The 54,670-nt window shown below is 63.8% G+C and carries 60 protein-coding genes (2 of these 60 cut by a window edge); 30 read left to right on the plus strand and 30 right to left on the minus strand.

All coding sequences use genetic code 11. From position 1 onward, the window contains the following. From ACR64R_RS09800 to ACR64R_RS09810, 3 genes are all read left to right on the plus strand, one after another. Positions 1-636, plus strand: partial view of a DUF1402 family protein gene (locus ACR64R_RS09800; protein WP_487361440.1) — the 3' portion only. 327 nt of this gene lie to the left of the window's left edge; only the last 636 of its 963 coding nucleotides appear in the window; the start codon falls outside the window, past its left edge; the stop codon is at positions 634-636. 12 nt (positions 637-648) lie between these two features. Then, a complete protein-coding gene (locus ACR64R_RS09805; protein WP_487361441.1) occupies positions 649-1,290 on the plus strand; it encodes a DedA family protein in 642 nt (213 codons plus the stop codon). A gap of 119 nt (positions 1,291-1,409) precedes the next feature. Then, positions 1,410-2,381, plus strand: a complete 972-nt coding sequence (locus ACR64R_RS09810; RefSeq protein ID WP_487361442.1) for a Tim44 domain-containing protein — start codon at positions 1,410-1,412, stop codon at positions 2,379-2,381. A 28-nt stretch (positions 2,382-2,409) separates the two neighbouring features. Here ACR64R_RS09810 and ACR64R_RS09815 read toward each other — a convergent pair whose 3' ends face one another. The 3 genes from ACR64R_RS09815 to ACR64R_RS09825 form a co-directional block, all read right to left on the minus strand. Beyond that, on the minus strand, positions 2,410-3,195 hold the full coding sequence (locus ACR64R_RS09815; protein ID WP_487361443.1) for a phosphodiester glycosidase family protein: 786 nt from the start codon (positions 3,193-3,195) through the stop codon (positions 2,410-2,412). 81 nt (positions 3,196-3,276) lie between these two features. Next, positions 3,277-3,897, minus strand: coding sequence for a hypothetical protein (locus ACR64R_RS09820; protein ID WP_487361444.1), 621 nt, complete (start codon positions 3,895-3,897; stop codon positions 3,277-3,279). Beyond that, positions 3,885-4,757, minus strand: a complete 873-nt coding sequence (locus ACR64R_RS09825) for an undecaprenyl-diphosphate phosphatase (RefSeq protein ID WP_487361445.1) — start codon at positions 4,755-4,757, stop codon at positions 3,885-3,887. The genes ACR64R_RS09820 and ACR64R_RS09825 overlap by 13 nt, the downstream gene beginning before the upstream one ends. A 205-nt stretch (positions 4,758-4,962) precedes the next feature. On the opposite strand from ACR64R_RS09825, the gene ACR64R_RS09830 reads away from it, so the two are divergent. After that, a complete protein-coding gene (locus ACR64R_RS09830) occupies positions 4,963-5,895 on the plus strand; it encodes a hypothetical protein (RefSeq protein WP_487361446.1) in 933 nt (310 codons plus the stop codon). A gap of 62 nt (positions 5,896-5,957) precedes the next feature. Here ACR64R_RS09830 and ACR64R_RS09835 read toward each other — a convergent pair whose 3' ends face one another. The 3 genes from ACR64R_RS09835 to ACR64R_RS09845 all read right to left on the minus strand — a co-directional run bounded on the left by ACR64R_RS09835 (position 5,958) and on the right by ACR64R_RS09845 (position 7,219). Further along, on the minus strand, positions 5,958-6,170 hold the full coding sequence (locus tag ACR64R_RS09835; RefSeq protein WP_487361447.1) for a hypothetical protein: 213 nt from the start codon (positions 6,168-6,170) through the stop codon (positions 5,958-5,960). A gap of 287 nt (positions 6,171-6,457) precedes the next feature. Further along, the gene (locus ACR64R_RS09840; protein ID WP_487361448.1) at positions 6,458-6,853 is read right to left on the minus strand and encodes a GFA family protein; all 396 of its coding nucleotides are present in this window, start codon (positions 6,851-6,853) and stop codon (positions 6,458-6,460) included. A 117-nt stretch (positions 6,854-6,970) separates the two neighbouring features. Further along, positions 6,971-7,219, minus strand: coding sequence for a ParB N-terminal domain-containing protein (locus ACR64R_RS09845; RefSeq protein WP_140647477.1), 249 nt, complete (start codon positions 7,217-7,219; stop codon positions 6,971-6,973). Between the two features lie 148 nt (positions 7,220-7,367). Here ACR64R_RS09845 and ACR64R_RS09850 point away from each other — a divergent pair, with 148 nt between their 5' ends. Genes ACR64R_RS09850 through ACR64R_RS09865 form a run of 4 tightly spaced genes read left to right on the plus strand, consistent with a single transcriptional unit; the run spans position 7,368 to position 11,930 of the window. Beyond that, complete coding sequence (locus tag ACR64R_RS09850; RefSeq protein ID WP_487361449.1) at positions 7,368-9,008, plus strand: N,N-dimethylformamidase beta subunit family domain-containing protein; 1,641 nt, start codon at positions 7,368-7,370, stop codon at positions 9,006-9,008. A 1-nt stretch (position 9,009) separates the two neighbouring features. Beyond that, positions 9,010-10,392: an aminotransferase family protein gene (locus tag ACR64R_RS09855; RefSeq protein WP_487361450.1), complete on the plus strand. Its 1,383-nt coding sequence runs from the start codon at positions 9,010-9,012 to the stop codon at positions 10,390-10,392. Between the two features lie 12 nt (positions 10,393-10,404). Beyond that, positions 10,405-10,899 (plus strand): N-acetyltransferase family protein, encoded by a 495-nt coding sequence (locus ACR64R_RS09860; protein ID WP_487361451.1) that lies wholly within the window; start codon positions 10,405-10,407, stop codon positions 10,897-10,899. A gap of 2 nt (positions 10,900-10,901) precedes the next feature. Further along, the gene (locus tag ACR64R_RS09865) at positions 10,902-11,930 is read left to right on the plus strand and encodes a histone deacetylase family protein (RefSeq protein ID WP_487361452.1); all 1,029 of its coding nucleotides are present in this window, start codon (positions 10,902-10,904) and stop codon (positions 11,928-11,930) included. A gap of 6 nt (positions 11,931-11,936) precedes the next feature. On the opposite strand, the gene ACR64R_RS09870 is transcribed toward ACR64R_RS09865, so the two are convergent. The 3 genes from ACR64R_RS09870 to ACR64R_RS09880 all read right to left on the minus strand — a co-directional run bounded on the left by ACR64R_RS09870 (position 11,937) and on the right by ACR64R_RS09880 (position 14,954). Continuing rightward, positions 11,937-13,205 carry a cysteine desulfurase-like protein gene (locus ACR64R_RS09870; protein WP_487361453.1) on the minus strand — a complete coding sequence of 423 codons (1,269 nt, stop codon included), beginning with the start codon at positions 13,203-13,205 and terminating at the stop codon, positions 11,937-11,939. Positions 13,206-13,238: 33 nt separating this feature from the next. Beyond that, positions 13,239-14,306, minus strand: a complete 1,068-nt coding sequence (locus ACR64R_RS09875; protein ID WP_487361454.1) for an aldo/keto reductase — start codon at positions 14,304-14,306, stop codon at positions 13,239-13,241. Positions 14,307-14,417: 111 nt separating this feature from the next. After that, positions 14,418-14,954, minus strand: a complete 537-nt coding sequence (locus ACR64R_RS09880) for a hypothetical protein (RefSeq protein ID WP_487361455.1) — start codon at positions 14,952-14,954, stop codon at positions 14,418-14,420. Positions 14,955-15,274: 320 nt separating this feature from the next. Here ACR64R_RS09880 and ACR64R_RS09885 point away from each other — a divergent pair, with 320 nt between their 5' ends. After that, complete coding sequence (locus tag ACR64R_RS09885) at positions 15,275-15,439, plus strand: YjiS-like domain-containing protein (RefSeq protein WP_487361456.1); 165 nt, start codon at positions 15,275-15,277, stop codon at positions 15,437-15,439. 59 nt (positions 15,440-15,498) lie between these two features. On the opposite strand, the gene ACR64R_RS09890 is transcribed toward ACR64R_RS09885, so the two are convergent. Next, positions 15,499-16,005 (minus strand): DUF1993 domain-containing protein, encoded by a 507-nt coding sequence (locus ACR64R_RS09890; protein WP_487361457.1) that lies wholly within the window; start codon positions 16,003-16,005, stop codon positions 15,499-15,501. A gap of 141 nt (positions 16,006-16,146) precedes the next feature. Here ACR64R_RS09890 and ACR64R_RS09895 point away from each other — a divergent pair, with 141 nt between their 5' ends. Then, positions 16,147-17,196, plus strand: coding sequence for a DUF1176 domain-containing protein (locus ACR64R_RS09895; protein ID WP_487361458.1), 1,050 nt, complete (start codon positions 16,147-16,149; stop codon positions 17,194-17,196). A 15-nt stretch (positions 17,197-17,211) separates the two neighbouring features. On the opposite strand, the gene ACR64R_RS09900 is transcribed toward ACR64R_RS09895, so the two are convergent. Genes ACR64R_RS09900 through ACR64R_RS09930 form a run of 7 tightly spaced genes read right to left on the minus strand, consistent with a single transcriptional unit; the run spans position 17,212 to position 23,555 of the window. Then, entirely contained in the window at positions 17,212-18,099 is an 888-nt protein-coding gene (locus ACR64R_RS09900; protein WP_487361459.1) for an alpha/beta hydrolase, read from the minus strand. Positions 18,100-18,132: 33 nt separating this feature from the next. Then, positions 18,133-19,749, minus strand: coding sequence for an NTP transferase domain-containing protein (locus ACR64R_RS09905; RefSeq protein WP_487361460.1), 1,617 nt, complete (start codon positions 19,747-19,749; stop codon positions 18,133-18,135). Next, the gene (locus ACR64R_RS09910) at positions 19,746-20,450 is read right to left on the minus strand and encodes an XdhC family protein (RefSeq protein ID WP_487361461.1); all 705 of its coding nucleotides are present in this window, start codon (positions 20,448-20,450) and stop codon (positions 19,746-19,748) included. The genes ACR64R_RS09905 and ACR64R_RS09910 overlap by 4 nt, the downstream gene beginning before the upstream one ends. Before the next feature lie 6 nt (positions 20,451-20,456). After that, on the minus strand, positions 20,457-20,795 hold the full coding sequence (locus ACR64R_RS09915) for an XdhC family protein (RefSeq protein ID WP_042644561.1): 339 nt from the start codon (positions 20,793-20,795) through the stop codon (positions 20,457-20,459). 56 nt (positions 20,796-20,851) lie between these two features. Further along, positions 20,852-22,102: a vWA domain-containing protein gene (locus ACR64R_RS09920; RefSeq protein WP_487361462.1), complete on the minus strand. Its 1,251-nt coding sequence runs from the start codon at positions 22,100-22,102 to the stop codon at positions 20,852-20,854. 5 nt (positions 22,103-22,107) lie between these two features. After that, positions 22,108-23,031: an AAA family ATPase gene (locus tag ACR64R_RS09925; RefSeq protein ID WP_487361463.1), complete on the minus strand. Its 924-nt coding sequence runs from the start codon at positions 23,029-23,031 to the stop codon at positions 22,108-22,110. A gap of 29 nt (positions 23,032-23,060) precedes the next feature. Beyond that, a complete protein-coding gene (locus ACR64R_RS09930; protein WP_487361464.1) occupies positions 23,061-23,555 on the minus strand; it encodes a flavin reductase in 495 nt (164 codons plus the stop codon). Positions 23,556-23,747: 192 nt separating this feature from the next. Between ACR64R_RS09930 and ACR64R_RS09935 the strand changes: the two genes are divergently transcribed. Further along, positions 23,748-24,833 (plus strand): branched-chain amino acid ABC transporter substrate-binding protein, encoded by a 1,086-nt coding sequence (locus ACR64R_RS09935; protein WP_487361465.1) that lies wholly within the window; start codon positions 23,748-23,750, stop codon positions 24,831-24,833. Beyond that, positions 24,833-25,849 carry a P1 family peptidase gene (locus tag ACR64R_RS09940; protein WP_487361466.1) on the plus strand — a complete coding sequence of 339 codons (1,017 nt, stop codon included), beginning with the start codon at positions 24,833-24,835 and terminating at the stop codon, positions 25,847-25,849. The genes ACR64R_RS09935 and ACR64R_RS09940 overlap by 1 nt, the downstream gene beginning before the upstream one ends. Positions 25,850-25,863: 14 nt before the next feature. Here the strand turns inward: ACR64R_RS09940 and ACR64R_RS09945 are convergent, their stop codons facing one another. Further along, positions 25,864-26,121: a DUF2171 domain-containing protein gene (locus tag ACR64R_RS09945; RefSeq protein ID WP_487361467.1), complete on the minus strand. Its 258-nt coding sequence runs from the start codon at positions 26,119-26,121 to the stop codon at positions 25,864-25,866. 343 nt (positions 26,122-26,464) lie between these two features. Between ACR64R_RS09945 and purB the strand changes: the two genes are divergently transcribed. Then, positions 26,465-27,772: an adenylosuccinate lyase gene (gene purB, locus ACR64R_RS09950; protein WP_487361468.1), complete on the plus strand. Its 1,308-nt coding sequence runs from the start codon at positions 26,465-26,467 to the stop codon at positions 27,770-27,772. 50 nt (positions 27,773-27,822) lie between these two features. Here the strand turns inward: purB and ACR64R_RS09955 are convergent, their stop codons facing one another. Next, complete coding sequence (locus ACR64R_RS09955; RefSeq protein ID WP_487361469.1) at positions 27,823-28,635, minus strand: VOC family protein; 813 nt, start codon at positions 28,633-28,635, stop codon at positions 27,823-27,825. Positions 28,636-28,830: 195 nt separating this feature from the next. Between ACR64R_RS09955 and ACR64R_RS09960 the strand changes: the two genes are divergently transcribed. After that, positions 28,831-29,388: an RBBP9/YdeN family alpha/beta hydrolase gene (locus ACR64R_RS09960; protein WP_487362407.1), complete on the plus strand. Its 558-nt coding sequence runs from the start codon at positions 28,831-28,833 to the stop codon at positions 29,386-29,388. 8 nt (positions 29,389-29,396) lie between these two features. On the opposite strand, the gene ACR64R_RS09965 is transcribed toward ACR64R_RS09960, so the two are convergent. Together ACR64R_RS09965 and ACR64R_RS09970 are read right to left on the minus strand one after the other, a co-directional pair. After that, positions 29,397-30,170, minus strand: a complete 774-nt coding sequence (locus ACR64R_RS09965) for an HpcH/HpaI aldolase family protein (protein ID WP_487361470.1) — start codon at positions 30,168-30,170, stop codon at positions 29,397-29,399. A 110-nt stretch (positions 30,171-30,280) separates the two neighbouring features. Then, positions 30,281-30,601, minus strand: a complete 321-nt coding sequence (locus ACR64R_RS09970; RefSeq protein ID WP_487361471.1) for a DUF1476 domain-containing protein — start codon at positions 30,599-30,601, stop codon at positions 30,281-30,283. A 275-nt stretch (positions 30,602-30,876) separates the two neighbouring features. On the opposite strand from ACR64R_RS09970, the gene purC reads away from it, so the two are divergent. From purC to ACR64R_RS10000, 6 genes are all read left to right on the plus strand, one after another. After that, positions 30,877-31,671, plus strand: coding sequence for a phosphoribosylaminoimidazolesuccinocarboxamide synthase (gene purC, locus ACR64R_RS09975; RefSeq protein WP_487361472.1), 795 nt, complete (start codon positions 30,877-30,879; stop codon positions 31,669-31,671). A 71-nt stretch (positions 31,672-31,742) separates the two neighbouring features. After that, a complete protein-coding gene (purS, locus tag ACR64R_RS09980) occupies positions 31,743-31,982 on the plus strand; it encodes a phosphoribosylformylglycinamidine synthase subunit PurS (protein ID WP_487361473.1) in 240 nt (79 codons plus the stop codon). Between the two features lie 42 nt (positions 31,983-32,024). Next, complete coding sequence (locus tag ACR64R_RS09985; protein ID WP_487361474.1) at positions 32,025-32,576, plus strand: RNA 2'-phosphotransferase; 552 nt, start codon at positions 32,025-32,027, stop codon at positions 32,574-32,576. After that, positions 32,573-33,241, plus strand: coding sequence for a phosphoribosylformylglycinamidine synthase subunit PurQ (gene purQ / locus ACR64R_RS09990; protein WP_487361475.1), 669 nt, complete (start codon positions 32,573-32,575; stop codon positions 33,239-33,241). Before ACR64R_RS09985 ends, purQ begins: the two co-directional genes overlap by 4 nt. A gap of 39 nt (positions 33,242-33,280) precedes the next feature. After that, the gene (locus tag ACR64R_RS09995) at positions 33,281-33,691 is read left to right on the plus strand and encodes a hypothetical protein (protein ID WP_487361476.1); all 411 of its coding nucleotides are present in this window, start codon (positions 33,281-33,283) and stop codon (positions 33,689-33,691) included. Between the two features lie 7 nt (positions 33,692-33,698). After that, complete coding sequence (locus tag ACR64R_RS10000) at positions 33,699-34,361, plus strand: Pr6Pr family membrane protein (RefSeq protein WP_487361477.1); 663 nt, start codon at positions 33,699-33,701, stop codon at positions 34,359-34,361. A 4-nt stretch (positions 34,362-34,365) separates the two neighbouring features. Here ACR64R_RS10000 and ACR64R_RS10005 read toward each other — a convergent pair whose 3' ends face one another. Next, the gene (locus ACR64R_RS10005) at positions 34,366-34,707 is read right to left on the minus strand and encodes a DUF1127 domain-containing protein (RefSeq protein ID WP_487361478.1); all 342 of its coding nucleotides are present in this window, start codon (positions 34,705-34,707) and stop codon (positions 34,366-34,368) included. On the opposite strand from ACR64R_RS10005, the gene ACR64R_RS10010 reads away from it, so the two are divergent. From ACR64R_RS10010 to ACR64R_RS10035, 6 genes are all read left to right on the plus strand, one after another. Next, positions 34,706-36,115, plus strand: coding sequence for an aminotransferase-like domain-containing protein (locus tag ACR64R_RS10010; protein ID WP_487361479.1), 1,410 nt, complete (start codon positions 34,706-34,708; stop codon positions 36,113-36,115). The two genes, ACR64R_RS10005 and ACR64R_RS10010, sit on opposite strands and share 2 nt — an antisense overlap. A gap of 140 nt (positions 36,116-36,255) precedes the next feature. Further along, positions 36,256-38,487, plus strand: coding sequence for a phosphoribosylformylglycinamidine synthase subunit PurL (purL, locus tag ACR64R_RS10015; RefSeq protein ID WP_487361480.1), 2,232 nt, complete (start codon positions 36,256-36,258; stop codon positions 38,485-38,487). A gap of 93 nt (positions 38,488-38,580) precedes the next feature. Then, complete coding sequence (locus tag ACR64R_RS10020; protein ID WP_487361481.1) at positions 38,581-39,108, plus strand: hypothetical protein; 528 nt, start codon at positions 38,581-38,583, stop codon at positions 39,106-39,108. Between the two features lie 100 nt (positions 39,109-39,208). Next, the gene (locus ACR64R_RS10025) at positions 39,209-39,442 is read left to right on the plus strand and encodes a BolA/IbaG family iron-sulfur metabolism protein (protein WP_006206026.1); all 234 of its coding nucleotides are present in this window, start codon (positions 39,209-39,211) and stop codon (positions 39,440-39,442) included. A 176-nt stretch (positions 39,443-39,618) separates the two neighbouring features. Then, positions 39,619-39,954, plus strand: coding sequence for a Grx4 family monothiol glutaredoxin (grxD, locus tag ACR64R_RS10030; protein WP_487361482.1), 336 nt, complete (start codon positions 39,619-39,621; stop codon positions 39,952-39,954). 209 nt (positions 39,955-40,163) lie between these two features. Then, positions 40,164-41,387: a multidrug effflux MFS transporter gene (locus ACR64R_RS10035; protein WP_487362408.1), complete on the plus strand. Its 1,224-nt coding sequence runs from the start codon at positions 40,164-40,166 to the stop codon at positions 41,385-41,387. Between the two features lie 47 nt (positions 41,388-41,434). Here the strand turns inward: ACR64R_RS10035 and ACR64R_RS10040 are convergent, their stop codons facing one another. The 4 genes from ACR64R_RS10040 to ACR64R_RS10055 form a co-directional block, all read right to left on the minus strand. Continuing rightward, positions 41,435-42,262: an inositol monophosphatase family protein gene (locus ACR64R_RS10040; protein ID WP_487361483.1), complete on the minus strand. Its 828-nt coding sequence runs from the start codon at positions 42,260-42,262 to the stop codon at positions 41,435-41,437. Continuing rightward, a complete protein-coding gene (ttcA, locus tag ACR64R_RS10045) occupies positions 42,252-43,157 on the minus strand; it encodes a tRNA 2-thiocytidine(32) synthetase TtcA (RefSeq protein WP_487361484.1) in 906 nt (301 codons plus the stop codon). Before ttcA ends, ACR64R_RS10040 begins: the two co-directional genes overlap by 11 nt. A 108-nt stretch (positions 43,158-43,265) precedes the next feature. Further along, positions 43,266-43,883, minus strand: a complete 618-nt coding sequence (gene rpsD / locus ACR64R_RS10050; RefSeq protein ID WP_040981269.1) for a 30S ribosomal protein S4 — start codon at positions 43,881-43,883, stop codon at positions 43,266-43,268. 383 nt (positions 43,884-44,266) lie between these two features. After that, positions 44,267-44,449 carry a DUF3008 family protein gene (locus tag ACR64R_RS10055; protein WP_487361485.1) on the minus strand — a complete coding sequence of 61 codons (183 nt, stop codon included), beginning with the start codon at positions 44,447-44,449 and terminating at the stop codon, positions 44,267-44,269. Positions 44,450-44,583: 134 nt separating this feature from the next. Between ACR64R_RS10055 and ACR64R_RS10060 the strand changes: the two genes are divergently transcribed. After that, the gene (locus ACR64R_RS10060) at positions 44,584-45,975 is read left to right on the plus strand and encodes an RNB domain-containing ribonuclease (RefSeq protein WP_487361486.1); all 1,392 of its coding nucleotides are present in this window, start codon (positions 44,584-44,586) and stop codon (positions 45,973-45,975) included. A gap of 156 nt (positions 45,976-46,131) precedes the next feature. On the opposite strand, the gene murI is transcribed toward ACR64R_RS10060, so the two are convergent. After that, on the minus strand, positions 46,132-46,932 hold the full coding sequence (gene murI / locus ACR64R_RS10065) for a glutamate racemase (RefSeq protein ID WP_487361487.1): 801 nt from the start codon (positions 46,930-46,932) through the stop codon (positions 46,132-46,134). A 135-nt stretch (positions 46,933-47,067) separates the two neighbouring features. Beyond that, positions 47,068-47,910 (minus strand): RNA methyltransferase, encoded by an 843-nt coding sequence (locus ACR64R_RS10070; RefSeq protein ID WP_487362409.1) that lies wholly within the window; start codon positions 47,908-47,910, stop codon positions 47,068-47,070. A gap of 208 nt (positions 47,911-48,118) precedes the next feature. Here ACR64R_RS10070 and ACR64R_RS10075 point away from each other — a divergent pair, with 208 nt between their 5' ends. Together ACR64R_RS10075 and ACR64R_RS10080 are read left to right on the plus strand one after the other, a co-directional pair. Next, the gene (locus tag ACR64R_RS10075) at positions 48,119-49,330 is read left to right on the plus strand and encodes an NADP-dependent isocitrate dehydrogenase (RefSeq protein WP_487361488.1); all 1,212 of its coding nucleotides are present in this window, start codon (positions 48,119-48,121) and stop codon (positions 49,328-49,330) included. 86 nt (positions 49,331-49,416) lie between these two features. Further along, positions 49,417-50,043 (plus strand): glutathione S-transferase family protein, encoded by a 627-nt coding sequence (locus ACR64R_RS10080; protein ID WP_487361489.1) that lies wholly within the window; start codon positions 49,417-49,419, stop codon positions 50,041-50,043. A gap of 219 nt (positions 50,044-50,262) precedes the next feature. Here the strand turns inward: ACR64R_RS10080 and alaS are convergent, their stop codons facing one another. Next, the gene (gene alaS, locus ACR64R_RS10085; RefSeq protein ID WP_487361490.1) at positions 50,263-52,929 is read right to left on the minus strand and encodes an alanine--tRNA ligase; all 2,667 of its coding nucleotides are present in this window, start codon (positions 52,927-52,929) and stop codon (positions 50,263-50,265) included. 296 nt (positions 52,930-53,225) lie between these two features. Next, positions 53,226-54,323 carry a recombinase RecA gene (gene recA, locus ACR64R_RS10090; protein WP_095818535.1) on the minus strand — a complete coding sequence of 366 codons (1,098 nt, stop codon included), beginning with the start codon at positions 54,321-54,323 and terminating at the stop codon, positions 53,226-53,228. Positions 54,324-54,605: 282 nt separating this feature from the next. On the opposite strand from recA, the gene ACR64R_RS10095 reads away from it, so the two are divergent. Then, positions 54,606-54,670 carry the 5' portion of a carbohydrate kinase family protein gene (locus ACR64R_RS10095; protein ID WP_487361491.1) on the plus strand. The gene runs 874 nt beyond the window's last position, so the window shows 65 of its 939 coding nt (coding positions 1-65); its start codon is at positions 54,606-54,608; its stop codon lies off the right edge, out of view.

Below are 54,670 nucleotides of genomic sequence, written 5' to 3' on the forward strand. Positions count from 1 at the left end.
ACCTATTACGTCAAGGCGCTGTCCTACTCCGGCCTCGATTTCGCGTTCCGCTACAAGGGCGTGCGCGTGCAGGATTTCGTCAAGCGCCCGGAATTCGCCGATTGCGAGAACGCCAAAGGCAGCGCGGCGCTGTGGAGCTGCCGCGACATGGTCTGGATGCAGCATTTCAGGGGCAAGACCGTGGACGGCGTTTCCTATGAACCCTTGACCTTCCAGCAGGCGTTCTTCCAGCCCTTTTTCGCTGGCCAGACCTTCGGGCTCGGCCAGATCAGCCCGCTGACCGCACTCGAGGTCACCGACCTCGTCAACAGGGTAAGCGGTTACGACAAGCTGACCCCGGACAACCCGCAGGCCATCTACCGGGACGTGATGGATCCGGACCGCAGCGTCGTCTACATCGCGGCCATCGTGCATGACGCGATCGAAGCCTACAGGGAGCAGGGCTTCGACATATCGGGCAACCCAGGCATCACGGCCACGCTCTATAATGTCGGCCAGCCAAGACGGCGGGCAGCGGAGCTGCGCGCCGCAGTCGCGAGCGGCGCGAGCGAAAAGCTGCCTGTCGAGAACTATTATGGCTGGCTCGTCAACCACAAGCTCGACGAGTTGAGAAGCGTGCTGGACAGCGGCAGCTAAGGCGCCGTTTCGATGGAGAGCTTCGTCGACCAGTGCGTCCGTCTCATCGAGGCGCACCAGGCCTGGGCCGGGGTCGTCGTCGGACTGCTGGCGTTCGGCGAGTCGCTGATCCTGATCGGCATTCTCCTGCCGGGCACCACCGTGCTGGTGATCGTCGGAGGCCTCGTCGGCGCCGGGCTCATCCAGCCGCTGCCGGTCGTCCTCGCGGCGATCATCGGAGCCACGCTGGGTGACATCGTCTCCTACTATCTCGGCATTTGGCTAGGACGCGGCGTCGTCCACAAATGGCCGCTCAACCGCCACCGTCGCGAAATTGCCCGCGCGCGGCTGTTTTTCCGGCGCTACGGCTTCGCGGCGATATTCGTTGGGCGTTTCTTCGGACCGATACGGGCCACCGTGCCCCTGGTCGCGGGCATGATGGGCATGAACCGAGCCCGTTTCCAGCTCGCCAACATATTATCGGCACTGATCTGGGCGCCGGCCATTCTCATGCCGGGATGGCTGGCGGCCAAGGGCGCCGGCGAACTCATCCATTTCAATTCGGCGAACATCCTGCTGTTTGCGGCGATAGTGATCGTCGCGACGATCATCGCGGCCTTGGTCGGCATGAGGCTGCTGGCCCGCGGCGGCAGGCGCGGCCGCAACCAACCCTAGGGCGATTCTGGCCCGGTCGCCGATGGAATGTGCAAGCAGGGACTAAACCTCGCTCGCCCTGCACCCCATATACGGGCCTGCAGCAATTGAAGCGCGGCGTATCCAAGGGATTGTCCTTAATGTCGAACTCTCGAACGATCAAAATCGCCTCGATCCTCATGATCGTGCTGATGGCGCTTGGGACGGTCTCCATCGCTCCCGCCGAAGCGCGCATGGGAGGGAGTTTCGGCAGCCGTGGCAGCCGTACCTACCAGGCTCCCGCACCGACAAGGACCGCCCCCTACACGGCGCCCGTGACGCGCTCGATGACGCCCCAAACCACCCAGTCCATCCCGTCGACGCAGGCGTTTCCCGGCGCCTCGCGGCCCGGATTCTGGAGCGGCTTCGGTGGTGGTTTTGTCGGCGGCCTCGTAGGTGGACTGTTCTTCCAGGGCCTTTTCGGCATGATGCTTGGCCACGGTTTTGGCGGCATAGGCGGCGGTCTGAGCTTCGTGCTCCAGCTGTTGCTGATCGGCGGCCTCGTGATGCTGGCGATGCGGTTCCTCAATCGCGGCAGTGCCGCGCCGGCCAACATGCGAAGCGGCGCCATCCCGTTCGGACGGCAGGACTGGGGGCGCGCGCCGTCCAGCTTCGCGACCCCGACCGCGGGCTTCGGCTCCGCCGGAGGATCCGGCGCGGATGAAATCGGCATTACGGACGCCGATCGCGACGCTTTCGAGCGAATTCTCGGCGAGGTGCAGTCTGCCTTCACCCGTGAGGACCACCAGGGTTTGCGCCGGCTCACGACCCCTGAAATGGTCTCATATCTCTCGGAGGAACTGGCGGACAACGCGACCCACGGGCTCAAGAACGAGGTGACGAACCTGCAGTTGCTGAACGGCGAAGTGGCGGAGGCATGGCGGGAAGGCCCGCGCGATTACGCCACGGTCGCGATGCGTTGGTCGGCGGTAGACATCATGCGCAACCGCCAGACCGGCGCCGTCGAGAAGGGCGATCCCAACAATCCAGTCGAAGCAACCGAGTTGTGGACCTTCACTCGCCAGGCTGGACAGCCATGGCTGCTGTCCGCGATCCAGGATGCGTCCGGCTAAGGCAAGGCTCAACGCAAAGGCGCGTTGATCAGCGCCTGAACACGCCGATCATCGGTCCGAGATTCCAGAAATCGTCGTTGCGGCCGATCCCTGGCGCATAGAGGCTCGAAATGGAGCCGTCGAGGAAAAGCGCGTTCGGGCAGCCAAGTCGGTCGCGGAACAGCCGCGCGAACTCGTGAAAGGTCACCACATCGTCCGAGATCGCGAAGACCACGACGCCGTCGGCGCGCACGCCGACACCGTCGCGGATCTTTCGCGAGGTGCCGTCGGAACGGAATTTCGGATGCAGCTTGCCGTCGATGACCAGCATTGGTCCCGACTGAGTGGCGTAATCGACGCGCGGCGGACGCGTCTGGTAGTCCTTGGTGGCGCGAACGCCGGCCTTGCCGGCACCGAGGTAGAAGATGCCGTTGGGCTGCATGGAGAAATTGCCGGTCCCCGACCCGGTCCTGGCCGGCGTGACCTGTTCGCCGCGTTCCACATAGAGCCCGACCGGCGAAAGGTTGGGATGATACATGCCGGCATTGATGCCGAAGAGCATGGTGCGCCCCGCCGCCTGCTGCGCGTTGCGCAGATTGTGCAGCGATCGGTAGAAGTCGCCTTGATCGTTCTTCCAGAACAGCTCGATGGAAAAATGCCTGGGATCGGTCTCGCAGACCAGATACGTCGCGTTCTCGAAAACCTGGTTGCGGCACGGTGGCAGCGCCGCCAGCCATTGGCCAAGGCCCATCCCGGCGCCGACGGTGGCGGGTACAGCCGATTTCACCAGCGCGGCCAGCAACGGCAACGAGTTCAGCAATGTCGAAAGATCCATGGGCACACCAATAGCCGAACAGGCCTGTGACGCGAACCTTCAATCGCTTGCGTCGATTTCCGCCCACCCTGCGCAAGATTGTCAGGAGGCCGGAATACCCGGGTCCTGAAGCAGGTAGAAGACGCTTTTGGGATTGAAGTCGGTGACGAGGAAATCGAAGGCCGCCTGATGGCCTGTGTCCACGTGGCCATCGAGAAACAGAAGGCGATCGAAAGGTTCGAGCTGGCGGTTATATCGTTCGAACCTGTCGGATGAGATGAAGTCCGACGGAGTATGGGACTGGTCGAAAGACAGGCCGTCACCGAACACGCTTGGCTGATCGAGTATCGACTGAAGCTCGAACATGAAATCCACCCAGGGGTGTCCGCTGTCGTTGAGCGCCACGATCCGCAGATAGAGGATTCCTTCCGTGAAATTGGCTGTCGGTTGTCGCGCGCGGATCGTCAGAATAACGGGGTCGGCCGACTCCAATTCCTCGCCGAGAACAACCGGATCGGATCTTGTTCCCGTGCCCGAAACGGATCGGATTAGAAAGCCGCCAAGTTCGTCGGAGAAAGAATACTGGCCGGCTTGCCATTGACCGCCCGGGCCATTTGCGTTTGCCATCGGCATCACAAGAACCAGACAGGAGAGAAATCCTGCGAGGCGGCGCACGCCGCCTGCGCGAGCCGCCGGCAATACCAGGTCCGCTAGGACAGCCATCCTGTCGCAACGCCGATCAGCAGCACCACCCCGAGCAGGCCGCGATAGATGACGAAGGGCCAGGCGGAGAAGCGTTCGAGCACCCGCATCAGCCCCCAGATGGCGAAGAAGGCCGAGATCGATGCTACGACGAGGCCGACAGCCAGGACCGACCAGCCATGCGCGTCGAGATGTACCTTGTGCAATTCCCAAAGCTCCTTGAGCCCGGCCAGCGCGATGGCCGGCAAGCCGAGCAGGAATGACAGGCGCGCCGCCTCCGGCCGGGCGAAGCCCAACCCCATAGCCGCCGTCAGCGTCGAGCCCGACCGCGAGACGCCCGGAATGAGTGCGCCGACCTGGGCTACGCCGACCAGAAGTGCGTCGAGGATCGACGCTTGGCGCAGCATGAGCTTGTGGCTGGCGAAGATCTCGGCCAGCGCCAAAAGGATCGCCATGGCGATACAGGCCCAGCCTATCACCGCAAGACTGCGCAGTGGCGAGTTGCAGGCGTTGAGCACGCCGGAAAGCGCGAGGCCCGCAATGACGATCGGGACGGTGGCAAGCACGATGCTGACGGCGAGACGGAAATAGCGGTCGCCGAAATCGCGGCGGGTGATCGCCGAGATTGATCCGAACAGCACGTCCCTGACGTCGCTCCAGAAATAGCTGAGCACCGCCGCCAGCGCCGCCAGTTGCATGGCGGCCGAGAAGGCCGATCCGGGATCCTGCCAGCCGAGCACCGCCGGCACGATGCGCATATGCGCCGTTGACGAGATCGGCAGCAATTCGGTGATGCCTTGCACGATGCCCAGAAATGCCACCTTGGCATACCCCAGGCTGACAAAGCCGGTATCCAACCCTTGAGTGCAGACGTCGGTCATCTCAACCCTTTTCCCTGCGCCTCGGGCTTTCTCCGAGGCAAAAGTGAATCGTCATCCGAAAAGCCCCTCGAGGACAGGCTTAGCCTCACGATGGCGTGATTCCAACTCACGGATTTGTAAGAGGCCGCTAATCCCGGTTGACAACAGGCGGCGCCATATTATCATCCGCTAATCTTACGCCGTAAGGCAAATGGGGAAACGCAACATGTCGACCACCGCGCTCTCGGAACTGCAGCCCCTGGCGCCGCCGCGAAAGCATGTTCCGGAGATCGCGATCGAGGAGGTGTCACGCGATTTCAGCCGCGCCATCGAGCGCGCCGAAGTCGCTGCCTGGCTCGACCTCTACGAAGCCGCGCCCGGGGATTTCGCGGCACGGCATGGGCTGTCGATCGCGAGCGACGGCGATCTGGTTTGGACCATATGCACGACGATCCCGTTCATCCACTTCAACTGCGTGAAGAATATCGGCGTCGACGGCCCAGCCTCGGAGGCTCAGCTCGATGCGCTCCTCGCGCGCTACCGCGAAGCCGGAATCATGCGGCCGTGGTTCTATGCCAATCCACACACCGAGCCGTCGCGGCTGCGGTGCTGGCTGGAAGCGCGCGGCCTGCAGCACCAGGGCGGCTGGGAGCGCATCTATCGCGACGCGACGCAACTGCCGGACGAACCGCTTTTCCCGGCCGATCCGCTTATCCCTGTTGGTGATCCGGTGGTCGAGGAGGTCACACATAGGACAGCTTCCGAGTGGGCATCCTTCATCGATACGAAGTACAGGCTGCCCACCTCTCCCTGGCTCAAGGCGCTCGTCGGCCGCAAGGGCTGGCATCACTACATGCTGAGGCGCAGAGGCGCGGTGGAAGCGGTGCGCTCGCTCTTCATCGGTCCTGACGGCGCAGCCTGGAGCGGCATCGACGCTCCGGTGCCCGGGATCATGGCGCCGAGCTTCGATCTCGATGCCATGCTTGGGGAAAGGCTGGTTCGCGACGGGATCGCCGCCGGCGCGAAACTCTTTGTCGCCGACATCGAGGCGCCGCGCCCCGATCGCGATGGGCCGGCCTATCGCAACTACGCCCGGCTCGGCTTCAAGCTCGCCTATTCACGCAGTCACTACACTTACCTGCCCGCGCATTCGAGCTGACCCGCGGCTGTTGTCCCGCGCTGTTCCTGTAGGAAAACCGCCACGCATGTTCCCAGTCAGCGTCAGCGGTGCAGCCACTGCTTCAGACAGCTTCTAGCCACCACATGCGGCGGGGGCACAGAGGCCCGATCGATGCGGGAATCATCGCCAGCCTTGCCGCGAGCCTTTTCCAGAAGCAAGCGAAGCTCGTCCGGGCGCACATGATCGCGCGCCATCACGAGTTGGATCATCGGATCGTTCAAAAGCTCGTCCAGGGTGTTGATGCTCTCGCACATCCGTCGCCTCCTCGATGCCTGCCCGCATGGCGCTCAGATAGGCAGCCAAAGATGGCCCGCCAATGACGCTTTGCCGGCTATCTCGCGCATCGACGATGAAATTTTTGTGCAGGCCTGCGTCGCGATGACTCAGCCCACGGGAAGCCGGGTTATGTTTAGATTAAGGTCAGGCCGCGCCAAAATGGGGGGTTCCGAGAACCGGAGCGGAGCGTACTTAGCGTAAGTGAGCACCGGAAGCGCAGGAAGCCGCCATTTGGAGGCCGGCATCACGTGAATATCAATAGGCCTTAAGCCGGCGGCGCGCCTTCATACTGCGGCAGGCCGTCGTCAAGCATCACCCAGGGCTGCTTCGAGGCGGTCCAGAAATGCATGTCGGGCTTGAACAGCGACGGGTCGTCGAGCGAACCGGAGGTGACTCCGAGGATGCCTCTGGAGTCGCGCCGTGAAAACATCGTCGTGCCGCACACCGGGCAGAAGCCGCGCTGAAGGTCGGGCGTGGAATTGATCGTCGCCACCGGCCCTTCGATCGTCACGTCGTCGATGCGGAACAGGAGGCGGGCGTTGAAGGCCGCGCCGATTGCCCGCTGGCAGATCCGGCAATGGCAGACCCGTTCATTAACCGGCTCGACCTCGGCCCTATAGCGCACCGCGCCGCACAGGCATCCGCCCTCATATTTCGCCATGGCAAGCTTCCTGCTCCTAAAGTAGGCGCACGGTATTAGCCGCCACGGCAGCGTCAATCAAAAAGCTTTGATGGGAAGCGATCGGTAACGCTGATGCCGGAGGCCCGGAGGTCAGGATCAGTGGCGCTTGGCCTGGACGAGATAGGCGTCGATCGTGGTTTCGCCCAGCCACTTCGCGGCTTCGAGCCTGTGCAGGCCCTCGACCAGGACATGGCGCTTGCCGTCGTGCCGCACCTGGATCGGCGTCTTCATGCCGTTTTCGAGGATGTCCTCCGCGAGATGGCGCACGGTCTCGGGGTGCAGTGTCTTGCGCCGCGCCGTCGGCACGTAGATGTCGTCGACCTTGACTTTTTGTACCCGCAGCATGTCGGCTCCCGGCGTTGGAACATCGCCTCAGGATGAAGTAGCCCGTTTGCCGGGTATCGCCAAGCGGAAGCGCGCTGGCCCGATGCTTTCCATTTGACGCTTGGCCGGCCGATGGTCTCAATGGCGGCCTCGTGACCTCAGGTGTTCCTTGACGCAACTGCCCACCGAATTTCCCGATTTCGGGCTGACGCCCGAGCAGCGCCGTGAAGCGGTGCGCGGCCATTACTATGAATGGCCCGGAATGGATGGCTCGAACGGCGAAATCTGGTGCTACAGCGACCGCTTTTCCTATTGTCCGGGCGGGACGGTGACGCTTTTCGTCAGTTCGACCGCGCCGCAATTCCGTCTCGTCATCATCCGCGACGGCGGCAGCGAAACCAAGGTCTTCGAAAAGACCGGCCTGTCGGCGCGCTGGCAGGACACGCCCGACCAGTGCTCGGTCGAAGGCTGCGGCTGGGAAGCCGCATTCGAATTCCGCATCGGCGAAGACTGGCCGTCCGGCGCCTATCGCGTGACGCTTTCGGCCGATGGGCGGGACGGCAGACCGATCCAAAGCCACCATCTCTTCATCGTTGCGCCTTTGCCGCGCCGCAGGTCTGGCAGCCTGCTGCAGATCGCCGCGACCGGCACCTGGACCGCCTACAACACCTGGGGCGGCTCAAACCACTATCAGGGCATCACCGGCCCGAACCGCGACCAGTACGCAACGACGGTGTCGACGCAGCGCCCCTGGTGCCGCGGCTTCGTCGTCCTGCCGAAGGAGGCGCCGCGCGTGCCGCTGGAAGTCGCGGTGCCGCCGAAGACCGTGCCGCGCTATCCGCACATGGAATGGGCCTTCGCCACCGGACATTCGAAGAAATATGCCTCATCCGGCTGGGCGAGCTATGACAGCCATTTCTTCCGCTTCGCCGAACGCGCCGGCTATCAGGTCGATCTCGCCAGCCAGCACGAGTTGCATTTCTCACCAGACATCCTCGAAGGCTATGACTGCGTCGTCTTCACCGGCCATGACGAATACTGGACATGGGAGATGCGCGACGCGGTCGACGATTATATCGAGCGCGGTGGGCATGCGGCGCGCTTCGCCGGCAATTTCATGTGGCAGACCAGGCTGGAAGACCAAGGCCGCCGCCAGGTCTGCTACAAATACAAGGCGCGCGCGGAAGACCCCGCCTATCGGGGCGGCGACGTCACCCGCGCCACCAATTCCTGGGAAGCGCCCGAGATCGGCCGTCCGGGCAGCGCCACTTTCGGCCTCAATGCGACACGAGGCGTCTATGCCGGCTGGGGCGGTTGCGCGCCGCGCGGCGTGCGCGGTTTTCCCGTCTACCGGCCCGAGCACTGGGCCTTCGCGGGCACCGGCATCTATTATGGCGACTTGCTCGGCGCCGACAGCCATGTCTATGGCTATGAGGTCGACGGCCTCGATTTCGAGATTCGCGGCGGCCTGCCCTACCCGACCGCGCAGAGCGGCGCGCCGGACGGCCTCCAGGTGCTGGCCGTCGGCATGGCGAGCCAGGTCGAGGAGAGTGCCGATATTCCGATCGAGGACCAGTTCCTCACCGACGAGGACGGCCGCTTTACCGCCGAGACCCTGTTCGGCGAAGCGAGCGACGCCAACCTTGAGAAGGTCAAGCGCGGCAACGGCATGATCGTCAATTTCCCACGCGGCAAGGGCGAGGTGTTTCACGCCGGAAGCTGCGAATGGGTCGCTGGCCTGCTAAGGCAGGACGCGATGGTCGAACGCGTAACCAGAAATGTTCTCGACCGCTATCTGGGAAAGTCCTGACATGCTGAAGTCCGAAGCCAAGCCCTCGCCCGAAATCGATGCACGGCCGCCGTCGCATCTGTTCTACCTCTCCAGCCTGCGCCGGCCGCTCGTCGACCGCGCCGAGGGGATCTATTTCTGGACCAGGGACGGTCGCCGTTTCATCGATGGCTCAAGCGGGCCGATGGTCGCCAATATCGGCCATTCGAACCGCAACGTGCTGGACGCGATGAAGCGCCAGATGGACAAGACCACCTTCGCGTACCGCCTGCATTTCGAGAACGAGCCGGCGGAAGAGCTGGCGCGGGAGCTGGCCGGCAAGTTGCCTGAAGGCATGGACCGCATTTTCTTCGTTTCCGGCGGCTCGGAAGCGACCGAATCCTGCATCAAGCTCGCCCGCCAATGGGCGGTCGCCACCGGCCAGCCCGAGCGCTGGAAGGTGATCACGCGTTTCCCCTCCTATCATGGCGGCACGCTGGGCTCGCTTTCCGTCACCGGCGACGACGCTCTGGCCGAGAGTTTTACTCCGATGATGCGGGTGATGCCGACTATTCCGGCGCCGACCGCATGGCGCGATCGCGACAACCTGTCGATGGAGCAGCGCGGCATCCGCTACGCCGACATGCTAGAGGAAAAGATCCAGTCCGAAGGCCCGGAAAGTGTCTTGGCCTTCATCATGGAGCCGGTCGGTGGCGCCGCGACGGCAGCCCTCGTCGCGCCCGACAGCTACTATCCGCGCATCCGCGAGATCTGCGACCGCTACGGCATCCTGCTCATCCATGACGAGGTGATGAGCGGCGCCGGGCGCACCGGCAAGTTCCTCGGCGGCGACCACTGGAACTGCAAACCGGATATCGTCGCGCTGTCGAAGGGCCTGGGTTCGGGCTACGCGCCGCTCGGCGCGCTTGCCGCGCCCATGCGCCTGGTCGAGCCGCTGCTTGCCTCGGGCGGCTTCCAGCATGGCCACACCTATGCCGGCAATCCGCTCGCCTGCGCCGCCGGGCTTGCCGTGCTTGGCGAGATGGACCGGCTTGAGCTCATCGCCAACGCCGCCGCGATGGGCGACGTGCTGATGGCGGAGTTGAAGGGCTTGCAAAAGCGCTTCCCCTTCATCGCCGACGTGCGCGGCAAGGGCCTGCTCACCGGCGCCGAGATGGTCGCCGATCCGGAGACGCTGAAGCCGATCGACCCGGCTATGAAAGCGACGCAGCGCCTGCTCGATCACGCCTATGCGCGAGGCCTGATCATCTATGGCCGCAAGGTCAAGGGCGGCGTCGACGGCGACAATTTCATGGTGGCGCCACCGATGATCATCACGCGGGAGCAGATCGGCGAGATGATCGCCATCATCGGCGACTCGCTGGAGGCGCTGGCGCAAGAACTCGATTTGCCGGTGGAAGGCTGAGAAGGTGTTTTGATGCCGGCACCGGTCACCCTCCGCCCCGGCCGGATCGAGGACGTCGAAACGATCCATGCCGCGCTGCTCAAGCTCGGCGCCCATATCGGCGCGTCAAAGGACATCCAATCAACCGCCGAAGACCTTCGCCGCTACGGTTTCGGCGACAGCCCCGCCTTCTCGACCTTGATCGCCGAGATCGACGGCGAATTTGCCGGGCTTTGCCTGTATTTCCCGATCTTCTCGACCTGGATGGGCCGTCCGGGCGTGTATGTGCAGGACCTCTATGTCGAAGACCGTTTTCGCGGCCGCCGGGTCGGCGAAAGACTGCTGCGACAGGTAGCGAAGGAGTGCCTCGCGGCCGGCGGCATCTATCTGAGGCTCTCCGTCGACACGGACAATGAAACGGCCAGGGCCTTCTATGAGAAGCTGGGCATCGGCTGGTCGAGTTACGAACAGGTACACAAGATCGTCGGCGACGCCTTTTTCGCCTTTGCCGATACGCCGCAGGAGTGACAATGAAAGCCTTCTATGCCGAGGAGCAGAAACACCATGATCCGAAAGCTTTCCTTTCCAGCGGCGCACCGCAGCCCAACCCGGAAAAGCCGGAGCGGATCCAAAGATTGTTAGCCGGCGCGCGATCTGCTGGCTTGACGGTCGAACGGCCGAAGAGGCATGGCCTTGGCCCGGTCGCGGCGGTGCATACGCCTGAATATCTGGACTTCCTCGAGCACATTTTTTCGCGCTGGCAACGTATCGAAGGCGCATCCGCAGAGGTCATTCCCAACATCCACCCAATCGCCCGCGACGGTTCCTATCCGGCCTCGGCGGTCGGCCAGGCCGGCTATCACATGGCCGACACCGCCTGCCCGATCTCGGCCGAAACCTGGGACAGTGCGCTGTGGAGCGCCTGGAGCGCGGTGGAGGCCGCAGAAGCGGTGATGGCCGGCGCGCCTTCGGCCTATGCGCTCTGCCGCCCGCCGGGCCATCACGCCTTCGCCGATGTCGCCGGCGGCTTCTGCTTCATCAACAATTCGGCCGTCGTGGCGCAGGTGCTGCGAAGGCAAGCCGCGCGCGTCGCCATTCTCGATGTCGACCTGCACCATGGCAACGGCACGCAAGGCATCTTCTACGCCCGTCCCGATGTGCTTACCGTCTCGCTGCATGCCGATCCGGTCCGCTTCTATCCGTTCTTCTGGGGGCATGCCGACGAGCGCGGCGAAGGCCCCGGCCTCGGTTACAATCTCAACCTGCCGCTGGCGCGCAAATCCGGCGACGTGGCCTTTCTTGAGGCATTGTCGACGGCCTTCCGGCGCATCCGCGCCTTCGCGCCGGAGGCGCTGGTGGTTGCGCTTGGCCTTGACGCTTTCGAGGGCGACCCGTTCGGCGGCCTGTCGGTGACGACGCCAGGCTTCTCGCGCATCGGCGAAGCGATCGCCGGGCTCGGCCTGCCGACGGTTATCGTCCAGGAAGGCGGCTATCTCTGCGATGCGCTGGGCGACAACCTCACCGCTTTTCTGACCGGCTTCGGCGGCAAGCAGCGGTAAGCAGATTCAAGGCCGCTGCTGCCGCAGCATCGCGATCACGCGATGCACGCTTTCAAGCGTCTCCTCGATCTCCGCCGACGTGTTGTAATGCGCGATGCCGATGCGCACGACACCCTGCTCGGCCGGGATGCCGAGTTGGTGGACGATCTCCCACGCGTAATTATGACCCGACCAGAGAAAGATATTTTCGGCGTTCATCTGCCGCACGATCGTTTCCGGCATTATGCCTTCGACTGTGAAAGACACCGTCGGCACACGCTCGGCAAGGCGCGTAGGATCGGTGATGCCGCGAATGATCAGGCCCTCGATATCGGACAGGCCTTCGATCAGTTGCCGGGCCAGCGCGTTCTCGTAGGCGATCGATACCTCGAACGCCTTTGCGATCCGCCGCCGTCGCGAGCCGGCCTCACCGGCCGCCGCGCCGAGATCGGCGAAATAATCGACGGCCGCCGTCAGCCCGGCCATCAGTTCGATCTGCGGCGTGCCCAATTCGAACCGCTCCGGCAGCCCGTTTGAAGAGCAGCGGCATTTGTAGGGCTTTAGCCCGTCGATGACGTCGCGGCGCCCCCACAATATCCCCATATGCGGACCGAAGAACTTGTAAGCGGAGCAGATCAGGAAATCGCAGCCGAGCGCCTGAACGTCGATCAGCCCATGCGGCGCGAATTGCACGGCGTCGACATAGACCAGCGCCCCGGCCTGCCTTGCGATCGCCGTCAGCGCCTGCACCCGGTTGATCGAGCCGGTGAGGTTCGAGGCATAGTTCAGCGCGACGAGCCGCGTCTTGTCCGAAAGCAGTGCCTGAAGCGCCGCCTCTTCCACCTGCCAGCTCCGCTGGTCGAACGGCAGGAAGCGCACGACGAGGCCGAGATCCTCGGCAAGCTGCAGCCAGGGCGAGACGTTGCCCTCGTGATCCATGCGCGTGACGATGATCTCGTCGCCCGGCTTCATCGTGCGGCCCAGCGTGCGCGACATGTGGTAGGTCAGCGTCGTCATGTTGGCGCCGATGACGATCTCCTCGACGCTTGAAGCATTGAGGAAATCGGCCATCGCGGCATGCGCGTCGTCGACCACCTGCTGAGCCGCGACTGTCGTTTCGAAGAAACCGCCCAGATTGGCGTTGGTGTTGAGCAGGCAGCGCGATACGGCATCCGCCACGGCCTGCGGCACCTGCGTGCCGGCGGGATTGTCCAGATAGATGCGCCGATGCCCTTTGTCGGTCAGCGAAAGCGCCGGAAATCTGCCGCGCACGGCCTCGATCGGAAAACTCGCCATCGTCTCCATCCCTTTGTTTCTTGCCCTACCCGATCAGGGGCACGGATTGCCGACGCGCTGGTGTACGGCATCGACCGCTTTCTGCATCTCCTCCGTCCAGGCGACGTCGGCTGAAGACAGCGCCATCTCAAGCTGCGCGATGGTTGTTGCGCCCACGATGTTCGCGGTCACGAAAGGTCGGCTCGCGACAAAGGCGTTTGCGAAAAGCGCCGGCTCCATGCCGAAGGAGCGCGCCAGCTCGGTGTATTCGAGCAGCACTTCCGCCGCATTCGGCGTCTCGTAGCGCTGGCCGCGGTTGAAGAGCTGGGAGCGCGAGCCCTGCGGCCGCGCGCCATGATTGTATTTACCAGTGAGATAGCCCTGCGCCAGCGGCGAATAGGGGAGAAAAGCGATCTCCTCGCGCGCGCAGACCTCGGCAAGGTTCACCTCGAACGTGCGGTTGACGAGGCTATAGGCATTCTGCAGCGAGGCGACGCGCGGACCCGTGCCCTTTTCGGCCTCGAAGACGAAGCGCATGACACCCCAGGAGCTTTCGTTCGAGAGGCCGAGATGGCGGATCTTGCCTGTCTTCACCAGTTCGTCGAAGACGGCGAGCGTTTCGGCAATCGGCGTCTCGTCTCCGGGAGCGCCTGCCGCATCCGCGCGACGCGCCACCGCCCCGACGCGCGTCGGGTTGGAGCCCCAGGGAATGTCCCGGTCCGGCCAGTGTATCTGATAGAGGTCGATATAGTCGGTGCCGAGCTTGGCCAGCGATTTCTCGACCGCATCGAAAATATCGGCGCGCACCAGCTTCGACGGGCGGTCGCCGCGGAACCATGTATTGGCCGTGCGGCCGACCACTTTCGATGCAAGGATCACCTTGTCGCGGTTGCGGTTGGCCTTCATCCAACTGCCGATGATCTTCTCGGTCCGCCCTTGCGTCTCCGCCTTGGGCGGGATCGGGTAAAGCTCGGCCGTATCGATGAAATTGACGCCGCGCGAGAACGCCAGGTCCATCTGCGCATGGCCTTCGGCCTCCGTGTTCTGCTGACCCCACGTCATCGAGCCGAGGCAGATTTGCGAAACAAGGAGATCGGTCCGACCGAGGCGGCGTTTATGCATGAAATGTCTCCGGCGGGAGGTTGCGCGGAAAGCGCGGGGAGAAAGTTCAAGCATAAAGCACAGGCTTGAGTTTCTCCAAGCCCTCGTTCGCAACGACTTCTTGCGCGATTGCTAGCGCCGCGTGGCCGCCAAAGCGCGCCGCTTGGCCTCGTCGATCAGCATGTTGGCCACCTGCATGCGGACCATGGCGCGCTGGCGCAGATGCGGCGCGACCCGGTCCGGATGGTTGGAGAAAGCGAAATTGCGGCGGATGCGACCGAAATCGGCGTCCTTGGCCGGGCGGTCGAGGCCGAGTTCGCCTGCAATCGCTTCGGGATCGATCGGCGGCAGGCTCTCCTCCGGGCGGCGTTCTTCATCCGTAAGCGCAAGTTTCGCCTGGTCGAGAAGCGCGGCGAACTCTGCCGCAAGATCCGCGCCTTGTTCGCGATATTCGGCTGCAACGCTCTCGCCCGCCACCTTGATGCGGCCGGAATGCAATTCATCTGCCACGGACAGATAGTCGAAGGGGATGGATGGCCGGGCGCCCTCGTCCTCGCCTTTCTCCGAGGCGACGATCAGATCGTCGAGCAACGAAGCGAAATCGAGCTTGTTCCCGGTGCCGATCTCAGCCTCCCTGTCATGACGGCATGCGTTGATGCCAATGAACATAGGCCGCCCTCGTTAAAAATGACTTCTGGCGACGGTGACAATTGCAGGCATTTTGCCGGCCGGAACGCTGCAAACTACATCAAATAAAAAGCCGGACCGCCTTTTCAGGCAGTCCGGCAAGGTCGCCAGGAGTGGCGAGGAAAAAGCCAGCCATGTGCCGGCACCGTGCCTACGGTTGGACCTGCCGAAAAGTTTCACGCAAAACCGATCGGGGCGAGAAAATTCGCGCGGCATGGCAGCCATGCAATTGCTGCACTGCACAATTTTAACAGATCGCCTATATCTTGGGGTAGGGAGGGACCAACAGGGGCAACTGAGTCATGGGGTTCTTCACTGAAATGTTCGCGCGGCCGCGGCCGCAGGAACACCAGCGTTACCGCGCGGCGCTCGCGCTTCTGAACGCGATGAGCAATGCCGACCGTGCCGACATCGGCATAAAGCCAGCGGATTTTCCGCGCATCGCGCGCGAAATGGCGATCCGCTGAACTGCGCTGAAGCAAGAGGTTTCCCGGGATTGCCGGGAAACCTCCAAACCGTTCAAAAATCAGCGATTTCCGAGGAAAGTCTGCTTGCCGAGCGGCACGCCGTTGTGGCGCAGGATGTCGTAGGCGGTCGTGACGTGGAAGTAGAAATTCGGCATCGCTACATGCTGCAGGTACTGCAGGCCGGGCAACGTGACTTCGCGCCCACCGAGCCTTAACTCGACCGTCCAGTCTTCCGATCCCTCCAGGTCGGCCGCCGTAAACGTCGCCAGATGATCGAGCGTCTTGGCGATTCGGGCCTGCAACTCGGCAAAGCTCGCCTCATTGTCCTCGTACTTCGGCACCTCGCGGCCGGCGAGCCGCGACGGCGCGCCCTTGGCATGGTCGGTTGCGATCTGGACCTGCCTCGTCAGTGCGAACATGTCCGGCGCCAGCCGAGCGGTGAGGAACACCTGCGGATCGATCTTGCGTTCGCCGGCATTCTGCTCCGCCGCCGCCAGGATGCTGTCCAGCGCCTTTAGCCTGGCGGAAAACACGCCCACCGATATGTCGTACATGGAAATGGTCACGGGCAATCTCCCACGCGGCCCCAGCGCCGCGGGCCGTGACCTAGCGCCTCCCGCCACGATTCTTCAAGCGGCCATGCCCCTGGCGTCACCGCGCCGCCGCAATCGCCGTGGTAGTATTTTCGTGACCGAGCGGAGGATTCGATGAAAAGCGCCACTTTCGCAGCGACCGTCTTTTTCTCACTGGCCGGCTTCACGCATTCCGCGCCAGCGGCCGATGCGCCCTATATCGACGACAGGTCCAGCGCCGAGGCCGTCATCCGCTCGCTTTACAGCGCCATCAATCGCCACGAGTTCGCCCGCGCCTGGGGTTATTTCGGCGATACCAAGCCGGCAAAGGACTTCAACGCCTTCGTCAAGGGTTACGACGGCACCGGCAGCGTTGAGATCAAGACAGGCGCCGTGTCGGACGAAGGCGCGGCGGGCAGCATCTATTACAGTGTCCCGGTCGCCATCCAGGCGACAGACAAGAACGGCGACGCCAAGGTTTTCGCCGGCTGCTACACGGTCCGTCAGGTAAACGCTCAGATCCAGGAGCCGCCCTTCCAGCCGATCTTCATCGACAAAGGCGCGCTGAAGCCGTCGACCGAGGATTTCGACAGCGCCGTGCCGGCAAGCTGCGGCGACGGTCCGCCACCCCCAAAGAAGGATGAGGCGCTGGAACAGGCCAAGAAGGCATTCCTCGCCACCTATGGCGGGCAGTGCGACAAGCAGGATCCGGAAGGCAAGCCGATCGGCGAGCCCGAGGCCCATTCGATCCACTACAAGGACAAGGACGCCCAGCCCAGCGACCCGGAGCGCGAGACGCGACTGTTCCGCTTCTTCTGTTCGATGGCCGCCTACAACGAGACTGCGGTCTACTACATCGGCGACGACGTCAATGGCGTGACCCAGCTCCAGTTCACCGAGCCCGACCTGGACATCCGCTATGAGAACAACAACAGCGAAGGCAAGGTCCAATCGATCCACATCATCGGATTCAAGACCACCGGCTGGGCGACCAACTCGGACTATGACGACAACACCAAAACCATCACCACATCCGACAAATGGCGCGGTGTTGGCGATGCTTCGTCATCGGGAACCTACCTGTTCCGCAACGGCGACTTCTCGCTCGTCCAGTACGACGTCGATGCCTCCTATGATGGCGAGATAAATCCGCAGACGATCATCGACTACAACACGGCGCCTTGAGCGCCGGCAGAGAAATCAGGGCGCCTTCGCCAGCATCCAGTTCAGCGTGTCGCGCCAGTCGACCATGCGGATCGGCGTGCCATGAGTGCCGGTCTCGAAGCGGACAAAGCGGGTCGGATAAGACTTCCTGGCCAGGATCGAGCGGAAGAAGGCTTCCTGCTTCTCCACCGGGAAGACCACGTCATGGCTACCCTGGCCGAAGAACACCGGCACGCGGCGCTTGAACGCGAGACTGGTCAGGAAGCTGTCGTCCCATAACGACCCGAGCAGCAGCAGACCGTTGATGCGGGCGCCCGTATCCTTGCGCGCGGCAAGCTTCCAGCAGATCATCCCGCCCATCGAGCCGCAGGCGACGAAGATTTTCGCTCCCGGCGATTGCTGGGCGTAATGATCGATCAGCGCCGCGACCTGCGCAGCCCCCTTGTCGCCAAAATCGGGGAAGTCGGGCGAAAGATAAAGGCCGTTGTTGGCCGCCATCAGGTTCTTGATGCGGTTGAAATTGCCGCCGAACGTGAAGTCGTCGACGCCTTGCTTGCGGCTGCCGCCCTGCCCGTGCAGGTAGAGCACGATGATGGAAGCGCCTTCCGTCCTGCCCACCGCGACATGCCGGATATCGCCGGCATCGGTCTTCAGCATCAGATCCTGTTGCACCTTGCGCACGCCGGGATCGGTGTATTGCGCACGCACACGCTTTTCCGGCACCTCGTCGCGTTGGTTGATGTCGCGCATCTCGTGATAATCGAGCACGGTGTAGGCGCCATTGTCGCCGGTCGAGAGCGCTGCCGGATAGGCGAAGAGGTCGTCCTTGAAAGGCTTCAGCGAAAGGGTCTGCCCCTTGGCAGCCGAGAGGGACAGCGCTGTCGCGCAGATCAGGGCGAAGAAGAGCCGGAAACGGAAAGACATGCCGAGAGCCATGCGGAATTCGGCTCTGCTTTGTCAATCCTGCAGAACGCCGCCCGCCCCTTCCAGCGCCTCGCGCGTGTCGACATCGATCGAAGCACCCTGCCCGATCTCGACATCGATGACGTCGAGCCCCTCGGCCTCGACCAGGTGGCGCGCGCCGGTGTCGCCCTCGAGATGCGCGACGGCAGAAAACAGCGACCGCGGCAGCAGCACCGGATTGCCGCGCTTGCCCTGGTGCGAGGCGCGCACCACGGCGTGACCACCGGAGCGGCGGAATGAATCGATCAGGCTGTCGAGGTCCTTCGAAGAAACGCCAGGCATGTCGCCGAGCACGATCATGGCGCCGGCCGCGTCGGGCGCGACCCTGGCAATGCCCGCCTTCAACGACGACGCGAGGCCGTCGGCGAAATCGGGATTGTCCGCGAACGTCACGCCGAGGCCGGCAAGCGCGGAACGCACGCGCTCGCGCTGATGGCCCGTGACGACGATGGTGGTTGCGGCCTTCGAGCCCAGCGCCCGCCCGGCCGTGCGACGCACCAGCGGCTCGCCATCGAACAGCGCCAGAAGCTTGTTCGGCCCGCCCATGCGGCTCGACCGGCCGGCGGCCAGAAGCACGATATCAACCTTCAGCGCCGCCCTTGCCGGCCGCGGCGCCGGCTCGCGCGGCTGCGGCCTGGTCGGGATTTCCATCAAAAGCCCGCCGACGCCCATGCCGGCAATGTCGCCCGCCGTCACCTCGAGTCCGGCAATCAGGCGATCGAGCACCCAGTCGAAGCCGTTCTCCTTCGGGCTGCGAGCGCATCCCGGCGCGCCGACGACGCGCTTGCCGTCGAGCGTTCCGAGCACCAGGAGATTGCCAGGATCGACAGGCATGCCCGCGCGGATGACGGTACCGCCCGCCCGTTGGATCGCGGCCGGCACGACATCGGCGAAATCGCTCATCGCCGAGGCGCCGAAGATCACCACCATGTCATTGTCACGCGCCAGCTGGGTTGCGGCCGCCGCGACGGGGGCCACCTCATGCGGCGTGCGCCGCTCGGCCGTCAGCCGGCCGCCGAAACGCGCCAGCCGCGCCTCGGTGACACGCAGGGTCTTGTCCAGCACACTCGGCTTGACACCGGGAAGCACCGTCTGGATGACGCCGACAGTGATCGGCCGATAGGCGTTGACGGCAAATATCTCGCGGCCGGCGCAGATCTTCACCACGCTCTCCACCAGGCTTGCGGCGACGGCAAAGGGGATGATCTTGACCGTCGCCACCATCTGGCCCTTCTCGACCGGCGCATACTGCGCCAGCGTCGCGATGGTGATGGCCGGATCGACGCCGTTGATGGCGTCGATCATCGCGGCATCGACGGTAAAGACGCCTGAGGCGCCTGCATGCAGGTTCACCCGCCCGGTCGCGGCCGGCTTGACCTCGATGTTGCGGTGGCTCATGGCGGCGGCGATCTTTGCCGCGGCGGCATCTTCGCCGAGATCGCCCTCGGCAAGCACCGCCGCTACGACTCCGCGCACGCCGGCCGCCTTGAGCGCCGCGACATCCTCGCCGCTCAGCCGGTGCGCCTTGCGGAACCGTTTCTCGCCGGCCGCTGTCGCATGCGCCAGCACCGCCCCTTCAGCCTCGTCGATCGGAACCGGCCCAAATTTCACGCCACCACGCCTTTTGCTTCGAGACCGCGCGAGCGGAAGGCATGGATGGTCTGCGCAAGGACGGCGACCGCGATCTCGGCCGGGCTGGCGGCACCGATATCGAGGCCGATCGGCGCGTGGATGCGGGCGATCTGGTCGGCCCCGGCGCCGAGCGCGAGCAGGCGCTCGACACGCTTGGCGTGGGTCTTGCGGCTGCCGAGCGCCCCGACATAGAAGCACCTGGCATCGAGCGCCGCCTTCAGCGCGAGATCGTCGATCTTGGGGTCATGGGTCACGGCGGCAAGCGCGGTGTAGCTGTCGAGGGGGGCGCGCTTCAGCACATCCTCCGGCCATTCGGCATGCAGTGCGACGTCGGGAAAGCGCTCCGGAGTGGCGAAGGCGGTGCGCGGGTCGATGATCTCGACCGGATAGCCGGCGATCCTGGCCATCGGCGCCAGCGCCTGGCTGATATGCACGGCGCCGATCACCACGAAGCGTGGGCGCGGCAGATGCGCGTTGAGAAAGAAGGTACGCCCTTCCGCTTCCACAGACCTCGAATTGCCGGTGCGGAACGCGTTGGCGATCGCCGTTCCCAGATCGCCGGCCACTGGATCGCCCTCGCGCACGATGCGGTCGCGGCCATCGCCAAGGTCGGTGACCAGAACCGCGGCCCGGCGGGCGCGACGTTCCTCGTTCAAGGCCTTGAGAACATACGGATCCATGAATGATCAGCCCAGCCGCTCGACGTAAACCTTGATGCGGCCGCCGCAGGACAGCCCCACCTGCCAGGCGGTTTCGTCGGCAACGCCGAACTCCAGCATCCTGGCCTTGCCTGAGCCGATGACGTCGATCGCCTCCGTCACCACCGCGCCCTCGACGCAGCCGCCGGAAACCGAGCCATGGAAATTGCCCTCGGCGTCGATGACCAGATGGCTGCCGACCGGCCGCGGCGCCGAACCCCAGGTCTCGACCACGGTCGCGATGGCGACATCCTTGCCATCCTTCATCCAGCCCTCCGCGATGATCAGGGGATCGCGTGCCTCATCGAGATAAATGCTCTCATCCATCGTCGCTTCTCACAAAGTCTGTTCTTCCCGAGGCAACATTCCCAGGCAGTATATGGCTACGCGGCGCGCCTGCCGCCAGTTTGCAGCCAGCGGCGGGGGTCGACCGATGCCGCCGGCCGCTGGTCCAGGGAGGCGCAAAGATCGGCCAGCGCATCGAGATTGTGCACCGCCCGAAACTCGTCGACATACGGCAGCATCGCCTTGACGCCGCGAGCCCGCGCCTCGAACCCGTCGAAGCGCAGAAGCGGATTGAGCCAGATCAGCCGTCGGCAGGATTTGTGCAGCCGCTCGATCTCCTCCGAGAGGCCGGTCACGTCGTCGCGCTCCAGCCCATCGGTGATGAGAAGCACCACGGCGCCCTGCCCCAGCACGCGCCGTGACCACAACCGGTTGAATTCGGCGAGCGTGTCGCCGATGCGGGTGCCGCCCGACCAGTCCTTCACCGCCGCCGAGCATTCCGCCAGCGCCTCATCCGGATCGCGATGGCGCATCTGGCGAGTCAGGTTGGTCAGCCGCGTGCCGAAGACGAAGGCGTGCACGCGGCGGCGCTTCTCCGTCAAGGCATGCAGAAAATGCAGGAAAATGCGGGTATACTGGCTCATCGAGCCCGAAATGTCGGCCAGCACGACGAGCGGCGGATGCACTTCGCGCGGCGATCGGAATTTAGGCAGGATGAGCTGGCCGCCGGTGCGGGCAGCCGAGCGCATCATGGCGCGCGGATCGATGCGGCGCCCCTGTGCGTCGGACCTGAAGCGCCGCGTGCGGACCAGGTCGAAGGGCAAGCGCAAGGCCATGATCGCCTTTTTGGCCTCGGCCATCTCGCCGGCGTCCATCTGGGCGAAATCCTTGGCCCGCAGCACCTCATTGCCGGAAAAGGTGAGCCGCGCGTCGACCTCGATCTCGGGTACTTCCCGCACCGGCTGGTTCTTCTGATGGCCCTCGAACATCGCCTGGCTGACGCGGTTCTCGGCCGCGCGCGGCTTTTGCTTCTCGCGATGATCCGGAGCGACCGGCGAAAACATCGCCAGCAGCTTCTCGATCAGCTCGCGCGATTTCCAGAACAGGCGGAAGGCCTCGTCGAAGACGGGATGATCCTCGTGCCGCGAGACCAGCACCGCATGCAGCGTCCAGTAGAAATCGTCGCGCGAGCCGATGCCGGCGGCAAGCACCGCCTCGATGGCGTCCTTCACCGAGGCCGGACCGACGCGCATGCCGGCATTGCGCAGCGCCCGCGCGAAATAGACGATGTTATCGGCGATTCGCCCGTCAGCGGTGGCCTCCTTGGGTTCCGGACGTGGCAACGGCATCGCGCCTACCCCGCCGCCGAAAGCTCGGCCTTTACCTCATTGAGGATGCGCCGGCCCTCGCCCTCACCGATGCGAGCAATGTCGTCCTGGTATTTCAAAAGCACGCCGATCGTGTCGGACACGGTCTCCGGATCGAGCGCCACTTTGTCGAGTTCCGTGAGCGCACCGGCCCAGTCGATGGTTTCGGCGACGCCAGGCGCCTTGAACAGCTCGACCTGGCGCAGCTTCTGGACGAACGACACGACCTCCGCCGACAGCCGGCGGTTCGCCTGCGGCACCTTGCGCCGCACGATCTCCAGCTCGCGCTCGGCATTCGGATAATCGACCCAGTGATAGAGACAGCGCCGCTTCAGCGCGTCGTGGATCTCGCGCGTGCGGTTGGTCGTGATAATGACGATCGGCGGCTCCTCCGCCTTGATCGTGCCGAGCTCGGGAACCGTGACCTGGAAGTCCGACAGGATCTCGAGCAGAAACGCCTCGAACGCCTCGTCCGTGCGGTCGAGCTCGTCGATGAGGAACACCGGCGCCGCGCCCGCCTTGCCGGTCAGCGCGTCGAGCACCGGGCGGCGGATCAGGTATTTCTCCGAAAAGACATTGCGCTCCATATCGGAGCGCACGACCTTGCCGGCCGCCTCCTCCATACGGATCTCGATCATCTGCGCGGCATAGTTCCACTCATAGACGGCCGAGGAAACGTCGAGCCCTTCATAGCATTGCAGGCGGATCAGCCGGCGGCCGAGCGCATGGGCCAGGACCTTCGCGATCTCGGTCTTGCCGACGCCCGCCTCACCCTCGAGGAACAAGGGCCGCTTCATGCGTAGCGATAAAAACAGCACGGTGGCCAGCGAACGGTCCGCGACATAGTCCTCGCCTGTCAAAAGATCGAGCGTCTCGTCGATCGTCTTCGGCGCGAGGCGCGGCGCGGTCATCTTGTCTCCGTGGATCCCGCTTGTAGGTTTCAAAGAAAGTGATAGCCGCGGTTGTGGTATATCAGCGGCCGCAAATTATCGCCGATGCGCAGGCCTGTCACCTTGCCAAAAAGCACACGGTGGGTGGCAAGGTCCTTGGTGTCTATGATCTCGCAGTCGAACACGGCCAGCGCGCCTTTCAGCGTCGGCGCGCCGGTCGAGATCACATCCCACTCCGCCAGCGCGAAGCGCTCCTCTGCCGGCAGACCGGTGACACCGGAAAAGCCGACCGACACGGCTTCCTGGTCCGAGGCCAGCGTGTTGAGCGCGAACTTGCCGTTCTTGACGAAAGCCTCGTTCTTGACGTTCTCGCGGTTGAGGCAGACCAGCACCGTCGGCGGCGTGTCCGAGACCGAACAGGCGGCGATCACGGTCGCGCCCCTTTTTCCGCCGGGCCCGTCCGTCGTCACCACATGAACATGGCCAGCAAAATGCGCCATCGCATCGCGATAGTGCTGAGGCCCGATATCATTGATCTTGAGCACCCGATGATCCACCTGTCGGAACCAGTTCGTTATATATGGCGGCATATTGCACGCCACAAGTTGCATAGCACGAACGAAGTGCTTGACTGTAATCCGCAAATTCCCGTGTTGCGCGGCGCTTAGCCAGCCTTTAGGTCTTTGCTGCGATAGTGCCGGAACCATATGCCCGGCACGGAGGACCTCTTGGCCCGAATGCGCCTTCTGACGACGACAATAGCCGCGCTGATCACGGCAACGGCCGCATTGTTCTGGCTGGCTGCGAGCGCCGAGGCCGAGATGCTGGTCGGCGTTGCCGCGCCGTTTTCCGGTCCATCGGCCATCCTGGGCAAGCAGGTCGAGGCCGGCGCCGGGCTGGCGGCGGAGGTCAACGGTATCGCGATCAAGGCCGTTGACGATGCCTGCACCGCCGATGGCGGCGCCGTAGCGGCAAGGCAGTTCGTCGACGCCAAGGTCAACGTCGTGGTGGGCTTTCTCTGCACCGAGGCAATCGAGGCCGCGCTCCCGATCCTGAAGGATGCCAACATTCCGGTGATCACGGTCGGCGTGCGCACCGAAAGCCTGACCGACCGACGCGCCAAGACCGGCTGGCCGGTCTACCGGCTCGCCCCGCGCGGCGACGACGAGCGCAACGCGGTCGCCGCCAAGCTCACGCAGCTGTGGCGTGACGACCTGTTCGCCATCATCGATGACGGCACCATCTATGGCCGCGAGATGGCCGAGACGTTCCGCGCGGCGTCCGAACAGGCGGCGCTCAAACCTGTCTTCGTCGACACGTTCCGGCCACAGCTCGACAACCAGATCGGATTGGTCGGCCGGCTGAAGAAGGCGGGCGCGACCAAGGTGTTTGCCGGCGGCGACGGCGACGACATCGCCATCATGGGCCGCGACGCCGCCCAGCTCGATGCGGGCATCACTTTCGCCGGCGGCGAGAACCTGCGCACGCCGCCCGGCGATGTCCCCTATCCCGTTGGCACGCTGATGATCGCGCCGCCGGAATGGTCGGAGGTTGTCGACCCCAGGATCGTGCAGGCCTTCGCCGCCAGGAACATCGTGCCGGACGGCTACACGCTGCCGGCCTACGCGGCAGTCGAGATCGCCAAGGCCGCGCTGGCCAGCGCGGAAAGCTCAGGCCAGCCGCTCGGCGGAGTGCTGACCGGCCATGACTTCACCACCGCGATCGGCGCCATCCGCTTCGACGACAAGGGCGATCTCAGCCGGAACCCGTTCCGCGTCTTCCGCTTCGACGGCACGCATTTCGTACCGCTGGAGGACAAGTGATGTTCCGCACGGGGCCGCGTAATCTCATCACCGACGTTGCGGGCTTGAGCGTCGGCAATGCCGCCGACGCCAGGCTGAAATCCGGAGTCACGGTGGTACTATGCGATGAGCCTGCCACGGCCGGCGTGCAGGTGCTGGGCGGCGCGCCGGGCACGCGCGAGACCGATCTGCTCGAGCCGCAGAATTCGATCGCGATGATTCACGCCGTTGCCCTTTCCGGTGGCTCCGCCTTCGGGCTCGATGCCGCCTCAGGCGTGCAGGCGGCGATGCGCGAGAAGAATATCGGCGTCGAGGTTGGCGGCTTCCGCGTGCCGATCGTGCCGGCCGCGATCCTGTTCGACCTGCGCAATGGCGGCGACAAGGATTGGGGCCGCTATCCGCCCTATCGCGAGCTTGGCTATGGGGCTGTGCAGGCGGCAACGGAGGATTTCGACATCGGCACGGCGGGTGCCGGCACCGGCGCGCTGACTTCCGGGCTCAAAGGCGGCCTGGGTTCGGCGTCGACCGTGCTCGACAGCGGCGTCACCATCGGCGCGCTTGCCGCCGTCAACCCGACCGGCTCGGTGACGGTCGGCCGCACCCGCCATTTCTGGGCGGCGCCTTTCGAGATCGGCGGCGAATTCGGCGGACTGGGTTATCCCGATCCGCTGCCGCATGATGCCAGGGAAATCCTCCTGAAATACCGTGATAGACGCGTCGGCGGCGAGGCCGGGGGCAGCAGCACCACCATCGCCGTCATTGCCACGGACGCAGTGCTCACCAAGGCGTCGGCCAAGCGACTGGCCATTTCAGCGCATGACGGCTTCGCCCGCGCCATCTGGCCGACGCATACGCCTGCGGACGGCGACCTTGTGTTTGCACTGGCGACCGGCAGGAGCGGCATCGAGCTCGAAGCCGATGCCGCGATCGACCTGTTCGCGGCAGCCGGCGCGACCATGGCGCGCGCCATCAGCCGCGGCGTCCATGCCGCTACGCCGGCCGACGGCGATCTGTTTCCCGTCTGGTCTTCGCGTTGATTGGTCGGCGCCAATCAGGTCCGATCGGATTTCTCTTCCTCGAAGGTGACCGCAACATCTGAATTCGCGGAGAGCCATACCTTCTGCCCATCGATTTCCGCGACCAGGGCCAGCGGAATGTAGTGGTGATGGCCCTTGTGCGAGCCCATGCCGCTGTCGGCCTTGGTCAGCTTGATCCGGTCACCATCGATCTTGTCGACGGTGCCGATATGGACGCCATCGGCGCCGATCACTTCCATATGTTCGCGTATCTTGCTGATGTCGGTGCTCATGCTGGTCCTCCGCTGGATGGCGATTTGCCTTTTTCGGGTGCGAGACGGCCGACAATAACAAACGAACGCCGGATTGGATGCATCGCACCGCACGTCTCGCTTACCATGGCGTGACAGGCATGACGTCCACGAGACAAAATCAAGACCGATGACAACCGGCCGCCGCTATGCGACGCGACATGGCCGCGCGTGTCGGATCGGCCCGTGCTGCCGATACTTTGCCATGCGGGCAATTGCCGCGACGCTCGATCCGCTATCCGGTTTGCACGGCGGAGACGTTGAGCATCGGGCGGGCCTCTGTTAGGACGCGGCGAACGCTTTTTCCAGGCAGGACTCAAAACGGATGATCCCTCGCTACTCCCGACCGGAAATGGTCGCCATCTGGTCGCCCGAAACCCGCTTCCGCATCTGGTTCGAGATCGAGGCGCATGCCTGCGACGCGCTGGCGGAGCTGGGCGTCATCCCGAAGGAAGCGGCAAGGACGATCTGGGAGAAAGGCGGCGCGGCCAAATTCGATGTCGCGAAGATCGACGAGATCGAACGCGTTACCAAGCATGACGTCATCGCTTTCCTGACCCATCTCGCCGAATTCGTCGGACCGGATGCGCGCTTCATCCACCAGGGGATGACCTCGTCGGACGTTCTCGACACCTGCCTTGCCGTGCAACTGACGCGCGCCAGCGACATCCTGCTTTCCGACATCGACGCCCTGCTCGCGGCGCTCAAGCGCCGCGCCTTCGAGCACAAGGACACCGTCACCATCGGCCGCAGCCACGGCATCCATGCCGAGCCGACCACTTTCGGCGTCAAGCTGGCGCAGGCCTATGCCGAGTTCTCGCGCTGCCGCGAGCGGCTTGTGCATGCACGCGAAGACATCGCAACCTGCGCCATTTCCGGCGCCGTCGGCACCTTCGCCAACATCGATCCTTATGTCGAAGAGCATGTGGCGGCAAAGCTCGGACTGAAGCCGGAGCCGGTGTCGACGCAGGTCATCCCGCGCGACCGGCATGCAATGTTCTTTGCCACGCTGGGAGTGATCGCCTCGTCGGTCGAACGCCTCGCCGTCGAGATTCGCCATCTGCAGCGCACCGAGGTGCTGGAAGCCGAAGAATATTTCTCGCCAGGGCAGAAGGGCTCCTCGGCGATGCCGCACAAGCGCAACCCGGTGCTGACGGAAAACCTCACCGGCCTCGCCCGCATGGTGCGGTCGATGGCGCTGCCGGCCATGGAGGACGTGGCACTCTGGCACGAACGCGACATTTCGCATTCCTCTGTCGAGCGCATGATCGGGCCGGACGCGACGGTGACGCTTGATTTCGCGCTGGCGCGCCTGACGGGCGTCGTCGACAAGTTGCTCGTCTATCCCGAGAATATGGAGAAGAACCTCAACAAGTTCAGGGGGCTGGTGCATTCGCAGCGCGTGCTTCTGGCGCTGACGCAGGCCGGCCTGTCACGCGAGGACGCCTACCGGCTGGTTCAGCGCAACGCTATGAAAGTGTGGGAGCACGGCGCCGATTTCCTCGAGGAACTGCTTGCCGACAAGGACGTGGCGGCGGCACTTTCCGAAGCCGAGATCCGGGAGAAATTCGACCTCGGCTATCACACCAAGCATGTCGACACGATCTTCAAGCGGGTTTTCGGGGAAGCTTGACTTTCCTTCTCCCCGTCACGGGGAGAAGGAAGCTGTGGCAAACACCTCGTTCACGCCTTCCCAGGCACAGTCCTGATCACAGTGCCCCAGGAATCCTCGCGGCTCGTCTCCGCCTTTGCATCGTCCGAGCGCATCTCGACCCAGGCGAGGCCCGAGCGGGACGGATCGCGGCGGCCGGCGCCGGCGCTTTGCCACGCATTGGCGCCGATGTGGTGGTGGTAGTGGCCGGACGATAGGAACACCGCCTGGCTGCCATATTTGGCGACGGTGTCGAAACCGAACTGGTCATGCCACCACGCCTCCGCGTCTTCCGGCCGGCCGACGCGCAGATGCACATGGCCGACAATTGTGTTTTCCGGCGCGCCCTGCCAGCCTGCATCGCCAGCCGGCACGCTCCCCACCACCGCCGGCAGGTTCAGCCGCTCGGTCGCCATGGCGATATGATCGCCGTTCCATTTCCAGTCCTGCGGGCGTCGGTCGGAATAGATCTCGATGCCGTTGCCTTCCGGATCGGTCAAATAAAGCGCCTCGCTGACCAGGTGGTCGGACGCGCCCTCGATGCCGATGCGGTTGGCGGCGGCGTAACTGATCCAGCGGCCAAGGTCGGCGCGCGACGGCAGAAGGAAAGCGGTGTGGAAAAGGCCGGCGCTGCGCGGGTCATCCGGCTTGGCCGAAGAATCCGGCTCGAGCACGAGCAACGGTCGATTGGCGGCGCCAAGGGTAATCGCGCCATCTGCGCGACTGAGTTCCTGCAGGCCGACAACGGCGCGGTAATAGGCGGCCAGGTTCTCGGCGTCGCGCGCCTTCAACCCGACGCGCGACACGCTGACTGGGGTGGTCGCGGCAAAAGGCAGTTCGCTCATCAAACTCTCCATCCAGCCGACGCTTGTTCCAAATCGAATTTCCAAGCCGTCAGCTCTCATTCCTTATCCTCTCAGATCGTCCTTTGCGATCGTTCACACAAGGCAGCAAGGATCGAACAAGTTGTTCACGATCGTGATCGCATCGATATGTCCGACAGGGTTGCAGCCGGGAGAGCCGCTCGCTACATGCGCGCCATGAAAGTCAAGGATGCAGATATTCTGATCGTGCCGGGCTACACCAATTCCGGCCCCGAGCACTGGCAGACCCGCTGGCAGTCGAAACTGTCGACGGCGCGCCGGGTCGAGCAAGCGGAATGGACGAAGCCGGTGCGCGAGGACTGGACCGCGAGCGTGGCAAACGCCGTCAACGAAGCCGAGCGGCCGGTGGTGCTCGTCGCGCACTCGCTTGGCGTCGCGGCGGCGGTGCAGGCCATCCCGCAATTCCGGAAGCCTGTCGCTGGCGCCTTCTTCGTTGCCCCGCCGGACGTCGCCAATCCGGATATCCGGCCGAGGCACCTGATGACGTTCGGTCCTTATTCGCGCGATCCCCTACCCTTCCCGTCGATCGTGATCGCCAGCCGCAACGATCCGTTCTGCGCCTTCGAGGTCGCCGAGGACATTGCCGCCGCCTGGGGATCGCTCTTCATCGACGCCGGCGAGGCCGGTCATCTCAATCATGATGCAGGCTTCGGCCCTTGGCCAGAGGGTTCGATGACGTTCGCCAAGTTCCTGACGGAGTTGAAACAGCCATAAGGCTGGCCTCAAGAACCGATCGAATCCCGCATGCTCTTCAGCAGCGTCCTGGCGCCGAGCGAGATCAGGGTGTGGTCCGAGCCCATGGCGAGCAGCCGGTAGCCCATCGACACCACGCGCCCGGCGACCGCCGGCTCGATGACGTAGATCGCCGCGTGCTTTCCCGCCTTGCGCGTCCGCTCGGCAATCGAAGCCACCGTCTCCATCATGCTTTCCAGCGTCGAATTGACGGTGGCGCCGTTCGACCAGGCGATCGAGAAATCGGACGGGCCGACGAAGATGCCGTCGATCCCGGGCGTGTCCAAAATGCCATCCAGCGCCTCGAATGCCGCCCGCGTCTCGACCATCGCGAAGGCCATGGTGCGCTGGTTCGAGTCACGCAGCCATTCGGCATGGTCTCCCTTGCCGTGGCGTGGGAATGCATAGGTCGGCCCCCAGGAGCGCTCGCCCAGCGGCGGGTATTTCATCGCGGCTGCGAACTCACGGGCATCGGCGACCGAATTCACCATCGGCGCGATCACCGCCTCGGCGCCGAAATCGAGCGCGCGGCTCGCCATGTCGAAGCGTCCGACCGGGATGCGCACCAGCGCCGGCTTGTTGGCGGCCAGCACCGGCGCCAGGCCGCGCAACACGCTGTCCTCATGGTGGCCGCCATGCTGCATGTCGAGGGTGACGGCGTCGAAATCCTGCTTGGCGATGATTTCCACCGTCAGCGCATCCGGCAGCCCGGACCAGGCGGTGAACAGCGTTTCGTCGGCGGCCAGGCGGGATTTGAGGGACATCGGCACTTTCCTTGATGGCAAGCCGCAGTTTCAGCCGGAAACGACGGCGAAGGCAAAGAAAAACCGCCCGGTTTGGCCGAGCGGTCGATTGGTCCAGCCAGGGTCCGGCCTCAGCTGTTCTTGATCTGCTCGATCGCCTCAGCCATCAACTCGTCCATGGTGCGGCGGATCTGATGGTCGGACTGGTCCACACCGGCGGCATCGAAATCCTTGCGAATCTTGCGGAATACATCGTGATCCCCCGCTTCCTCGATATCGGCGACCACCACCTCCTTGGCATAGGCTTCGGCTTCGGCGTCAAATTTGCCCAGTTTCTCGGCGGCCCAGAGGCCGAGCGCCTTGTTTCGCCGCGCCGAGGCCTTGAAGCGAAGTTCCTCGTCGAAGGCGAATTTGCGCTCAAAGCCCTCTTCGCGGTCTTTCATGCTGCTCATGGCGTCCCTCCGGTCAATCCGATTCGCGTTCGCGGTGAATATGTGTGGTAGGCAAGCACAAATCAAAAGGCCGCGACCCGGTCAATATGCTTCGTCGCATGCTGCGCTGCGGCATTTCAGTCCCGAAAGCGGTTGATTCGCCGGATTTGGCGATTGAGCAAACAGGGCGATTGCGATAACACCGGCATTGAACGCCGCCTTCGCCATACTAATTTAGGCAGACGGACAGGAACCGGTCACTTGCCGCCTGCCCGCAGACCCAGAGAAAAAATCAGATGAAAAATCGCCGCCGCATTTACGAAGGCAAGGCCAAGATCCTCTATGAAGGGCCTGAGCCGGGGACGTTGATCCAGTTCTTCAAGGACGACGCCACCGCCTTCAACAAGAAGAAACATGAAGTGGTCGACGGCAAGGGCGTGCTCAACAACCGCATTTCCGAGCACATCTTCAACCACTTGAACCGCATGGGCATCCCGACCCATTTCATCCGCCGGCTCAACATGCGTGAGCAGTTGATCAAGGAAGTCGAGATCATCCCGCTCGAAATCGTCGTGCGCAATGTCGCCGCCGGCTCGCTGTCCAAGCGCCTCGGCATCGAGGAAGGCACGATGCTGCCGCGCTCGATCATCGAATTCTATTACAAGGCCGATGCGCTCGACGACCCCATGGTGTCGGAAGAGCACATCACCGCCTTCGGCTGGGCAAGCCCGCAGGAGATCGACGACATCATGGCTTTGGCCATTCGTGTCAACGACTTCCTGTCCGGCCTGTTCCTCGGCGTCGGCATCCAGCTCGTCGACTTCAAGATCGAATGCGGCCGCCTGTTCGAGGGCGATATGATGCGTATCGTCGTCGCCGACGAGATCTCGCCGGATTCGTGCCGGCTGTGGGACGTCGCCACCCACGACAAGCTCGACAAGGACCGCTTTCGCCGCGACATGGGCGGCCTGGTCGAGGCCTATCAGGAAGTCGCCCGCCGCCTCGGCATCATCAACGAGAATGAGCCGCCGCGCCCGACAGGGCCGGTGCTCGTTGCCTCTTCCGAGGCGCCCAAGGGCCTGAAGCACTAGATATCGAATATCGACGGGCCTGCCGGACAACGGCAGGCCTTTGCCAAGCGACGATCCATCCAGGAGTATCGATGAAAGCCCGTATCACCGTCACCCTCAAGAACGGCGTCCTCGACCCGCAGGGCAAGGCGATAGAGCATGCGCTCTCCGGGCTTGGCTTCGACGGCGTCGGCCAGGTGCGCCAGGGCAAGGTGTTCGACATCGAGCTCACCGGAACCGACAAGGCCAAGGCCGAAGCCGACCTCAAGGCCATGTGCGACAAGCTTCTGGCGAACACGGTGATTGAGAATTACAGCGTCGCCATCGGCTGAAGCGGTCTACGGCTTCCATCAGGCCCATGCCGAGCAACCGCAATGCCGAACGATATCCAGATCTCGAAATTCATGAGCCTTGTGCTGCGGCATGCGCCGGAGGAAGCAGGGCTCGCCCTGGATGAGAATGGCTGGGCCGATCTCGATACGCTCTGTGTGGTGATCGAGCGGAAATTCGGCGCCTCGCCCGCCGATGTCGCACGTGTCGTGGCGGAAAACCCGAAGAGGCGGTTTGCCATTGCAGGCGACCGCATCCGCGCCGTGCAGGGCCACAGCGTCGACATCGACCTCGGCCTGGCGCCGAGCGCGCCTCCGGCTTTGCTCTATCACGGCACAAAGGAAGAGTTTCTTCCCGCCATCCTGCGCGAAGGCCTCACCGGCCAGTCGCGCCAGCATGTGCATCTGTCGAAGGACATCGACACCGCCCGCATCGTGGCGCGGCGCCGCAAGGGAAAAGATGTTATCTTGCGGGTCGACTCGGCGGCCATGGCTGGGGACGGGCTGATTTTCTTTGTCTCCGACAATGGCGTCTGGTTGACCGATAGCGTTCCGCCCCGGTATCTGCGTGAAATCAGCGAACGGGAACTGCCATGAAATCAGCCGTCGTCCTCCTGCCTGGCCTCAACCGCGACCGCGACATGATCGCGGCGCTGACCAAGATTTCCGGCCAGGCGCCGGCGACCGTCTGGCAGACCGACACGAAAATCCCCGATGTCGACCTGATCGCCATCCCCGGCGGCTTCTCCTTCGGCGATTATCTGCGCTGCGGCGCGATCGCGGCGCGCATGCCGGTGATGCGGGCGGTGGCTGAAAAGGCCGCCAAGGGCGTCGCCGTCATCGGCGTCTGCAACGGCTTCCAGATCCTGGTCGAGGCGGGGCTGCTTCCCGGCGCCCTGATGCGCAATGCCTCGCTGAAATTCGTCTGCCGGCAGGTGAAGCTGGAGATCGTCAACGCCAACACAATGTTCACGCGCCGCTACCGGCCCGGGCAGATTATCCGCTCGCCCGTGGCCCACCATGACGGCAATTATTTCGCCGATGCCGAAACGCTGGCGCGGCTCGAAGGCGAAGGCCAGGTGGTGTTCCGCTATGCCGAAGGCACCAATCCCAACGGCTCGATCAACGACATTGCCGGCATCATCAACGACAAGGGCAACGTGCTGGGCCTGATGCCGCATCCCGAGAATCTGATCGAGGCCGCGCATGGCGGCAACGACGGACGGGCGCTGTTCGAAGGCGCGCTCGACATAGCGGCTTGATCCTTTGACATCTGACCGGAACGCGGGGGCGGACTGACCATGGGACCGACGATTGCTCGCATTGCTCTCCTGGCCGCCGCCGGGCTTGCGCTGGTGTCCTGCCAGTCGGCTCCGAAGATCACGCCGGTGCCGTCGGGCAAAAGCGCATCGCTGCTTGCCATGGAGCAGGTCGCCATCTCGGCGCACAAATGTTGGATCGCCAGCAAGGATCCGGCCTTCAAGGCCTACCAGATGGCCAATGAGCTCAATTCCTACAGCGGCACGCCACGCTTCCTGCTGGTGCCTGCAAAGCATTATGGCGGCAAGCCGTTGCTGGTCGTGCAAGCGCAGGGCAATTCCAGCCGCGTCGACGTGTTCGGGCCGCTGATGAACGAGCCGCTCGGCGCGCGCATCAGCTCCGACATCGCCCGCTGGCAGGCCGGCAATCCGTCCTGCGCGGCTACCGCCTGAGGCCGCCATGGGCCGGTTCCTGCAGATCGCGGGACTGGTCATCGGACTGATAGCTCTTGTCCTGCAATTCGCTATCACCCTTCCGGCGTCGATGGCGGCAGGCCGTGGCCTGTTCGGCTCAATCGTATTCTATTTCAGCTTTTTCACCATCCTGACCAATATCGCCGCGGTGATGGTTCATGCCGCGCTGATCTCGCCAACCGGCTATGCCTGGTTCCCGGCCTTCGCCGGACAGCGAATGCGGGCTGGAGTCGCGGTCGCCATCACGCTGGTCTTTATCGTCTATGCGACCGTGCTGGCAGGACTTTGGCGGCCGCAAGGCCTGTTCCTGCTTTGCGACATCCTGCTCCACTACGTGACACCGCTGCTCTTCGTGCTGTGGTGGCTCGTAGCCGGTGCGGATGGCACGACGCGCTGGCGCGATATCTCCTGGTGGATGATCTATCCGCTCATCTATCTCGCCTACGCGCTAATCCGAGCGTCCTTCGCGGGCGAAGTGCCCTATCCGTTCCTCGACATTACTAAGAATGGCGCGGTCAGCGTCGCTGTTTCGGCGCTGGCCATCATCGCTCTGTTCATCGGATTGAGCGCGCTTGCTGTATTCGTCGATCACGGCATCGGCAGGTTGCGGGGAAAACCCGCAACCCGGATTGAAACGATCCGGAGATAAGCCGTCACTCCCAAAATGCCCGGATGCCCTCGCGATGGGCGTCGCAGCGCGAGATGCCGATATCCTTAAGCTGCTCGTCCGTCATCTCCATCAGCGCAAGGCGGCCGCGCCGACGCTCCAGCATATGGTCGATCTGCCTGGCCAGTGAATGAAGCACAAGCACCACCCGACCAACGAAGCCGCGGCGGCTCTGAGGGTCGGCCTGCTCGCGAAACGCCGAACCGGCGTAACCAATTGTCTCGATTGTGTCCATTGTCACTGCACCCTGTCTCGATTGTACCTTTTCAATCGCAGGGCCGATATGGATTGACTCATCAAGGGGTGCAATATAGAAAATTGTCACCATGACAAATTGGCTCCCTGACCTCTCCTCCGGTTCCGGTCCGCTCTATCAGCGCCTTGCTGACAGCATTGAGTCAGATATCGACAAGGGCGTCATCGACCCCGGTGCGAAACTGCCGCCGCAGCGCGACCTCGCCTATGACATCGGCACGACCGTCGGCACCATCGGCAGGGCCTATCAACTGCTGCGCGAGCGCGGCTTGGTCAGCGGCGAGGTCGGGCGCGGCACCTATGTGCTCGGCCAGCGCGCCGAGCCCGCTAAGCCCGATGTCGAACCGGGCCTGCAAGGCACCCGCTTCATCGACGCGCCGGGCGGCAAGCTGCGCTTCGACAGCACCGCCGCGCCCGATGTCGGCCAGGGCGCCGTGATCGCCGACCTGCTGGCGCGTACGGCGCAGGAGCACCCGCACGACATTTCGAGTTACACGCGCGATTTCCCCGAGCGCTGGTGCGAGGCAGGCAGCCGATGGCTGGGACGCAACGCCTTCCGCCCCTCGCCCGATTCCATCGTGCCGACGCTGGGCACCCACGCAGCGGTCATGGCGGCGATCGCGGCGCTGACCATGCCTGGCGACTACGTGGTTTTCGAGCACCTCACCTATTCGCAGATCGCGCGCAGCGCCGGGCTGATCGGGCGGCGCACGGCGCTGGTTGCGACTGACGGGGATGGTATCGACCCCGACGACTTCGAACGGGTCTGCGCGCAGAAACATCCGAAGGTGATGTTCCTGATGCCGACCGCCAAGAACCCGACACTGGTCACCCTCTCGGCCGAACGGCGGCAGGCGATCGCGCGGATCGCACGCGAATACAATGTCGTGCTGATCGAGGACGATCTCTATGGCGAACTCACGGACGACCCGACACCGCTGCTGGCCGAATATGCGCCCGAGCGCACGATCGTCGCCGGCGGCCTGTCGAAATCGGTTGCGGCCGGCGTTCGCGGCGGCTGGCTCTCTTGTCCGCCGAGCTATCGCCATCGCATCCGTATCGCCCACAAGATGATGACTGGCGGCCTGCCCTTCCTGTTGGCCGAGGTCGGTACGAGGCTGGTGATGTCGGGGCAGGCGGCTGAGATCCGCACGCGCTGCATCGCCGAGGTTCAGGCCCGCCTCGCCATCGTGCGCGAGGTTCTGGCGGGTTTCGACTTCAAGGCAAGGGACAATGTGCCCTTCATTTGGCTGACCTTGCCTGACCCTTGGCTGTCCGGCACGTTCAAGAACGCCTGTCTGGCGCAAGGCGTGCTCCTCGACGACGAGGACGAGTTCAAGGCCGGTCGCTCGGAGCAGGTCTTCCACGGCGTGCGCTTCGGCGTGTCGCAGCCCCGGCAGAGAAAGGACGTCGCCGGGGGCGTCGCCGTCATTCGCCGCCTGCTCGACGAAGGCCGCGCCGGCTACGACAGTTTTTCCTGACCACCCGGCGCGCTCTAGGCCTACCGGGCGCCGGCAGCAGTTTTCCGGCGTTTTTCGTCGTCCGGTGGGGTGTATCGCGCGAAAGCTTGCGATAAGAGGAGACTCAAAATCCCCTCTCCCACGGACAAAAATCGCCGCTCATGACCATTTCCAATTCCGTGCCGATCACTCCCGAACTCGTTGCCGCGCACGGGCTGAAACCCGACGAATATCAGCGCATCCTCGACCTTGTCGGGCGCGAGCCAAGCTTCACCGAGCTCGGCATCTTCTCGGCGATGTGGAACGAGCACTGCTCCTACAAATCCTCGAAGAAATGGCTTCGCACACTGCCGACCAGCGGCCCGCGGGTCATCCAGGGCCCCGGCGAGAATGCCGGCGTGGTCGACATAGGCGATGGCGACTGCGTGGTCTTCAAGATGGAGAGCCACAACCACCCCTCCTATATCGAACCCTATCAGGGCGCCGCGACCGGCGTCGGCGGCATTCTGCGCGACGTCTTCACCATGGGGGCAAGGCCAATCGCCGCGATGAACGCGTTGCGCTTCGGCGCGCCGGACCATCCCAAGACCCGGCATCTCGTTGCCGGCGTCGTCTCCGGCGTCGGCGGCTACGGCAATTCCTTCGGCGTGCCGACAGTCGGCGGCGAGGTCAATTTCGACGCCCGCTACAACGGCAACATCCTGGTCAACGCCTTTGCGGCAGGCCTTGCCAAGACCAACGCCATATTCCTGTCGCAGGCCAAGGGCGTTGGCTTGCCGGTGGTCTATCTCGGCGCCAAGACCGGGCGCGATGGCGTCGGCGGCGCCACCATGGCCTCGGCCGAATTCGACGACAAGATCGAGGAAAAGCGCCCGACCGTGCAGGTGGGCGATCCCTTCACCGAGAAATGCCTGTTGGAAGCTTGCCTCGAGCTGATGGCGTCGGGCGCGGTCATCGCCATCCAGGACATGGGTGCGGCCGGCCTGACCTGTTCGGCGGTCGAGATGGGCGCCAAGGGCGATCTCGGCATCGAGCTCGACCTCGACAAGGTGCCGGTGCGCGAGGAGCGCATGAGTGCCTATGAGATGATGCTGTCGGAAAGCCAGGAGCGCATGCTGATGGTGCTGCGCCCCGAGAAGGAAAAGGAAGCCGAGGCCATCTTCCGCAAATGGGGGCTCGACTTCGCCATTGTCGGCAAGACCACCAACGATCTGCGTTTCCGTGTTATCCACCAGGGTGACGAGGTCGCCAACCTGCCGATCAAGGAACTGGGCGACCAGGCGCCGGAATATGACCGCCCCTGGGTCGAGACGAAGAAGCCGGCGCCACTTGCCGCGAACGATGCGCCGAAGGCCGACGTCGTCGATGCATTGTTGAAAATGCTCGGCGGGCCAGACCTATCCTCGCGCCGCTGGGTGTGGGAGCAGTACGACACGCTGATCCAGGGCAATTCGCTGCAGCTTCCGGGCGGCGACGCCGGCGTCGTGCGAGTCGAAGGTCATCCGACCAAGGCGTTGGCCTTCTCCTCGGACGTCACGCCGCGCTACTGCGAGGCCGACCCTTACGAAGGCGGCAAGCAGGCCGTGGCCGAATGCTGGCGCAACCTCACCGCCACCGGCGCCTTGCCGCTCGCCGCCACCGACAATCTCAATTTCGGCAATCCGGAGCGGCCGGAGATCATGGGCCAGTTTGTCGGCGCCGTTAAGGGCATCGGTGATGCTTGCCGCGCGCTCGGTTTCCCGATCGTCTCCGGCAATGTCTCGCTCTACAACGAAACCAACGGCCGTGGCATCCTGCCGACGCCGACCATCGGCGGCGTCGGTCTCATCGCCGACTGGTCGAAGATGGCGCGCATCGGCTTTGCCGCCGAAGGCCAGATGATCGTGCTGGTCGGCGCGCCGCCGAGCTGGGGCAGCCATCTCGGCCAGTCCGTCTATATGCGCGACATCCACGGCCGCACCGACGGGCCGCCGCCGCCCGTCGACCTCGCGCATGAGAAGCGCGTCGGCGACCACGTGCGCTCGCTGATCGCCTCCGGCATCGTCACCGCCGCCCACGATGTCTCCGACGGCGGCCTAGCGGTAGCGCTCGCCGAAATGGCGATGGCCTCCGGCATCGGCGCCACCATTCCGGGGCTTACCGGCACCGACCCGATCCCGGTCTGGTTCGGCGAGGATCAGGGCCGCTACCTTCTGACGCTGTCGATCGACCCGCAAAGCGGCGAATGGGACAGGATCCGCGAGGACCAAGGCAAGCTCGGCATCTTCGCGCCCTGGATCGGCACCACCGGCGGACGTGACTTGAAGCTCGGCGAGGCACGGTCGATCCCGGTCAGCGAGCTGAAGGCCGCCCATGAGGGCTGGTTCCCGCGCTTCATGGATCAGGCCAGTTGACCAGAGGCATGTCTCCCGAAAGTGTGCAGCGGTTTCGGGAAAAAGACATGCTTACGACAAAAGACTTAAATCATGCCGCATAAATCCTTTTTTATGCGACATGATCTAACCGCCAGGGCGCTGATTGCAGTCGCCTTCTGGCCGTGCCTGTTCTTCTTCTGGTTTCTCGGACCGTTCGTCCTGTTCCTTTTGGCGACGACCTCGAGCGAGGTATGTCCGTTGCTGGAAACCCGCGCGCAATTCCTTGCCGCGGCCAACGACACGCTGCCGATGCTCGTCGTTCAGAACCTGATCTATGCGGTTCCGATCGTCTGCCTGGTGCTCTGGAACAGGCTTTCTCCGGAGCCTGCGCGGGCAAGGCAGGTCGCCACCTGCATCAAGCTCTTCGTCGCTGCGGCAGCGATCGGGGCGGTTTGGGACTATGGCTCGTCCCTGGCCTGCGACGGCTACGGCCAGGCCTTCTTCTCGCCGGCCTGGCGGATGACGAGCTACCTCCCCGTCGCAGGCCTGGTGATCAACATTCCGCTCTATGTTCTGGTCTTCAGCGTCGGCCGCGCCTATTCAACGCGCGATGACATTACGGAAGACGGCGTGGTTCATTCCAGGCAGGATGACCAGTAGGCTTCCGTCGCCGACGGGACGGCTTCTATCCGGACCGGAAAGGCTTTAGGCTCGCCCCGAGTCACGAACACCGCCTGCCCGCTTGAAACAGGATTTTGCCATGGCAATGGATGCCCACGATATAGAAAAACTGATCAAGGAAGGCATTCCGGACGCCAAGGTGACGATCCGCGATCTGGCCGGCGACGGCGACCACTACGCAGCCGAGGTTGTCGCGGAGAGTTTCCGGGGCAAGAGCCGCGTGCAGCAGCATCAGATGGTCTATGACGCGCTGAAGGGCAATATGGGCGGCGTGTTGCATGCGCTGGCGCTGCAGACCAGCGTTCCCGATTAAGAGGCGCCGCGCGCTCGCGCGTTCCGCATGCCGCCCGCAGCGGCTTAGCCCAAAATCGCGATATCCCTTGCGCCATTGGCCTGGTGTCGCGGCTAACGTCTTGTTTCAGCCAACCTATGGGTTTATTTGAAGGACATGTTTCGAGCCTGACTCCCACAGGCATGAAAGGATTCTCCATGACCGGCATCAACGACTACATCGACAATGAAGTGAAGAGCAACGACGTGGTGCTCTTCATGAAGGGCACGCCCGGCTTCCCGCAATGCGGGTTCTCCGGCCAGGTGGTGCAGATCCTCGATTACATCGGGGCCGACTACAAAGGCGTGAACGTCCTCGACTCGGCCGAACTGCGCCAGGGCATCAAGGAATATTCCAACTGGCCGACCATCCCGCAGCTCTATGTGAAGGGCGAATTCGTCGGCGGTTGCGACATCGTGCGCGAGATGTTCCAGGCCGGCGAGTTGCAGGACTTCCTGGTCGAGAAGGGCGTCAGCGTCAAAGGCGCGGCCTGATTTATCGGTTTTGCTCGCCGGCGCGCGGAGGCCAACCCTCCGACCGGTAAGCCTCGCCCGGGGCCGCCCCCACCTCGGCAATCGTGAACCCGAACTATCGGGGATGAGACGAACCAGCGCGCCGGCAAGCCGGCGCTTGTTCGTTTGAAAGATCGGACTTTGCCGTGGACAAGCAGGTAGAAGCGTCGCAACGGGCAGGCAGCTTGCCCATTCCGCGCTGGGAATTCATCGCGCTATGCGCGGCGCTCATGGCGCTCAACTCCCTGGCCATCGACATCATGCTGCCGGCCCTCCAGCAGATCGGCGCCTCGCTTGGCGTGGAGAGCGAGAACCACCGCCAGTATGTCATCACGGCCTATATGCTCGGCTTCGGCGGCGGACAGCTCTTGTTCGGTCCCATTTCGGATCGCTTTGGACGCCGCGCGCCGCTCGTCTTTGGCCTTGTCGTCTATGTCGTGGCCGCCGCCGCCGCCGCCATAGCGCCCAGTTTCGCCCTTTTGCTGACCTGGCGCTTCATCCAGGGCATCGGCGCCGCGGCGACCCGCGTCATCGCCGTCTCGATCGTGCGCGACACGTTCGAAGGCCGACGTATGGCCGAGGTGATGTCGCTGATCTTCATGGTGTTCATGGCCATCCCGGTCATCGCTCCCGGCATCGGCCAATTCGTCATGCTGTTCGCCAGTTGGCACTGGATCTTCGTGACCATGGCCATTGGGGCGTTGATCGTTTCGACCTGGGCTCTGCTGCGCTTGCCGGAGACGCTGCATCCTGAATATCGCCGTCAGCTCACGGTAGCATCCGTGCTCGGCGGCTTCCGCATCGTGCTCACCAATCGGCTCACGCTTTGCTACGCCTTTGCCAGCACGTTCATCTTCGCTGCCATGTTCGGCTTCATCAGCTCGGCACAGCAGATCTACATCGATGTGTTCCATGTCGGCGAATTGTTCCCGGTGATCTTTGCCGGCGTGGCGGGCGTGCTTGCCTTCTCCAACTATCTCAATTCGCGTCTGGTCGGACAGATAGGCATGCGCCGCCTCTCGCAAGGCGCGCTGCTCATCTTCCTGTGCATCAGCCTTACCTGGCTGGTGGTCTCATTGGAAATGCAGATGCCACTCTGGCTCTTCGTGACCTTCTTTGCCGGCGCTATGCTGCCGTTCGGCGGACTGGGCGCGAATTTCAACGCTCTGGCCATGGAGCCGCTCGGCGAACTTGCCGGCACGGCGGCATCCATCCTGGGCTTCATGCAGACCTTCCTCGGCGCACTTATCGGCGCGGCTATCGGACAGGCCTTCAACGGCACGGTTACGCCTCTCGCGGCCGGCTTCTGCAGCGTCTCGGTCGCGGCCTTGCTGATGATCCTGATTGCGGAGCGGGGCAGGATGTTCCAGCCCCACAATCCCCCCGTTTCGGGGCACGTCACCGATCTGCACTGAATAACGTAGGCCGGCAACCCTGTCGGCCGCCGGCACGGGTATTGGCCCTACTCAGCCCAGAGCTCGCGGCGCAACTCGTCCCAACTTGCCTTGTCCGGCGCGACCAGCAGGCCCCCATCGACATGCGACGGCAGATAGGCGCTGCCATCGATCCGCGCGACGTGGCCGCCGGCCTCCTGATGGATAAGAGCGCCGGCCAGGTGATCCCACGGCATCAGCTTGTTGTAGACGACGAAATGCGCATGCCCGCTGGCCAGCAGCCGGTATTCATGCGCTGCGCAGCGATAGGCGAACTGCGACAGCGTCTTGGTCTGGTTGCGAGCGAGCCGCGAGCGCTCGGGCTCATTGAGAAACTGCCAGGAAACCGCGCCCGTCATCTGCGACAAAGGCACCGGTTCCGCGACGCCAACCCTCTCCCGCGCGCCATCTGCGTGGTGGATATGACTGCCGGCACCCCTGGCGCCGATCAGCCAGTCCTTGCCGACCGGATCATGGATGATGCCCGCGACCGTCTCGCCGTTGACGACGACGCCGGCCATGACCCCGAACAGCGGCACGCCGGAAGCGAAGTTGAAGGTGCCGTCGACCGGATCGATGACGAAGGCGAGTTCGGCGTCGCCGAGGCCGCCAAGCAGCGCCGGGTTGTCCGAGCAAGCTTCCTCGCCAACCACCATGGCGTCGGGATAGCGTTCGCGCAGCCTGGCGGTGATCAGCCTTTCGGCGTTGACGTCCGCCTCGGTCACGAGGTCGGCGGCGGACGTCTTCTGGCGCACGTCGCCCTCGCCCAGCCGGCGGAAGCGCGGCATGATTTCGGCCCTGGCCGCTTCGGCAAGAAGCTCGGCCAGCCAGTCGATCGCCTGATCGTCAAATCTCATCGGTAACATCTTGTCCTGGGTTTTCGTCGAGTCCCGCGAAGTCGAACAGTTTCCTGTCCAGCAGATGCGAGGGCCGCACATTGGTCATGGCGCGGATCATCGTGTCCTTGCGGCCCGGCATGCGCTTCTCGATGTCGTCGAGCATCGCCTTCATGGCGTTACGCTGCAGCCCTTCCTGGCTGCCGCAAAGATCGCAGGGAATGATCGGGAATTGCATCGCGTTGGCAAATTTTTCGAGATCTGCCTCGGCGCTATAGGCGAGCGGCCGCAGCACCATGACGTCGCCCTCGTCATTGAGGAGCTTTGGCGGCATGGCGGCAAGGCGCCCGCCGTGGAACAGGTTCATGAAGAAAGTTTCCAGGATGTCCTCGCGGTGGTGGCCGAGCACCAGCGCGGAACACCCCTCCTCCCGCGCGATGCGGTAGAGATGGCCGCGCCGCAGCCGCGAGCAGAGCGAGCAATAGGTGCTGCCCTCGGGCAACTTGTCGGTCACCACGGAATAGGTGTCCTGATACTCGATGCGGTGCTGAATGCCGTTCGCATTGAGATAGTCTGGCAGGATGTGTTTGGGAAAATTCGGTTGGCCCTGGTCGAGGTTGCAGGCAAGCAGTTCGACCGGCAGCAGGCCGCGCCATTTGAGGTCGAGCAAAAGCGCAAGCAGGCCGTAGGAATCTTTGCCGCCTGACAATGCCACCAGCCAGCGCTGGCCCGGCTTCACCATGGCGAAGTCCTCGATCGCCTGGCGCGTCAGTCTGAGCAGCCTTTTGCGCAGCTTGTTGAACTCGACCGAGGACGGCACATCGCGGAACAGCGGATGGAAGCCGCCCTCGGCTTCTTCGCCGATCTGTTCGACGGACTTGACGTCGAGTGACTTGGTGTCCGGCAGCATGTTCATGGCGCTGATGCCCAACGGTCCTGTTGACGTCCGCCTTAGCGGACATGGCCAGCAAAGAAAAGGCCGCCTCGACGGGCGGCCTTTGATATTGCGGCTGAAAGTGTTCGATCAGCGCGAGTAGAATTCGACGACCAGGTTCGGTTCCATCTGCACGGCGAACGGAACGTCCGACAGGCCCGGAACGCGCGCGAAGGTCGCGGTCATCTTGTTGTGATCGGCTTCGATGTAGTCCGGCACGTCGCGCTCGGCGAGAGCCACCGATTCCAGCACGATGACGAGCTGCTTCGACTTCTCGCGCACCTCGATCACGTCACCCGGCTTGCAGCGATACGAACCGATATTGGTGCGCTTGCCGTTGACGTTGACATGGCCGTGATTGACGAACTGACGGGCGGCGAAGATGGTCGGCACGAACTTGGCGCGATAGACGATCGCGTCGAGGCGCGACTCCAGCAGGCCGATCAGGTTCTCGGAGGTATCGCCCTTGCGGCGGTTGGCCTCTTCATAGACCTTGCGGAACTGCTTTTCCGAAACGTCGCCATAGTGGCCCTTCAGCTTCTGCTTGGCGCGCAGCTGCAGGCCGAAGTCGGAAAGCTTGCCCTTGCGGCGCTGGCCGTGCTGGCCTGGGCCGTATTCACGCTTGTTGACCGGGGACTTCGGGCGGCCCCAGATGTTTTCGCCGAGACGGCGGTCGATCTTGTATTTCGCGGATTCGCGCTTGCTCATCGCATTCCCTTTCAAAACAACGTACCCGGAAACCCCACGGCTCCGGGCGAAGGAAACGCGCCCTCCTCTGGCCCCCGTTTTCGAGGCCTGACAGGGTTTTCCACGCAAAGCGACGGAAAACCCACGGGACACGTCAAAAGAAACCACCGGGCGTCGCCACCCGGTGTTGGTGGGCCTGTTAAAGATAGATTTAACCGCTGTCAAGCTTACGGCTGGCCGCGAGGTCCGCAACTCTATTGCATTCTGCACGTTGCATGCGATGCCAGCCATGGCGGAGCCATCGGGACGGAACCGGGCATCTTAAGATCCGAACACCCTGGTGGCGTCACTGATTTTGCGGCAAGGAGCCGACGGAGGCCGCGGGTTTCATTCGATCTCCCGATCTAAGACTTTTTGCTGGGCAGGCCCTTGCGCTTGGTGTCGGCGAATTCCTCGAGCTGCTTCTCGCTCATCGAGTCATACATTTCGCGCGAAGCGCCTTTGAGCTCGCTTTTCCTGGTCTCGCCACGTTTGGCCGAAAGCGCCGCGCCGGCGGCCTTTTGCTGGGCTTGCGATCTGGCGGGCATGACGGTTTCTCCTTTGCTGTGATTGAAAACGCCGCGTCTCGGCACCGGTTCCGGCGTTGACGGCTCAGTCCATCGGCATCGGCGATTCTCTTTGGAGCCTTCCAGCACCCTGAGCGCCAGTGTAGGACAGCGGCATGAAATCGCTGACCGATCCTTCACAGGCACTTTCCACCGGGCTCTCGAAGATCCGCACCGAATTCCATGTCCCGGATGGTTTCCCGCCGGAGGTGGCTGCCACGGCGGAAGCAGCGGCCAAACGTGCGCCCGACCAGCATGCCGACAGGACAGCGATGTCCTTCGTCACGCTCGATCCGGCGAGTTCCACCGATCTTGACCAGGCCTTCTCGATCGACGCCACCGGTGGCGATCTTCTCCTCCATTATGCCATTGCCGACGTGGCCTGGTTCGCCGAGGACGGCGACGTGGTCGACCTCGAAGCCTGGAGCCGGGGCGAGACGCTTTATTTGCCGGACGGCAAGGCCGGGCTCTATCCGCCGGTGCTTGCCGAGGGTGCGGCAAGCTTGTTGCCCGACGGGCCGCGTCCGGCAATCATCTTCACCATCCGTGTCGCCGGGGACGGCGCGGTGAAGCTCGACGCCGCGGAGCGGGCAATCATTAAAAGCCGCGCCAAGCTCGCTTATGACAGCGTGCAGGCCTCGGACCTTCCAGCCGGATTCGCGGAACTGGCGCGGCGCATGGCCGCAAACGAAGAACGCCGCGGCGCTTCGCGTGTGGACCCGCCCGAGCAGGAGGTGGAGAAGCTTGCCGATGGCACGTTCCGGCTTTCGTTCCGGCCGCTCCTGCAATCCGAGCAGGACAACGCCGCGCTTTCGTTGGCCGCCAATATGGCGATTGCGGACGCCATGCTGGCGCACAAGACCGGGTTGTTCCGGGTGATGTCGGGGCCGGATGCGTCCAAAGTGCAAAGACTGCGCAACGCGGCACAGGCGCTCGGCCTGTCCTGGCCTGCCTCCACCAGCCTCAGCGACTTTCAGCGCACGCTCGATCCGACCGATCCGAGGCAGGCCGCGCTCATGCTGGAAATCCGCCGCGCGGGCAACGGCGCGTCCTACCAGGCCTACCAGGAGGGCGTCGTCCCCTGGCATGAAGCGTTGGCCGCCACCTACGCCCACGCCACCGCGCCGCTCAGGCGGCTGGCCGACCGCTACGTCGTGCGCTGCGCGCTGGCGATCGCCAACGGCCAGACAGTGCCGCAGGCAGTCACCGATGCCTTCGCCAGATTGCCGAAGGTGATGGGGCGCGCGGATGCCCGCGCTTCGCAGATCAACCACGCTGCGATCGACCTCGCCGAGGCGGTCATGCTCAAGGGGCGCGAGGGCGAGACTTTCAAGGCGGTCGTAACCGACATCGTCGACCATGGCGTCCGCGCGCAGCTTGCCGACATACCTGTCGTGGCCAACGTCAAGGCCTCCGGGCTCAGGGAGGGCGAGGATCTCACGCTAAAGCTGGTCTCGGCTGATCCGGATCAGCGCAGCGTCGTCTTCGAGCCTGCCGCATCTGATTGAGTCACGGATATTCCAGCACATGCTGAGATTCAGGCCGGGCCCAGTCGAAAATGGCAGGTTCCGAGAACCGGAGCGGAGCGCGCTTGAAGTTTCGTGAGCACCGGAAGCGCATCAACCGGCAATTGCAGAACGGCGTCACCTGAATATCAACGCGGCCTAACGTGCGGCCAGCCCAAAACCCTGAATCAACCGCCTCGTGGCGAAATCCACCTTCCCTGAGGTGAAGATGGCAAGGTCGGGCTCGCTGTCGCCAGATGTCTCAGCGGCCGGCTCGAGCAACGACATGGCACGCCGCGCGATCGCCTCGGCCGGATCGATCCAGTCGACTGGCCAGGGCGCGGTCTTGCGCATGCGGTTGACGAGAAACGGGTAATGCGTGCAGGCAAGCACGACGATGTCGGTGCGGTTGCCCTCCCGTTCGATGAAACAGGGCGCGATTTCGGCCCGTACAGCCTCCTCGTCCACAAAGCCCTGGCGCATATAGATCTCGGCGAGGCCAGCCAGCCGGTCGCTGCCTACCAGGCGCACATGACACTTTTGCGCCCATTTGCTGATCAGATCTCGGGTGTACTGCCGCTTCACCGTGCCGGGCGTCGCCAGCACCGAGACGAGGCCCGAGCGCGTGCGTTCGGCGGCGGGCTTGATCGCCGGCACCGTGCCCACGAAAGGATGGCCAGGAAACTTCTCGCGCAGCGCATCGATCACCAGCGTCGAGGCTGTGTTGCAGGCAATGACCGAAATCGCCGGCTGCAGTCGGTCGAGCAACTTGCCGAACAGCGTAAGGATATGTTCCTTGAGCGCCGGCTCCTCCCAGGCGCCGTAAGGAAAAGCCGCATCGTCTGCGACATAGACGAAGCGACGGTCCGGCATGAGCACGCGCGCTTCCCGCAGCACGGTCAGCCCGCCAACGCCGGAATCGAACATCAGGATCGGGCGTTGGCTTGATCGATCGCTCATCTTTGTCGAACCTTAAGGAGGAACTTGGCCCGTGATCGGCCAGCGACGCTCTTATCGTGAATGATCATGGTGCCGAAATGGCAAAGCCCAGCAGCCTTTGCGCAGCTCGTAATCGTGCGCGCCCTTCTCCACGGTTCAGCTATAATCATCCTTCGCTCGCACGCCGGCCGGCAGCCGCCTCGGATCGTCCCCGGGCGACCCGTCGCCGCGCGGCATGGCCGGTGAAAACCTGTCCAGCGACGAGATGATGCCGCGCAGAACCTTGAGCTCCGGCTCGGCGAAGCCGGCGCGCGTCAGCACGGCGCGCAGATTGTCGACCATCTTCGGTTTCTTTTCTTGCGGACGAAAGTAGCCCCGCGCCTCCAGCGCGTTCTCAAGATAGGCGAACAGGCTGTGCAACTGCTCTTTGGTGGCCGGCGCCAGCTCGGGCCCGGAGAAATTGGTCTGGGTCTCGTCGGCGAGGCCGGACTTCATCCATTCATAGGACATCAAAAGCACTGCCTGGGCAATGTTGAGCGAGGAGAAGCCGGGATCGACCGGAAAGGTGACGATCTCGTCAGCGAGCCCGACCTCGTCATTATAGAGGCCGAAGCGCTCGCGGCCGAACAGGATGCCGGTGCGTAGCCCTGCCTCAGCACGCGCCCTGAGCGCCCTGCCCGCTTCCACCGGCCCACGCACCGGCTTGAAGCCGTCGCGCTCGCGCGCCGTTGTGGCGAAGACGAAGTTGAGATCGGCAACCGCCGAGGCCAGATCGTCGAAGACCCTGGTGGCGTCGATGACGTGGTCGGCGCGGCTCGCCGCCGCGCGCGCCTTCTCGCTCGGCCAGCCGTCACGCGGGTTCACCAGCCTGAGCTCGGAAAGGCCAAAATTAGCCATGGCGCGCGCGACCATGCCGATATTCTCGCCGAGCTGCGGCTCGACCAGGATGATCGCCGGTCCGGCGGAAGCGGTGTTGGCTGTATTTTCGGTGGCTGGCATGGTCATCGGTAACCGGAGTTTGCGGCGTTTCGGCGTCCCCTGCCACATCCGGCCCGGAAAATGAAGCATTCACAACAGCGGCACCCTTCCGGCACGGCGCGGATCGCGGTTTGCGCGCTGAAAAAGCCTTTGATATACGCTCCGCATCCGCGGCCGAAACCATGCGGGCAAGGCCGTTCAAATTCCCCAGCAACGAGGCATTCTTTCCATGGCGAAGATCAAGGTGGCGAACCCGGTCGTCGAGCTCGACGGCGACGAGATGACCCGCATCATCTGGCAGTTCATCAAGGACAAGCTGATCCACCCTTATCTCGACCTGAAGCTTGAGTATTACGACCTCGGCATCGAGAACCGCGACGCCACCAACGACCAGGTGACCATCGACTCGGCCAACGCCATCAAGAAATACGGCGTCGGCGTGAAATGCGCGACGATCACCCCCGACGAGGCCCGGGTCGAGGAATTCAAGCTGAAGAAGATGTGGAAGTCGCCCAACGGCACCATCCGCAACATCCTCGGCGGCACCATCTTCCGCGAGCCGATCATCATGAAGAACGTGCCGCGCCTGGTGCCGGGCTGGACCAAGCCGATCGTTGTCGGCCGTCATGCCTTCGGCGACCAGTATCGCGCCACCGACTTCCGCTTCCCCGGCAAGGGCAAGCTGACGATCAAGTTCGTCGGCGAGGACGGCCAGGTGATCGAGCACGAGGTCTATGACGCGCCGGGCGCCGGCGTCGCCATGGCCATGTACAATCTCGACGAGTCGATCCGCGAGTTCGCCCGCGCCTCGCTGAATTACGGCCTGCTGCGCAACTTCCCGGTCTATCTGTCGACCAAGAACACCATCCTCAAGGCCTATGACGGCCGCTTCAAGGACATCTTCCAGGAGGTCTACGAGAAGGAGTTCGAGGCCGAGTTCAAGGCGAGGAAGCTCTGGTACGAGCACCGCCTGATCGACGACATGGTCGCTTCGAGCCTGAAATGGTCGGGCGGCTATGTCTGGGCGTGCAAGAACTATGACGGCGACGTGCAGTCCGACACGGTCGCGCAAGGGTTCGGCTCGCTCGGCCTGATGACCTCGGTGCTGATGACGCCGGACGGCAAGACGGTGGAAGCTGAAGCCGCGCACGGCACCGTGACCCGCCACTATCGCCAGCACCAGAAGGGCGAGGAAACCTCGACCAATTCGATCGCCTCGATCTTCGCCTGGACGCGCGGCCTCGCCCACCGCGCCAAGCTCGACGACAACGCCGAGCTGAAGCGCTTCGCCGAGACGCTGGAGAAGGTCTGCATCCAAACCGTGGAGTCCGGCTTCATGACCAAGGACCTGTCGCTGCTGATCGGCCCCGACCAGCCCTGGCTTTCCACCACCGGCTTCCTCGACAAGATCGACGAGAACCTCCAGAAGGCCATGGGGTGAGAAGCGGTGCGCGAAGTGCATGAAAAGCCCCGAAATGGACCTTTCATGCGACGAACGCCGGGAGCCATAGCGGAGGGCCGGGCCGGATGAAGAAACCGATCCTCTATGGCGCCGATTACAGCGTCTATGTGCGCATCGCGCGCATGACGCTGGAGGAAAAGGGCGTCGACCATGAACTCGTCCCGCTCGACATTTTCGCGGCCGAGGGCGTTCCGGACTGGTATCTCGAACACCACCCGTTCGGCCGCATCCCGGCCTTCGAACATGACGGCTTCCGGCTGTTCGAGACCAGCGCCATCGCACGCTACATCGATGAGGCTTTTGCCGGTCCGGCCCTGCAGCCCGCCGACGCGCGTGGTCGTGCGAGGATCAGCCAGATCGCCGGCATGCTCGACGCTTATGGCTATCGCGCCATGGTATGGGACGTCGCGGTCGAGCGGCTGGAGAAGATGCCGGCCGACGAGACACTGATCGCCAGCGGGCTCAGCCGGGCCGAAGCCGTGCTCAGAGTGCTGACGTCACTCAAGGCAAAAGGCCCCTGGCTGCTCGGCGATCAATTGACGTTGGCAGACCTGCACGCGGCGCCGATCATCGGCTACTTCGTCAAAGTCGCCGAGGGCCGCGATCTGCTGGCGCGCTTTCCCGAAATGCAGGATTGGTATCAGCGGACTGCCACCCACCCGAGCTTCGTGCAGACCGAAAAGGTCACCTAGCTCGAGCAAACCACCTCAACGTCGACGCTGCCCCCAATTGCCCTGCCGAGCATTTCTCCCCGTAAACGGGGATAAATAAGCCGGCCGCAACGTTGGCGATTAGCGAAAGCCATGAGACAGCCCCTTCTCCCGTTCAACGGGGAAAGATAGCAGCAGCCAAATCAGGGGCGGCGCCACCTCGGAGAGTGGGAACCTGCTTACCTTAAGCCGGCCGTCGGCCTAAGCCGCTTCGAGCGCCGCCTTGACCGCCGCGATCGCGTCGTTGGCCTTGGAGGCGTCTGGGCCGCCGGCCTGCGCCATGTCGGGACGCCCTCCGCCACCCTGCCCGCCGAGCGCGGCGGACGCGACGCGCACCAGATCGACGGCGCTGAAGCGGCCGGTCAGATCGTCGGTGACGCCGACGACCACGCTCGCCTTGTTGTCCTCGCCGGCGCCGACGAAAACGACCACGCCGGAGCCGAGCGTCTTCTTGCCGGCATCCGCCAGCGGCTTCAGGTCCTTCGGCGCCACGCCGGTGACCGCCTTGCCAAGGAAGCCGACGCCGGCGACCGTCTCGTTCGCGGCCGCATCGGCAACGGTCGAACCGCCGCCCAGCGCCAGTTTCTTGCGCGCCTCGGTCAGTTCCTTCTCGAGCTTCTTGCGCTCCTCGAGCAGCGCTTCGACGCGTGACGGCACGTCGGCCGGCGATATCTTGAGGGTCGCCGCAGCCGCCTTCAGCCGCCTGTCCTGCTCGTCGAGATGCCTGCGCGCCGCTTCTCCGGTCAGCGCTTCGATGCGTCGCACGCCAGCCGCGACCGCGCTGTCCGATAGGATGCGCACCAGGCCGATATCTCCGGTCGACTTCACATGCGTGCCGCCGCAAAGCTCGACGGAATAGGGACGATTGGCCTTGGCGCCATGCAGGCCGGTGCCCATCGACACGACGCGCACCTCGTCGCCATATTTCTCGCCGAACAGCGCCATGGCGCCCTCGGCAATCGCGTCGTCGACCGACATCAGCCTCGTCGTCACCGGGCTGTTCTGCACGACGATCTCGTTGGCCATGCGCTCGACCTCGTCGAGCTCATCGGCCGAGATCGGCTTGTTGTGCGAAATGTCGAAGCGCAGGCGATCGGGCGCGACCAACGAGCCCTTCTGCGCGACATGAGTGCCTAGCACCTCGCGCAGCGCCTCGTGGATGAGATGCGTCGCGGAATGGTTGGCGCGCAGCTTCGAGCGGCGGCCGTGGTCGACCTTGAGCTCCACGGCGGCACCGGTCTTGACCGTGCCTTTAGCCACCTTGCCGATATGCACGAACAGGCCGTCGGCCTTCTTCTGCGTATCGGAAATCTCGATCGAGAAGCCGTCGCCTAAGATAACACCGGTGTCGCCCATCTGGCCGCCGGATTCGCCGTAGAACGGCGTCTGGTTGACGACCACGGCGACCGCATCGCCCTGGCCCGCGCTGTCGATGGTTTTGCCGTCCTTGACCAGCGCCTGGACGATGCCTTCCGCAGCTTCAGTCTCGTAGCCGAGGAACTCGGTCGCGCCGGTCTTTTCGCGCACCGAGAACCATACCGTCTCGGTCGCAGCCTCGCCCGAGCCCGCCCAATGCGCGCGCGCCTCGGCTTTCTGCCGCTCCATCGCGTCGGTGAAGCCGGCGATGTCGACCGAAATGCTGCGCTGGCGCAACGCGTCCTGCGTCAGGTCGAGCGGAAAGCCGTAGGTATCGTAGAGCTTGAAAGCCGTCTCTCCGTCGAGCATGTCGCCGGCGTGCAGCGTCTCGGTGGCGTCGGACAGCAGGCCGAGCCCGCGCACCAGCGTCTTGCGGAAGCGTGTTTCCTCTAGCTTCAGCGTCTCGGTGATCAGCGCCTCGCCGCGCACCAGTTCGGGATAGGCCTGACCCATTTCGCGCACCAGCGCAGGCACCAGCTGCCACATCAACGGCTCCTTGGCGCCGAGCAGCTGAGCATGGCGCATGGCGCGGCGCATGATGCGGCGCAGCACATAACCGCGCCCCTCGTTGGACGGCAGCACGCCATCCGCCACCAGGAAAGAGGACGAGCGCAGATGATCGGCGATCACGCGATACGATGCGACGTTCTCCTGGTTCGGCCCCTGCCCGAGCGCGGAGGATGCCGCATCGATCAGGTGCCTGAACAGGTCGGTTTCGAAGACACTCTCGACGCCCTGCAGGATGGAGGCCATGCGCTCCAGGCCCATGCCGGTGTCGATCGAAGGACGCGGCAGGTCGATGCGCTCTTCCTTCGTCACCTGCTCGTACTGCATGAACACCAGGTTCCAGAATTCCAGGAACCGGTCGCCGTCTTCCTCCGGGCTGCCGGGCGGGCCGCCCCAGATACGCTCGCCGCGATCGATGAAGATCTCCGAGCAAGGGCCGCACGGGCCGGTGTCGCCCATCGCCCAGAAATTGTCCGAGGTAGGAATCCGGATGATGCGGTCATCCGAGAAGCCGGCGATCTTCTTCCAGTAAGCCGCGGCCTCGTCGTCGGTGTGATAGACGGTGACGAGCAGCTTGTCCTTCTTCAGCCCGAAACCCTTGGTGATCAGGTTCCAGGCAAGCTCGATCGCGCGCTCCTTGAAATAGTCGCCGAACGAGAAATTGCCGAGCATCTCGAAGAAGGTGAGATGGCGCGCGGTGTAGCCGACATTGTCGAGGTCGTTGTGCTTGCCTCCGGCGCGCACGCTCTTCTGCGCAGTCGCGGCGCGCGAATAGGGACGCTTCTCCAATCCGGTGAAGACGTTCTTGAACTGCACCATGCCGGCATTGGTGAACATCAGCGTCGGATCGTTGCGCGGCACCAGCGGGCTGGAGGCGACGATCTCGTGGCCCTCCTTGCGGAAGTAGTCGAGGAATGTCGACCGGATGTCGTTGACGCCACTCATTGCATACTGCCTTTTTCGCAAGAACCACCGGCCCGGCCGGCGGCAAATGGGCTTTGGTATTACTGAAGATAGATGGGCCTTTTAGCGATAGCTCTTGAGCCTGTCCAGAAACACGCGGTTAGACCAATCAGCAAGCGAGCGGCAGCTCGACATTGTCCGCAAAACGCAAAACCGCCGGCGCGAAGGCCGGCGGTTCGGGTACGCAGTACTCAAGAACTCGATTACATAAGCATAAGCCGATAAACCAGGATTGTGACCAAACTCCGGCTAAGCCGACTGGTTGCGGGCAACGCGCCCTACATGGCGCCGGCTTCGTCCTCGAAACCGTCGTCGCCGCCTTCGGAGCCGCCATTCTCGAGGAATTTCTCGGCGATCAGCCCGGCATTCTGCCTGAGCGCCATTTCGATCTCGCGCGCCGTGTCGGGATTGTCGCGCAGGAACAGCTTGGCGTTCTCGCGACCCTGGCCCAGACGCTGCGAATTATAGGAGAACCAGGCGCCCGACTTCTCGACCACGCCGGCCTTGACGCCGAGATCGACGAGCTCGCCGGTCTTGGACACGCCCTCGCCATACATGATGTCGAACTCGACCACCTTGAAGGGCGGAGCCAGCTTGTTCTTGACCACCTTGACGCGGGTCTGGTTGCCGACCACCTCGTCGCGGTCCTTGACCGAGCCGATGCGGCGGATGTCGAGGCGCACCGAGGCGTAGAATTTCAGCGCGTTGCCGCCCGTGGTCGTCTCGGGCGAGCCGAACATGACGCCGATCTTCATGCGGATCTGGTTGATGAAGATGACCATGGTGTTGGATCGCGAGATCGAGGCGGTCAGCTTGCGCAGCGCCTGGCTCATCAGGCGTGCTTGAAGACCGGGCAGCGCGTCGCCCATCTCGCCTTCGATTTCGGCGCGCGGCGTCAATGCCGCGACCGAGTCGACCACCAGCACGTCGATGGCGCCCGAGCGCACCAGCGTGTCGCAGATTTCCAGCGCCTGCTCGCCTGTGTCGGGCTGCGAGATCAGGAGGTTTTCCAGGTCGACGCCGAGCTTGCGGGCATAGACCGGATCGAGCGCGTGCTCGGCATCGACGAAGGCGCAGATGCCGCCCTTCTTCTGGGCCTCCGCGACCGTATGCAGTGCCAGCGTCGTCTTGCCCGAGCTTTCCGGCCCGTAAATCTCGATGATGCGGCCGCGCGGCAGGCCGCCGACGCCAAGCGCGATGTCGAGACCGAGCGAGCCGGTCGGCACGGTTTCGATCTCGACCACCTTCTCGTTGGCGCCGAGCCGCATGATCGAGCCCTTGCCGAAAGCGCGCTCGATCTGCGACAGCGCCGCGTCCAGAGCCTTTGATTTGTCCACTGCCTTATCCTCTACAAGCCGCAAAGTATTCTGAGCCATGATACATCACCCCTTGGTCGTCAATGAAGGCCGGACAATCCGTGATCCCTACCATTTTGTACCTTTTTTGTTCTCATTTGGCAAGGGGCGATAGCTATTTGAAAAACAATCAATATCTTGATTTGTTCTATTTTTGTCTCACCAGGACTGGTGCAGACCGACACAACTGGTCCAGATAAGAATTCGATATCCGGCCGTGCCGAATCGCGACTGAGATTGCGAGGCGATGCCCAGGAACCTAGTGTGCGCAGCCGCACGATCAACGAAAGTCACCGATCCCAGATGCCGACATCCCCAAATATTCTCGCGCTGGGCGGCGCCCATATCGATCGGCGCGGCCAGGTTAC

This window comes from Mesorhizobium sp. MC2-1-1 (genome assembly GCF_057597255.1).

Bases quoted from the DNA above. Each gene is read 5' to 3' on its own strand.
- ACR64R_RS09820 (WP_487361444.1), bottom strand. From the start codon at position 3,897: ATGGCTGTCCTAGCGGACCTGGTATTGCCGGCGGCTCGCGCAGGCGGC.
- ACR64R_RS09880 (WP_487361455.1), bottom strand. From the start codon at position 14,954: ATGTTCATTGGCATCAACGCATGCCGTCATGACAGGGAGGCTGAGATC.
- ACR64R_RS09985 (WP_487361474.1), top strand. From the start codon at position 32,025: ATGCCGAACGATATCCAGATCTCGAAATTCATGAGCCTTGTGCTGCGG.
- purB (WP_487361468.1), top strand. From the start codon at position 26,465: ATGATCCCTCGCTACTCCCGACCGGAAATGGTCGCCATCTGGTCGCCC.
- recA (WP_095818535.1), bottom strand. From the start codon at position 54,323: ATGGCTCAGAATACTTTGCGGCTTGTAGAGGATAAGGCAGTGGACAAA.
- ACR64R_RS09920 (WP_487361462.1), bottom strand. From the start codon at position 22,102: ATGCCGTTGCCACGTCCGGAACCCAAGGAGGCCACCGCTGACGGGCGA.
- murI (WP_487361487.1), bottom strand. From the start codon at position 46,932: ATGAGCGATCGATCAAGCCAACGCCCGATCCTGATGTTCGATTCCGGC.
- purQ (WP_487361475.1), top strand. From the start codon at position 32,573: ATGAAATCAGCCGTCGTCCTCCTGCCTGGCCTCAACCGCGACCGCGAC.
- ACR64R_RS10080 (WP_487361489.1), top strand. From the start codon at position 49,417: ATGAAGAAACCGATCCTCTATGGCGCCGATTACAGCGTCTATGTGCGC.
- grxD (WP_487361482.1), top strand. From the start codon at position 39,619: ATGACCGGCATCAACGACTACATCGACAATGAAGTGAAGAGCAACGAC.
- purS (WP_487361473.1), top strand. From the start codon at position 31,743: ATGAAAGCCCGTATCACCGTCACCCTCAAGAACGGCGTCCTCGACCCG.
- ACR64R_RS09945 (WP_487361467.1), bottom strand. From the start codon at position 26,121: ATGAGCACCGACATCAGCAAGATACGCGAACATATGGAAGTGATCGGC.
- ACR64R_RS09865 (WP_487361452.1), top strand. From the start codon at position 10,902: ATGAAAGCCTTCTATGCCGAGGAGCAGAAACACCATGATCCGAAAGCT.
- ACR64R_RS10000 (WP_487361477.1), top strand. From the start codon at position 33,699: ATGGGCCGGTTCCTGCAGATCGCGGGACTGGTCATCGGACTGATAGCT.
- ACR64R_RS10075 (WP_487361488.1), top strand. From the start codon at position 48,119: ATGGCGAAGATCAAGGTGGCGAACCCGGTCGTCGAGCTCGACGGCGAC.
- ACR64R_RS09995 (WP_487361476.1), top strand. From the start codon at position 33,281: ATGGGACCGACGATTGCTCGCATTGCTCTCCTGGCCGCCGCCGGGCTT.
- ACR64R_RS09860 (WP_487361451.1), top strand. From the start codon at position 10,405: ATGCCGGCACCGGTCACCCTCCGCCCCGGCCGGATCGAGGACGTCGAA.
- ACR64R_RS10010 (WP_487361479.1), top strand. From the start codon at position 34,706: ATGACAAATTGGCTCCCTGACCTCTCCTCCGGTTCCGGTCCGCTCTAT.
- ACR64R_RS09935 (WP_487361465.1), top strand. From the start codon at position 23,748: ATGCGCCTTCTGACGACGACAATAGCCGCGCTGATCACGGCAACGGCC.
- ACR64R_RS09825 (WP_487361445.1), bottom strand. From the start codon at position 4,757: ATGACCGACGTCTGCACTCAAGGGTTGGATACCGGCTTTGTCAGCCTG.
- ACR64R_RS09845 (WP_140647477.1), bottom strand. From the start codon at position 7,219: ATGCTGCGGGTACAAAAAGTCAAGGTCGACGACATCTACGTGCCGACG.
- ACR64R_RS09915 (WP_042644561.1), bottom strand. From the start codon at position 20,795: ATGGATGAGAGCATTTATCTCGATGAGGCACGCGATCCCCTGATCATC.
- ACR64R_RS09970 (WP_487361471.1), bottom strand. From the start codon at position 30,601: ATGAGCAGCATGAAAGACCGCGAAGAGGGCTTTGAGCGCAAATTCGCC.
- ACR64R_RS10070 (WP_487362409.1), bottom strand. From the start codon at position 47,910: ATGCCAGCCACCGAAAATACAGCCAACACCGCTTCCGCCGGACCGGCG.
- ACR64R_RS09810 (WP_487361442.1), top strand. From the start codon at position 1,410: ATGTCGAACTCTCGAACGATCAAAATCGCCTCGATCCTCATGATCGTG.
- ACR64R_RS10060 (WP_487361486.1), top strand. From the start codon at position 44,584: ATGAAATCGCTGACCGATCCTTCACAGGCACTTTCCACCGGGCTCTCG.
- ACR64R_RS09805 (WP_487361441.1), top strand. From the start codon at position 649: ATGGAGAGCTTCGTCGACCAGTGCGTCCGTCTCATCGAGGCGCACCAG.
- ACR64R_RS10055 (WP_487361485.1), bottom strand. From the start codon at position 44,449: ATGCCCGCCAGATCGCAAGCCCAGCAAAAGGCCGCCGGCGCGGCGCTT.
- ACR64R_RS09885 (WP_487361456.1), top strand. From the start codon at position 15,275: ATGGGGTTCTTCACTGAAATGTTCGCGCGGCCGCGGCCGCAGGAACAC.
- purC (WP_487361472.1), top strand. From the start codon at position 30,877: ATGAAAAATCGCCGCCGCATTTACGAAGGCAAGGCCAAGATCCTCTAT.
- purL (WP_487361480.1), top strand. From the start codon at position 36,256: ATGACCATTTCCAATTCCGTGCCGATCACTCCCGAACTCGTTGCCGCG.
- ACR64R_RS09855 (WP_487361450.1), top strand. From the start codon at position 9,010: ATGCTGAAGTCCGAAGCCAAGCCCTCGCCCGAAATCGATGCACGGCCG.
- ACR64R_RS09815 (WP_487361443.1), bottom strand. From the start codon at position 3,195: ATGGATCTTTCGACATTGCTGAACTCGTTGCCGTTGCTGGCCGCGCTG.
- ACR64R_RS09925 (WP_487361463.1), bottom strand. From the start codon at position 23,031: ATGACCGCGCCGCGCCTCGCGCCGAAGACGATCGACGAGACGCTCGAT.
- ACR64R_RS10005 (WP_487361478.1), bottom strand. From the start codon at position 34,707: ATGGTGACAATTTTCTATATTGCACCCCTTGATGAGTCAATCCATATC.
- ttcA (WP_487361484.1), bottom strand. From the start codon at position 43,157: ATGAACATGCTGCCGGACACCAAGTCACTCGACGTCAAGTCCGTCGAA.
- ACR64R_RS09870 (WP_487361453.1), bottom strand. From the start codon at position 13,205: ATGGCGAGTTTTCCGATCGAGGCCGTGCGCGGCAGATTTCCGGCGCTT.
- rpsD (WP_040981269.1), bottom strand. From the start codon at position 43,883: ATGAGCAAGCGCGAATCCGCGAAATACAAGATCGACCGCCGTCTCGGC.
- ACR64R_RS09910 (WP_487361461.1), bottom strand. From the start codon at position 20,450: ATGGATCCGTATGTTCTCAAGGCCTTGAACGAGGAACGTCGCGCCCGC.
- ACR64R_RS09960 (WP_487362407.1), top strand. From the start codon at position 28,831: ATGAAAGTCAAGGATGCAGATATTCTGATCGTGCCGGGCTACACCAAT.
- ACR64R_RS09955 (WP_487361469.1), bottom strand. From the start codon at position 28,635: ATGAGCGAACTGCCTTTTGCCGCGACCACCCCAGTCAGCGTGTCGCGC.
- ACR64R_RS09940 (WP_487361466.1), top strand. From the start codon at position 24,833: ATGTTCCGCACGGGGCCGCGTAATCTCATCACCGACGTTGCGGGCTTG.
- ACR64R_RS09875 (WP_487361454.1), bottom strand. From the start codon at position 14,306: ATGCATAAACGCCGCCTCGGTCGGACCGATCTCCTTGTTTCGCAAATC.
- ACR64R_RS10040 (WP_487361483.1), bottom strand. From the start codon at position 42,262: ATGAGATTTGACGATCAGGCGATCGACTGGCTGGCCGAGCTTCTTGCC.
- ACR64R_RS09965 (WP_487361470.1), bottom strand. From the start codon at position 30,170: ATGTCCCTCAAATCCCGCCTGGCCGCCGACGAAACGCTGTTCACCGCC.
- ACR64R_RS10025 (WP_006206026.1), top strand. From the start codon at position 39,209: ATGGCAATGGATGCCCACGATATAGAAAAACTGATCAAGGAAGGCATT.
- alaS (WP_487361490.1), bottom strand. From the start codon at position 52,929: ATGAGTGGCGTCAACGACATCCGGTCGACATTCCTCGACTACTTCCGC.
- ACR64R_RS10020 (WP_487361481.1), top strand. From the start codon at position 38,581: ATGCGACATGATCTAACCGCCAGGGCGCTGATTGCAGTCGCCTTCTGG.
- ACR64R_RS09830 (WP_487361446.1), top strand. From the start codon at position 4,963: ATGTCGACCACCGCGCTCTCGGAACTGCAGCCCCTGGCGCCGCCGCGA.
- ACR64R_RS09840 (WP_487361448.1), bottom strand. From the start codon at position 6,853: ATGGCGAAATATGAGGGCGGATGCCTGTGCGGCGCGGTGCGCTATAGG.
- ACR64R_RS09835 (WP_487361447.1), bottom strand. From the start codon at position 6,170: ATGTGCGAGAGCATCAACACCCTGGACGAGCTTTTGAACGATCCGATG.
- ACR64R_RS09900 (WP_487361459.1), bottom strand. From the start codon at position 18,099: ATGTCTTTCCGTTTCCGGCTCTTCTTCGCCCTGATCTGCGCGACAGCG.
- ACR64R_RS09895 (WP_487361458.1), top strand. From the start codon at position 16,147: ATGAAAAGCGCCACTTTCGCAGCGACCGTCTTTTTCTCACTGGCCGGC.